This is a genomic window from Paenibacillus anaericanus (genome assembly GCF_003994475.1).
Classification (GTDB): domain Bacteria; phylum Bacillota; class Bacilli; order Paenibacillales; family Paenibacillaceae; genus Fontibacillus; species Fontibacillus anaericanus.
Genome location: NZ_RZNY01000022.1, coordinates 1 through 57,671 on the forward strand (window position 1 = coordinate 1; position 57,671 = coordinate 57,671).

The 57,671-nt window shown below is 41.6% G+C and carries 50 protein-coding genes (1 of these 50 running past the window's edge); 49 read left to right on the forward strand and 1 reads right to left on the reverse strand.

Annotated elements, in window-relative coordinates:
- Positions 1-284 precede the first annotated feature (284 nt).
- From spoIIID to EJP82_RS21005, 19 genes are all read left to right on the forward strand, one after another.
- Positions 285-569: a sporulation transcriptional regulator SpoIIID gene (gene spoIIID, locus EJP82_RS20915; RefSeq protein WP_127194012.1), complete on the forward strand. Its 285-nt coding sequence runs from the start codon at positions 285-287 to the stop codon at positions 567-569.
- A gap of 234 nt (positions 570-803) precedes the next feature.
- Positions 804-1,799, forward strand: coding sequence for a rod shape-determining protein MreB (mreB, locus tag EJP82_RS20920; protein WP_127194013.1), 996 nt, complete (start codon positions 804-806; stop codon positions 1,797-1,799).
- An 88-nt stretch (positions 1,800-1,887) separates the two neighbouring features.
- Entirely contained in the window at positions 1,888-2,766 is an 879-nt protein-coding gene (locus tag EJP82_RS20925) for a flagellar hook-basal body protein (protein ID WP_127194014.1), read from the forward strand.
- Between the two features lie 44 nt (positions 2,767-2,810).
- Positions 2,811-3,632: a flagellar hook-basal body protein gene (locus EJP82_RS20930; RefSeq protein ID WP_127194015.1), complete on the forward strand. Its 822-nt coding sequence runs from the start codon at positions 2,811-2,813 to the stop codon at positions 3,630-3,632.
- Positions 3,633-3,644: 12 nt separating this feature from the next.
- Positions 3,645-3,851, forward strand: coding sequence for a DNA-directed RNA polymerase subunit beta (locus EJP82_RS20935; protein ID WP_127194016.1), 207 nt, complete (start codon positions 3,645-3,647; stop codon positions 3,849-3,851).
- 279 nt (positions 3,852-4,130) lie between these two features.
- Positions 4,131-4,553, forward strand: a complete 423-nt coding sequence (fabZ, locus tag EJP82_RS20940) for a 3-hydroxyacyl-ACP dehydratase FabZ (protein ID WP_127194017.1) — start codon at positions 4,131-4,133, stop codon at positions 4,551-4,553.
- A 57-nt stretch (positions 4,554-4,610) separates the two neighbouring features.
- Positions 4,611-6,329, forward strand: a complete 1,719-nt coding sequence (locus EJP82_RS20945; protein WP_127194018.1) for a phospho-sugar mutase — start codon at positions 4,611-4,613, stop codon at positions 6,327-6,329.
- 358 nt (positions 6,330-6,687) lie between these two features.
- Positions 6,688-8,706 (forward strand): DUF5693 family protein, encoded by a 2,019-nt coding sequence (locus tag EJP82_RS20950; RefSeq protein WP_127194019.1) that lies wholly within the window; start codon positions 6,688-6,690, stop codon positions 8,704-8,706.
- On the forward strand, positions 8,679-9,812 hold the full coding sequence (gene csaB / locus EJP82_RS20955) for a polysaccharide pyruvyl transferase CsaB (protein WP_127194020.1): 1,134 nt from the start codon (positions 8,679-8,681) through the stop codon (positions 9,810-9,812). The genes EJP82_RS20950 and csaB overlap by 28 nt, the downstream gene beginning before the upstream one ends.
- Positions 9,809-10,585 carry a WecB/TagA/CpsF family glycosyltransferase gene (locus EJP82_RS20960; RefSeq protein WP_127194021.1) on the forward strand — a complete coding sequence of 259 codons (777 nt, stop codon included), beginning with the start codon at positions 9,809-9,811 and terminating at the stop codon, positions 10,583-10,585. The genes csaB and EJP82_RS20960 overlap by 4 nt, the downstream gene beginning before the upstream one ends.
- Before the next feature lie 109 nt (positions 10,586-10,694).
- Complete coding sequence (locus EJP82_RS20965; protein WP_127194022.1) at positions 10,695-11,816, forward strand: glycosyltransferase family 4 protein; 1,122 nt, start codon at positions 10,695-10,697, stop codon at positions 11,814-11,816.
- 284 nt (positions 11,817-12,100) lie between these two features.
- Complete coding sequence (locus tag EJP82_RS20970) at positions 12,101-16,114, forward strand: S-layer homology domain-containing protein (protein WP_127194023.1); 4,014 nt, start codon at positions 12,101-12,103, stop codon at positions 16,112-16,114.
- Positions 16,115-16,255: 141 nt separating this feature from the next.
- A complete protein-coding gene (locus tag EJP82_RS20975; protein ID WP_127194024.1) occupies positions 16,256-16,597 on the forward strand; it encodes a hypothetical protein in 342 nt (113 codons plus the stop codon).
- A 495-nt stretch (positions 16,598-17,092) separates the two neighbouring features.
- Positions 17,093-20,146, forward strand: a complete 3,054-nt coding sequence (locus EJP82_RS20980; protein ID WP_127194025.1) for an S-layer homology domain-containing protein — start codon at positions 17,093-17,095, stop codon at positions 20,144-20,146.
- Positions 20,147-20,498: 352 nt separating this feature from the next.
- Positions 20,499-23,048 carry a hypothetical protein gene (locus EJP82_RS20985; protein WP_127194026.1) on the forward strand — a complete coding sequence of 850 codons (2,550 nt, stop codon included), beginning with the start codon at positions 20,499-20,501 and terminating at the stop codon, positions 23,046-23,048.
- Positions 23,049-23,150: 102 nt separating this feature from the next.
- Positions 23,151-23,687 (forward strand): hypothetical protein, encoded by a 537-nt coding sequence (locus tag EJP82_RS20990; protein ID WP_127194027.1) that lies wholly within the window; start codon positions 23,151-23,153, stop codon positions 23,685-23,687.
- A 119-nt stretch (positions 23,688-23,806) separates the two neighbouring features.
- Positions 23,807-24,073: an alpha/beta-type small acid-soluble spore protein gene (locus EJP82_RS20995; protein WP_127194028.1), complete on the forward strand. Its 267-nt coding sequence runs from the start codon at positions 23,807-23,809 to the stop codon at positions 24,071-24,073.
- A 229-nt stretch (positions 24,074-24,302) separates the two neighbouring features.
- Entirely contained in the window at positions 24,303-25,505 is a 1,203-nt protein-coding gene (metK, locus tag EJP82_RS21000) for a methionine adenosyltransferase (RefSeq protein WP_127194029.1), read from the forward strand.
- Positions 25,506-25,765: 260 nt separating this feature from the next.
- Entirely contained in the window at positions 25,766-29,212 is a 3,447-nt protein-coding gene (locus EJP82_RS21005; protein ID WP_127194030.1) for an S-layer homology domain-containing protein, read from the forward strand.
- A 98-nt stretch (positions 29,213-29,310) separates the two neighbouring features.
- Here EJP82_RS21005 and EJP82_RS21010 read toward each other — a convergent pair whose 3' ends face one another.
- Complete coding sequence (locus EJP82_RS21010; RefSeq protein ID WP_127194031.1) at positions 29,311-29,991, reverse strand: hypothetical protein; 681 nt, start codon at positions 29,989-29,991, stop codon at positions 29,311-29,313.
- 686 nt (positions 29,992-30,677) lie between these two features.
- Here EJP82_RS21010 and EJP82_RS21015 point away from each other — a divergent pair.
- The 30 genes from EJP82_RS21015 to EJP82_RS21160 form a co-directional block, all read left to right on the forward strand.
- Complete coding sequence (locus EJP82_RS21015) at positions 30,678-33,386, forward strand: stalk domain-containing protein (protein WP_127194032.1); 2,709 nt, start codon at positions 30,678-30,680, stop codon at positions 33,384-33,386.
- A 50-nt stretch (positions 33,387-33,436) separates the two neighbouring features.
- Positions 33,437-34,597, forward strand: a complete 1,161-nt coding sequence (locus tag EJP82_RS21020; protein ID WP_127194033.1) for a sensor histidine kinase — start codon at positions 33,437-33,439, stop codon at positions 34,595-34,597.
- A 4-nt stretch (positions 34,598-34,601) separates the two neighbouring features.
- Positions 34,602-35,330: a response regulator gene (locus EJP82_RS21025; RefSeq protein ID WP_127194034.1), complete on the forward strand. Its 729-nt coding sequence runs from the start codon at positions 34,602-34,604 to the stop codon at positions 35,328-35,330.
- Positions 35,331-35,486: 156 nt separating this feature from the next.
- On the forward strand, positions 35,487-35,912 hold the full coding sequence (locus EJP82_RS21030) for a hypothetical protein (RefSeq protein WP_127194035.1): 426 nt from the start codon (positions 35,487-35,489) through the stop codon (positions 35,910-35,912).
- A gap of 174 nt (positions 35,913-36,086) precedes the next feature.
- A complete protein-coding gene (locus EJP82_RS28920; RefSeq protein WP_127194036.1) occupies positions 36,087-38,327 on the forward strand; it encodes an ATP-dependent helicase ComFA in 2,241 nt (746 codons plus the stop codon).
- Complete coding sequence (locus EJP82_RS21040) at positions 38,324-39,262, forward strand: ComFC family protein (protein ID WP_127194037.1); 939 nt, start codon at positions 38,324-38,326, stop codon at positions 39,260-39,262. Before EJP82_RS28920 ends, EJP82_RS21040 begins: the two co-directional genes overlap by 4 nt.
- A 119-nt stretch (positions 39,263-39,381) precedes the next feature.
- Positions 39,382-39,807, forward strand: a complete 426-nt coding sequence (locus EJP82_RS21045) for a flagellar protein (protein ID WP_127194079.1) — start codon at positions 39,382-39,384, stop codon at positions 39,805-39,807.
- Positions 39,808-39,940: 133 nt separating this feature from the next.
- Complete coding sequence (gene flgM / locus EJP82_RS21050) at positions 39,941-40,225, forward strand: flagellar biosynthesis anti-sigma factor FlgM (protein ID WP_127194038.1); 285 nt, start codon at positions 39,941-39,943, stop codon at positions 40,223-40,225.
- Between the two features lie 9 nt (positions 40,226-40,234).
- The gene (locus EJP82_RS21055) at positions 40,235-40,738 is read left to right on the forward strand and encodes a flagellar protein FlgN (RefSeq protein ID WP_127194039.1); all 504 of its coding nucleotides are present in this window, start codon (positions 40,235-40,237) and stop codon (positions 40,736-40,738) included.
- Between the two features lie 24 nt (positions 40,739-40,762).
- Complete coding sequence (gene flgK / locus EJP82_RS21060; RefSeq protein ID WP_246054358.1) at positions 40,763-42,340, forward strand: flagellar hook-associated protein FlgK; 1,578 nt, start codon at positions 40,763-40,765, stop codon at positions 42,338-42,340.
- Positions 42,341-42,358: 18 nt separating this feature from the next.
- A complete protein-coding gene (flgL, locus tag EJP82_RS21065; RefSeq protein ID WP_127194040.1) occupies positions 42,359-43,246 on the forward strand; it encodes a flagellar hook-associated protein FlgL in 888 nt (295 codons plus the stop codon).
- Between the two features lie 6 nt (positions 43,247-43,252).
- A complete protein-coding gene (locus EJP82_RS21070; RefSeq protein WP_127194041.1) occupies positions 43,253-43,672 on the forward strand; it encodes a DUF6470 family protein in 420 nt (139 codons plus the stop codon).
- Positions 43,669-44,133 (forward strand): flagellar assembly protein FliW, encoded by a 465-nt coding sequence (fliW, locus tag EJP82_RS21075; protein WP_246054360.1) that lies wholly within the window; start codon positions 43,669-43,671, stop codon positions 44,131-44,133. Before EJP82_RS21070 ends, fliW begins: the two co-directional genes overlap by 4 nt.
- The gene (csrA, locus tag EJP82_RS21080; protein ID WP_127194042.1) at positions 44,120-44,359 is read left to right on the forward strand and encodes a carbon storage regulator CsrA; all 240 of its coding nucleotides are present in this window, start codon (positions 44,120-44,122) and stop codon (positions 44,357-44,359) included. Before fliW ends, csrA begins: the two co-directional genes overlap by 14 nt.
- A 37-nt stretch (positions 44,360-44,396) precedes the next feature.
- Complete coding sequence (locus tag EJP82_RS21085) at positions 44,397-44,759, forward strand: flagellar protein FlaG (RefSeq protein ID WP_246054362.1); 363 nt, start codon at positions 44,397-44,399, stop codon at positions 44,757-44,759.
- 23 nt (positions 44,760-44,782) lie between these two features.
- Positions 44,783-46,210 (forward strand): flagellar filament capping protein FliD, encoded by a 1,428-nt coding sequence (fliD, locus tag EJP82_RS21090; RefSeq protein WP_170220260.1) that lies wholly within the window; start codon positions 44,783-44,785, stop codon positions 46,208-46,210.
- Positions 46,211-46,233: 23 nt separating this feature from the next.
- Positions 46,234-46,623 (forward strand): flagellar export chaperone FliS, encoded by a 390-nt coding sequence (gene fliS, locus EJP82_RS21095; protein WP_246054364.1) that lies wholly within the window; start codon positions 46,234-46,236, stop codon positions 46,621-46,623.
- Entirely contained in the window at positions 46,616-47,035 is a 420-nt protein-coding gene (locus EJP82_RS21100; RefSeq protein ID WP_127194045.1) for a hypothetical protein, read from the forward strand. The genes fliS and EJP82_RS21100 overlap by 8 nt, the downstream gene beginning before the upstream one ends.
- 102 nt (positions 47,036-47,137) lie before the next feature.
- Entirely contained in the window at positions 47,138-47,953 is an 816-nt protein-coding gene (locus EJP82_RS21105) for a flagellin N-terminal helical domain-containing protein (protein ID WP_127194046.1), read from the forward strand.
- Between the two features lie 121 nt (positions 47,954-48,074).
- Positions 48,075-48,680 carry a hypothetical protein gene (locus EJP82_RS21110; RefSeq protein ID WP_127194047.1) on the forward strand — a complete coding sequence of 202 codons (606 nt, stop codon included), beginning with the start codon at positions 48,075-48,077 and terminating at the stop codon, positions 48,678-48,680.
- A complete protein-coding gene (locus EJP82_RS21115) occupies positions 48,670-50,550 on the forward strand; it encodes a motility associated factor glycosyltransferase family protein (RefSeq protein ID WP_127194048.1) in 1,881 nt (626 codons plus the stop codon). Before EJP82_RS21110 ends, EJP82_RS21115 begins: the two co-directional genes overlap by 11 nt.
- A 1-nt stretch (position 50,551) precedes the next feature.
- Positions 50,552-51,586 (forward strand): SDR family NAD(P)-dependent oxidoreductase, encoded by a 1,035-nt coding sequence (locus EJP82_RS21120; RefSeq protein WP_127194049.1) that lies wholly within the window; start codon positions 50,552-50,554, stop codon positions 51,584-51,586.
- A gap of 17 nt (positions 51,587-51,603) precedes the next feature.
- Entirely contained in the window at positions 51,604-52,680 is a 1,077-nt protein-coding gene (locus EJP82_RS21125) for a tetratricopeptide repeat-containing glycosyltransferase family 2 protein (RefSeq protein ID WP_127194050.1), read from the forward strand.
- Positions 52,681-52,721: 41 nt separating this feature from the next.
- On the forward strand, positions 52,722-53,717 hold the full coding sequence (locus EJP82_RS21130) for a ketoacyl-ACP synthase III (RefSeq protein WP_127194051.1): 996 nt from the start codon (positions 52,722-52,724) through the stop codon (positions 53,715-53,717).
- A 15-nt stretch (positions 53,718-53,732) separates the two neighbouring features.
- A complete protein-coding gene (locus EJP82_RS21135; protein WP_127194052.1) occupies positions 53,733-53,972 on the forward strand; it encodes an acyl carrier protein in 240 nt (79 codons plus the stop codon).
- 3 nt (positions 53,973-53,975) lie between these two features.
- Positions 53,976-54,746: an SDR family NAD(P)-dependent oxidoreductase gene (locus EJP82_RS21140; protein WP_127194053.1), complete on the forward strand. Its 771-nt coding sequence runs from the start codon at positions 53,976-53,978 to the stop codon at positions 54,744-54,746.
- Positions 54,747-54,768: 22 nt separating this feature from the next.
- Complete coding sequence (gene pseH / locus EJP82_RS21145) at positions 54,769-55,308, forward strand: UDP-4-amino-4,6-dideoxy-N-acetyl-beta-L-altrosamine N-acetyltransferase (RefSeq protein WP_127194054.1); 540 nt, start codon at positions 54,769-54,771, stop codon at positions 55,306-55,308.
- Positions 55,309-55,333: 25 nt separating this feature from the next.
- The gene (pseG, locus tag EJP82_RS21150; protein WP_127194055.1) at positions 55,334-56,413 is read left to right on the forward strand and encodes a UDP-2,4-diacetamido-2,4,6-trideoxy-beta-L-altropyranose hydrolase; all 1,080 of its coding nucleotides are present in this window, start codon (positions 55,334-55,336) and stop codon (positions 56,411-56,413) included.
- 12 nt (positions 56,414-56,425) lie between these two features.
- The gene (gene pseI / locus EJP82_RS21155) at positions 56,426-57,481 is read left to right on the forward strand and encodes a pseudaminic acid synthase (protein WP_127194056.1); all 1,056 of its coding nucleotides are present in this window, start codon (positions 56,426-56,428) and stop codon (positions 57,479-57,481) included.
- 21 nt (positions 57,482-57,502) lie between these two features.
- Positions 57,503-57,671: the 5' portion of a cytidylyltransferase domain-containing protein gene (locus EJP82_RS21160; protein ID WP_127194057.1), read on the forward strand. Its footprint extends 557 nt past the window's final position; only the first 169 of its 726 coding nucleotides appear in the window; the start codon lies at positions 57,503-57,505; its stop codon lies off the right edge, out of view.

Genomic DNA, 57,671 nt, shown 5'->3' on the forward strand with positions numbered 1-57,671 from the left:
TTATTCTCGGTTTCGTTTTGAGCTTATCTTAATGACATTGAGCTCATGCTCTCTGCTTTTTTTTGTTGCGTCCAAAAATTATTATACAGGGCATGCTCATAATCAATAAAGTCGCAATCTACAGCCTGAATTCTTATTCCAATCATCCCAAAAGATCCATAAGGACAACTTCTTCTGCGAAAATAAATGGCCTCGCCTAGGCTTGTCATACATGGAAACAAAGAATATATAGGCCCGCCCCTCATATAATGTACCAAACTATCGCGAGTAAGGGAGGCGGGAGCGTGCACGATTACATCAAGGAGCGTACGATAAAAATAGGTCGCTGTATCGTGGAGACTCGGCACACAGTTCGGACCATAGCCAAGGAATTTGGCGTATCAAAAAGCACGGTGCATAAGGATTTAACCGAGCGTTTACCGGAGATCAATCCGGATTTGGCGGATCAGGTCAAGCACATTCTCGAATATCACAAATCCATCAGACACCTTCGAGGAGGAGAAGCGACAAAAATCAAATACAAGAAAAAAGGGCAAACGAAACGAGAGGTGATTAGCTCAGTAAATTAAGTGAGAAGTAATATATTTACAACTTTGCACGATCGTTATTGAACACTCCCCCCAAAGTATGGTATTTTTAAATATGGTATAAGAATGTGGATTTTTATCCATAGATCCCGAGTTATAAAGGATTTTTCAGATTTTTGTAGAATTATAACCTTTAAAATGACGGAATGATGGGAAACCTTTTCCATATAAAATTTAAATGTGTCAACAAAATACGCTTTGGGGGAGCAACAAACGATGAGCAAGGATATTGGTATTGATTTAGGCACGGCAAATGTGCTAATTCATGTCAAAGGAAAGGGAGTTGTACTTAACGAACCTTCCGTAGTGGCGATTGATAGTGACGCAAAACGTGTTCTTGCTGTTGGTGAAGAAGCTAGACGTATGGTCGGCCGAACACCAGGCAATATTATTGCGATCCGCCCGCTTAGGGATGGAGTCATTGCCGATTTTGAAGTAACCGAAATGATGTTGAAATATTTCATCGATCGAGTAGGTGGGAGAAGTTGGTATAGCCACCCGCGCGTGCTCATCTGTGCTCCAACAAACATTACCTCAGTAGAACAGAAATCTATTCGCGAAGCGGCGGAACACTGTGGCGCCAAGGAAGTATTTATGGAAGAGGAGCCTAAGGCCGCTGCAATTGGAGCGGGTATGGATATTTATGAGCCGAGTGGTAACATGGTTGTCGATATCGGTGGAGGGACGACGGATGTGGCGGTGCTCTCTATGGGAGACATCGTCACGGCTTCGTCTATTAAAGTCGCTGGAGACAAGTTCGATGCTGCCATTATTAAATATATCAAGATAAAGTATAAGTTGATGATCGGGGAGCGAACAGCAGAAGATATCAAGATTGCGATCGGTACAGTACACCCGATGGGTAGAGCAGCCGAACTGGATATCCGAGGAAGAGACATGGTCTCAGGTCTTCCGCTAACGGTAACGATTACAGCAAGAGAAATACAGGAAGCGCTAATGGATTCAGTGGCTGCGATTGTTGCTGCCGCCAAATCAGTATTAGAGCGGACTCCACCAGAATTGTCTGCTGATATTATTGATCGTGGCGTGATACTTACAGGAGGAGGGGCCCTTCTGAATGGATTGGACGAGCTACTCGCCGAAGAATTGCGCGTGCCCGTACTGATTGCCGAAGATCCGATGCATTGTGTCGTCAAGGGGACAGGCATTATGCTGGATAATTTGGATCGGGTTATTAAGAAAAGATTCTAATTCGCCGATATAAATGAAATGAACTAAAAATGACGTGACCATAGTTGAAATAAGATACATATAGTCATCAAGTCTGGAGGTTATTTTCATGTTAAGAGGACTCTATACCGCAGCATCCGGTATGATCACAGAGCAACGGCGTCATGATACGGTAACACAGAATATCGCGAACATGAATACACCGGGTTACAAACAGGTCGATAGTGTGAAGCATTCTTTTCCGGAAATGATGGTTTCACTTGTGGGTGATAGTTCGTCACCTACATCTCGCAAGATTGGGAAGTTGACGACCGGGGTGTTTGCGGAAGAGAGCTTGTCGTCGTACACGCAAGGTGATCTTAGAGAGACGGGAAATAACTCTGACTTTTCCTTGGTATCCAGCCTTGGTTTGATTGACCCGGCAACGGGAGAAGCCATGGTATTTGATGCTACTGGCAAACATGTGAGTGAGAACGGTGATGTGACCTACCGTCCGCAAGCTTTTTTCTCTGTTATGGATAATAAGGATAACGTACGCTACACTCGTGATGGGAGCTTTACTGTGAATGCTGCAGGGGAGCTCAGGACATCTCAAGGCTATCGTGTGCTTGATGAGCAAGGTAATGCGATAGTATTGAATGGATCAATTAATACGCTTACCACGGATAGCAAGGGTAATCTAATTGGTGATGGACAACCTTTAAATGTAGCTATGGGTATCAAAGTTATAAACCGTCCTCAAGAACTGGTTCGTGAGGGTAACGGTGTGTTTCGTGCGGAGGATGAAAGAGTTGCTGATATTCGGGCATTGGACGTAGCGGATGCTGCGGAAGTGCGCCAAGGTTACCTGGAATCGTCTACTGTAGATCCATCACAAGCGATGGTAGAGTTACTCGCCGCACAGCGGGCGTATGAATCCAATCAGAAGATTATTCAATACTATGACAAAACTCTAGACAAAGCGGTTAACGAAGTTGGTCGGGTTTAATAGAATTACAGTACAACTATCGTTTTTAATTCAGGAGGTGTCATATGAATAACTCTATGATTAGCGCCATGGTATCAATGAGCGGAATTCAGCAACGATTGGACTTAATTGCTGATAATATGGCTAACATGGATACAACAGGATACAAACGTAAAGAATCCTCATTTGAGGATACGCTAACCCGTGTGAAGGAACAAAGTTCTGAATTTAAGCTAGATGGGCGTGCAACTCCATCTGGGTTTAATCTGGGATTTGGTTCACAAGCAACGACCGCAACGCTTAATTTTGCACAAGGATCAATTGTAGATACAGGGAATTTGACGGACCTTGCGATCGAAGGCAATGGGCTTTTTGCTATAGAGGCTGCGGGTGGTGTGAAGGGGTATACCAGAGCAGGTGATTTTCACATCCAGCCCAATCCAGTGGATTCAGAATTAAGCTATTTGGTAACGAATCAGGGGCATTATGTGTTAAACGCAGAAGGCGATCGTATCGAGGTTCCTTCAGGTTCTACGTTGCAAATTGATCGGGATGGAAATATCGTAGCTACCAAAGGAAATGAACAAACTGAGATTGGTGCTCTTCAATTGAAGAGTCCACTTCGTCCAAATGCACTGGTGCAGAAGGATGACAATATGTTTGTGCTGGCTACCGGTGCTGTTGAGGACGACATTCTCACAGATACTTGGCAGCTGCCAGAGAATCAACAAGCCCATATTAGACAAGGGGCTCTAGAGAAATCTAATGTTGATCTCACTAAAGAAATGGCGGATATGATGCAGGTGCAACGGGCTTATCAACTTGCGGCTCGCGCACTCACATCCAGTGAAACTATGATGGGCTTGGCGAATAACCTGCGTGGATAGGTGGAGAGTTTCATGAATCAGAAGAGACGTCCGGTCGCCAAGAAGAAGCGATCGGGATGGATGGCATTGCTGAAAGTTGTTCTGATCATTCTATTTCTTGTCTTGGCCCTCTTTGGAGGGGCAATTGTAGGCTATGTCGTGCTTGGCAAACAAGATCTCGGAAGTGTCATGGATATAGCAACATGGAAACATGTATTCGATTTGGTATTTGCACCGTAATTAACAACAAATGGATTATAGACTCCCGGCGACGGGAGTTTTCTTTTTAAACGAGGAAAATGTATAATGATGATGGATTAGTGTGAACTTAGAGGATTAAATCAACAACCAAATGATCAAAGGGCTTAATCAATATACGGCCTGTGGCTGCATACGGATAAGCCCCTTATCTTAACCTTCGCTTCTGCAGATGCTAAGGATAGTTACAGTGTGACCGACCTTAGGTTGTTTTATACAGATTTGATGGTTCATTGATAAAATACGAAAGGGGTAATACATATGTTAGATTCAAATCAAATTCAAGAGATCATTCCACATCGTCCGCCCTTCTTGCTGGTGGATCGCATTATTGAGCTGGAGGAAGGCAAGCGGGCAGTAGGTATTAAGAATGTTACGGTTAATGAACCGTTTTTTGCCGGCCATTTTCCTGGTTATCCTGTTATGCCTGGTGTTCTGATAACAGAGGCCCTTGCGCAAGTTGGAGCTGTCGCTATTTTATGTGTGGAGAGCAACCGGGGGAAGATTGGATTTCTTGCCAGTTTAGATGGGTTCCGCTTCCGTGGACAAGTCGTTCCCGGAGATGTGCTGCGTCTTGAAGTAGAAATTATCCGTCTTAAAGGTTCGTTTGGTAAAGGCAAGGCCGTTGCTAAAGTAGAAGATAAGATTGTTGCAGAAGGTGAAATTATGTTTGCCTTGTCATAAGACATGCAAAAGTGGCATAACTATACTTGATTTTTACTCAAGGAGGAGAAACAAATCATGACAGAACTAAATTCAACCATTAGAGAGAAAGTAGAGGGCTGGTTACAGGACCCTTCTATTGATGAGAGTACAAAGCAGGAACTTCGTGCATTGGAGAATGATCCGGCTGAACTGGAGGATCGTTTCTATCGCGACTTGGAGTTTGGTACGGGTGGGCTTCGTGGTGTGATTGGCGCGGGAAGCAACCGGATGAATCGCTATACAATTGGATTGGCAACTCAAGGTTTTGCACAGTATATACTTGAAGCGCATGGTGACAAAGAGGGACGTCCTTCAGTAGTGATCGCTCATGATTGCCGTCACTTCTCACCTGAGTTTACACTTGAGGCTGCGCTTGTACTAGCAGGCAATGGGATTGTTGCTAAACTGTTTCCGTCTCTGCGTCCAACACCACAGCTTTCTTTCTCTGTCCGCGAGTTGAACGCTACGGGTGGTATTGTTGTGACGGCGAGTCATAACCCACCGGAGTATAATGGTTATAAAGTATACAATGCCTCAGGTGGTCAGCTTGTACCGCATGAAGCAGAGGTAGTAATATCAAACATTAAAGAACTAGTATCGTTCGCGCAAGTGAAACGGTTGACTAAGGAAGAGGCAGAAGCTCAAGGGCTGCTACAATGGCTCGGGGAAGCAGAGGATGAGGATTTTGCTGAAACGGTTGCAGCAACTAGTGTTAACCGTGAATTGATGACCTCTGGGGCAGCAAAGGATGTTGTGATTGTCTTCACTCCTCTGCATGGAACAGGTAATTTGCCTGTGCGCCGTGCACTCGACAAACTTGGGTTTACTCAAGTGCATATCGTGAAGGAGCAGGAACAACCGGATGCTAATTTCTCGACGGTGAAGTCACCAAATCCTGAAGAACGTGAAGCTTTTACACTAGCAATCGAACTTGGGAAGAAGGTTGGCGCCGACATTCTGATCGGTACCGATCCAGATGCAGACCGTATGGGCGCAGTAGTAAAAACTGCGGATGGAGAATATGAGATTTTGACGGGTAATCAGTCCGGTGCGATCCTCGTCCATTACGTATTAAGCCAATTGAAAGAACAAGGTAAGCTTCCTTCAAATGGTGCGGTAGTGAAGACCATCGTCACAAGCGAACTGGGTGCAACCATTGCCCGTCATTATGGCGCAAGGGTATTTAACACGCTAACCGGATTTAAATATATCGGTGAGAAGATGAATGAGTTTCAGGAATCTGGTGAGTATACCTATTTGTTCGGATATGAGGAAAGCTATGGCTATTTAGCCGGCAATTATGCACGTGATAAAGATGCTGTTGTAGCGTCTACACTCATTTGTGAGGCTGCAGCATTCTATAAACGTCAGGGCAAAACATTGATCGATGTACTCGAAGAGCTTTACGCTACGTTTGGTTATTACCGTGAGGCACTGAGTTCACGGACCTTGAAGGGTAAAGACGGTCTGGCTCAAATTGGCGCACTGATGGATGATTTCCGCAGTAACCCACCAAAGGAAATTGCCAGTACTCAGGTATCTGAATTACTAGATTACTCTTTGGGATTGGATGGTTTGCCGAAAGAGAACGTACTGAAATTCTTACTTGAAGATGGTTCGTGGTTTACTCTTCGACCATCAGGAACAGAGCCGAAGATCAAATTCTATTTCGCTGTGCGTGGCACCTCAAATGAGGATGCGAAGGCTCGGCTTGCACGACTACAAGAAGAAGTTTTGGGGCGTGTAGACGCCTAAGTATTGGTAAGACATGTGTGTGTCTTTGTACAACTAACTTGCTTAGTACAGTCATCATGCGGGAATAGGATTGAATTTTAGTTGTCTAACGTTAAATTGAGGTTTTGATAAGCCCTTTTTGGAGTATTTTTTGGGGAAAGAAGACAATCATACTATCACGGTATGAGTGTCACCTTTCCCTCAAGGATCTCCCGTTATTTCTAAGGCTATTCGATGCGCAGGCTTATGATGCAAAAGAGGCAAGGGATGGTGAGTCGGCAAGTACGACTGATTCTTCAGAACTGGCATTATATATACGACAGATTAAACTTGCATAGCAGAATAAAGTAAATGGTTTTTATAATGAGGAGGTACGTTTGTGATTCGGAGTTGGCAGCGGTGGAATAACGCTTCCCGCAAATGGTTATGGTTATTGGTGGTTGTCGGAATCGTGGCTTCTTTGCCAGTGATATATCAGCGGGTTCAGACGGAATCGTCTGCAAAAAAGGTAGAGTTTGTTTTCAATTATCGCGGTTTACTAGAAATATCAGCGCTTAAGGAGAATCCTGCTGCGTTTATTGATGAGCAGTTGGATAAACTGAAAGAGGCCCGCATAAGTACAATGGCGGTGTTTGAAAGCACGCTTGACGAGTTGACCAAGGCGCGTCGGATTATGGTTTTCAATGCGTCGGATGTAGCAAAAATGAACCAGTCTGTTGTTTCGGATTATGGCAACCAGACGTATATCGCATTTACCAGCTCGGATAACGAGCAGCAGCTTCGCCCAATTATAGAGAAGGCTTTTGAGGATATGGATGTCTCAGTTAAGCCTTGGACATATGGAGAACATGCTGGTTTAGTTCTTGGAATGGCACCAGAGGAAGCGGTACTCAAATCGATGCAGCCGGATCCGATAGCTATTGCGAAACTGCAGGACAAAGGATTTAACATCCTTCCTCGTATGTCAGATACGATTCGTTATAATCAGGACGATGTGGACGAGCTTTTAGCTTATTATGAGCAGATCGGTGTGAAGCGTATCCTATTTGACGGAGATGCAGTGAAGGGATATAGCGACAACGAGGCGATGAACAGCCTTGAAGGCTTCGCAGAGTTGCTGAAGAAGCATAATATTGGGCTCATAACCATTGAGAATCTGAAAGCTCCACAAAAAGGGCTCAATAAGTTGGCCTTTTTAACAGACTACAATATGGTACGACTCTTCTCCTTGTCTGATGTTGATGCTAACTTGGACAGTCTAAAATTGGCTGACAAGTTCGTATTAGGTACGAAGGATCGGAATATCCGTATGATTTATTTAAATGCTTCACCATCTAAGGATGTAGTCAAATCAATCATATCGAATCCCATTGATAATCTGATTGGTTCACTACAAGCTCCGGGCAATGCAATCCAGTCTATTGAGGATAATGGTTTTGAACTCGGACAAGCAGAGGCCTTCAAAGTGGTAGATGCTTCTTGGCAGAAGTATCTGAAGGCAATTGTAGTCTTGGGTGGCGTAGCGTTCTGTGCCTTACTGGTCTCTGTGTTCATACCATCGCTTACGTTGGCATCCCTTGCAGTGGGCTTGGTTGGTTCTGCGGGTTTGTTTGTACTGAAACCTGTCTTATTAGAACAGGCCTTAGCGTTACTTGTTGCAACTAGCGCACCAACAATTGCAATGATACTGGCGATTCGGAAGATCCGAGAAGTTAATGAGACGATACCGGATATGTCTGCTGGACGTAGGTTGACTCACACGATTGTTTTATATTTAAAAACAGCAATATTATCACTTGCAGCAGTGCCTTTTGTTATCGCGTTACTTAACAATATTACTTACAGTTTGGTTCTTAATCAGTTCCGAGGTGTTAGCTTGCTTCACTTTGTTCCGATCTTTTTGACTGCTGTATATGTATTCCTATACCTTGGCAAATCGATTTGGCAGGAACTGCTGAAATGGATCAAAACACCGGTTACGCTACTATGGGTAGGTGCATTCGCGGTATTAGCTGTGGCAGGATACTTTTACTTGTCTCGTACTGGAAATGGGGGCACGTTACTCCCAGGCGAAGCGACTTTACGTTCATTCTTAGAGAATACATTTGGCGTACGGCCACGAAACAAGGAGTTTTTGCTTGCGCATCCACTATTTATCGTTGGTATATTCGCAGCGTTCCGTTACCGTCCAGCTATTTACGTGATGATTGTCGCGGTTATAGGTCAGTTATCGATGGTTGATACATTTGCACATATCCATACACCGGCTGTCCTTTCCTTGATCCGTGGTGTACTCGGTTTAGGTCTAGGATTGATCTTCGGATTAGTACTTACTTTGGTATGGTATGTCATTGAAAGGTGCTGGGATAAATGGTCACCGCTTCTACTAAAACCATAGTTATCTCCGGTTATTACGGATTTCGTAACAGTGGGGACGAGGCGGTACTGAAATCGATCCTAACTGCGTTAGAAGAAGAAGGACGAGCTATCGGTATGCAAATTAATCCGGTGGTTCTGTCGATTGACCCCGAATGGACAACTCGGACGTATGGCGTAAGAGCCGTACACCGGATGAAACTCGGTGAGGTTAGGAACGCTATTAAGAACAGTAGCGGACTAATCAGTGGAGGCGGAAGTCTCCTGCAGGACGTAACCGGTTCAAAATCCATTCCGTATTATCTGGGTGTGATCAAATTAGCCCAGTGGATGAGAAAGCCTACTTTTGTTTATGCTCAAGGAATTGGCCCGGTTAACCGCAAGCTGTTCCATGGGGTAATTGCTTCGGTGTTCCGGCGCTGTAAATATATTTCCGTGCGGGATGTGGAGTCTGCCGAACTGCTCCGCAGCATGGGAATTCAAGACGATTCAATCCAGGTGGTTCCTGACCCTGTTATGGGCCTAAGTCTTCCGGAAGGTCAGGATGATCCGAAAAGCGGACCAACCACCAGAGGACTCCCGATTATTGGCGTATCTGTTCGCTACTGGAATCCAAAACGGACCGAGTTGAACGAGTTGGCCGAAGGGTTAAGATTGCTCAGTTTACGTGTTCCGGTGCATATCCGGTTCTTACCTTTTCATTTCCCGGGTGATGACGAAGCTTCCCGATATTTGATGAATCGTATTGGAAATGTTCAAGATAACGGTAGTAGGATCAGCATAGCAAAGGAAGTAGAACATCCCCAAGATATGTTGCGTGAAGTCAGTCGTTCTAGTTTGCTTATTGGTATGAGGTTACACAGCTTGATCTATGCTGCCTCACAAAATGTGCCTATGCTGGGTGTGTCTTATGATCCTAAGATTGATCATTTTCTTGGTCGAATCGGTCTCTTGCCGATCGGAACGAGCGAAGATCTTGATCCTCATGCCTTAGTGGAAGAAGGCGAACGCCTCTTGCTGGAAGGCGAGGCATGGCGCTTGAACCATGCGACGCAAATTGCTGATTTGAAGGCAGAGTCGCGAATTCCTGCGCGCAGAATTGTCGAATATTTACGGAGCAAAGGATGAGTAGCGTGAACAAAGTGAATGCAAATTCAGTGGAAGCCGTGCCTACTGTATCTATCTTCGGAGTTCCTTTTTGCAAGTGGGGGATGAAGGAGACAGTATCCTATCTGAGCGAGGTTGTATCGTCGGGAAGACCACATCAAGTTATTACAGCTAATCCGATCATGATGATGGCTGCCAAGGAAGACCCTGCATACAAGAAGATGATGCAGCAAGCCGATTTAATCGTACCTGATGGAACGGGTGTCGTCTGGGCTGCGAAAATGGGCGGTGATCCAGTAACTGAACGGGTTCCTGGGTTTGATTTGCTTCATGAGTTAATGAAGCAAGGAGATCGTCATGGCTGGAGAGTATATCTGCTTGGAGCGAGCAAAGAAGTGATTCAAGAGGCGGCAAGGCGGTTAGCCCTGCAGTATCCTACGGCTGAAATAGTTGGATACCGTGATGGATTCTTCGGTCCGGAACAAGATCGAGAAGTGATCGACAACATTGTCCAAGCTGCTCCGCATCTGATGTTTGTGGCTAGAGGTGCTGATACGCAGGAGCCTTGGATTGCAAAGCACAAAGAAGAACTAGGTGTTCCAGTCATCATGGGTGTGGGCGGAAGCTTTGATGTAATATCTGGTAGGACGAAACGAGCCCCCATGTTATTCCGTAAACTGAAGATAGAATGGTTATATCGGCTTTTGAAGGAACCAACTCGCTTTAGAAGAATGCTTGCACTGCCGAAATTTGCCTTGTGGGTGCTGCATGACAGAGAAAACATCACTAAATGATTGAAATTTCGTATAAAACAGCGTAATATTGCTTAAATGCGGGGTTGGTGTTTCTCATTAAAGGGAGTATAATTCATTCCGGCACGAATAATTGGGGGTTGAAATATACATGTGGATTATCTACACCATTGGGTTTATTCTAGCAATGGGCTTGGCAATAGGGCTGACGCCGCTCGTGAAGAAGTTTGCTATCAAAGTCGGTGCTGTTGATGTTCCTAACGCACGTAAGGTTCACACGCGCATCATGCCTAGACTTGGTGGGTTGGGTATTTATTTATCTTTTATTATTGTGTTTTTTATTGTTCTTCCCTTCATTCCTGTGAACTTTACGGACCGCGAGGTAAATTTCGTCAAAGCGTTTCTTGTCGGTGGTTCAATGACATTGCTGCTGGGCGCGCTTGATGACCGTTTCGATCTGAATGCTAAATTGAAATTCCTGTATCAGATTGCTACAGCTTGTGTGGTTGTATTCGGATTTGATATTCAACTGGAATTTGCTAATATACCGTTTCATACGTATGCGTCGGTGGAAAGTTGGATCGCTATTCCGTTCACTATTCTCTGGATTGTTGGTGTGACGAACGCGATTAACTTGATCGATGGACTGGATGGTTTAGCGGCAGGTGTGTCTGCAATTGCCATTGGTACGATTGCTGTGATGGCATTCTTGATGGGCAACGTAGTTGTTGCGCTATTGTCCCTATTATTGCTGGGTAGCATTATCGGATTCCTATTCTTTAACTTTCATCCAGCTAAGATTTTTATGGGTGACTCTGGAGCATTGTTCCTGGGATTCTGTTTGGCATTACTTTCACTCCTGGGTTTCAAACAAGTTGCTATCGTTTCATTCTTAACACCGCTGATTTTGATCGGCGTACCACTCTCGGATACTTTGTTTGCCATCGTACGTCGCTGGAGACAGAAGAAGCCGATCTTCTCACCGGACAAGGGGCATTTACACCATTGTCTTCGTGAACTTGGTTTCTCTCACCGCCAGACCGTATTGATCATCTACGGTATCGCCGCATTCTTCGGCGTACTCGCGATCATTCAATCATCTGCTGCCATGTACAACGCGAACTGGGTTACTTTCGTAGTCATTTGCGTCATGGTATTCTTCCTGCAGATTGGCGCAGAGGTCATCGGCCTCATCGGCAAGACTAAGCGTCCCGTTCTTGACTTCATCGCGAGACTACGCGTCAAAGCGGGTGCGGAGCGCGGTTCGAAATAGTAAAGTGTTTCTAATCAGTTGCAATCATACAGATTTCTCATATGCCTAATGGACAACCCTCGCTATTGTAGCGGGGGTTGTTTTGTTTATGAGAATCAATACTTTTGGCGTGTTCTAGTAGCTGAGATACAACCTTCTGATAATTGTTCGGGAGGTTTTTGCGTTTTCACTAAAAATTTGGGGCATTTTGTCCGATAACAAATCTAAGTGAAACTTTTGGACGGTTTCCGTCTTGTTAATTACGGGGGCTACTAGAATCCAACTCAAAAAGGAGAGATTATCACATGCAACGAATTAAGAAGCCGTTTATATGGCTAACCTTGCTATCCCTGATTATTACGTTGTTTCCAGTAGGTTTGTTAAATACTGCTGAGGCAGCAACTAACGGGACAACCTACTTTAGTCCGGATATTCTAGATATCCGTAAGACAGCTAACATGGTTGTGGATGGATTAGATCCGAATACCAGCCTAAGAACCAGTGTATATGCCACTAACAATTCGACTATAGAAATTAACGGGACTTATTCCAAGGTATCTGGAGATACCTTGAAAGCTCAGGTCGATTTGCTAACTTGGGATCCATTAACAAAAAAATGGACCGCTGATCGAGTGCATTCTGCGCCTGGTACAGTTCTGAAGGACCCTAGTAATGAGAATCGATTTATGGCATCTAATCTAACGTTATTCCCGGGTTTGAACCGAATTACGTTCAGCGGGAAGTTTGGTAACGCTGAGGGCTCAGAAACCTTCTACGTACTTTACGATAAGATTCCTTATGTCACCAAGTTGTCCATCTCTGGAAGTGGATTCCTCTCAGATATCAATCTGAATGAAGGAACCAGAGCAGTGGTGAAAAATTCTCAGATCTCTCTGCTTGGTGAGGCTTTTAATACAACAAAAGCAACAGTAACAGTTAATGGCGGGACTCCACTATCATCGGAGATTTATAATAATACATTGGCATCTCCCCCACTTAGATTGTCACCAGGTCTGAATAAATTGGATATTACGTTCTCAAATGCATCTGATTCAATTCAAATTACACGAGACGTATATTATTTTACAGAAGATAAGCCGTTTATTGATCTTTATGTACATGATGGTACAACTGAACACAAACTGTTGGACAAGTATCCAACCTTGAAGAAGGACTTAACAAGTGCCAAACTCTATGTGCAACTGTTGGTACCTTATGATACTGTTCCTTTTGATGCCGCGAATAGTCAAGTAACGGTTAACGATGTTGATGTTACTCCTACAATTAAAATGCTTGATCCGAATCTTTACGATACTTCAGGAAAGTTTACAGTGAAAGATTCAACAAATGAAGTAATCATTGAAGATATCCAAGGTCCTGCTTATCGATTAGTGACCTTCGAGATTCCTTCTTTCGTTTTTACAACAGATGTAAATGGTGTTGTTAATTCGACGCAAACTCCTGTAATTAAGGTTAATTATGGCGATAAAGATGGTACACGAACTTCATGGAAGAATAGCACATCCTATACCGCCAAGTTTCATCTGGATGATAATAATATATCCATTACTGATATGAAGTATCTTCCAGACTATGCTGAAACTCTCAATGGGGATATAACTAAGTTCAGCCAAGTATCATTAAATAATGCTCGGGTTGATAAGAGTGATTTTTATATTATGGTACAAACAAATTCTGCGCCCGCTACTGTTGCAGATTTGCTTGGTAAGTACTTGCCTCTAGGGGCGAAGAATGTAGAAATCGAATATAAAGGCGAAGCCAAAGAGGGAACTACCGCCAAGGCTAATACGTATATATATAAAGTCACTAACTTTTCTAGTGGTGAGCAAAAGGTAAGTTTCCAGTATGCAGATTCAACTCCTTATACGGCTACTATCTCTTACGCAACTAAGAGTTACATTAATGTAAACAACTTAAGTGATGGACAAACTTACCCGTATAATTCAAAAGGTGGACAAAAGGATTTTGTTATTTCTGGTGAGTATATAGGATTTGATAACATCGTATCGGCGCAATATTTTATAAATGGGCTCGATGGGGACCAATTGACTAGTGAGCATGGATCAAAAGTTAAATTAGGTGATATTAATGCGAAGAGAACATTTGATCTCTCTTTATTTATATCATCTACTGGACCGCTTGTAGCTGGAGAGAATAAAATTGAATTTAGAGGCGTTTCCATAGACGCAGCAGGTAATAAGCAGGTTATTAGTAAGGTGCTTCGGATTTATATAATTGATGAAAATGTATCATTAATTACCCAATTTCATCCGGGTAAAGTTCCTCCAGCAGAGGCATTTAACCAAAAGCGTGTAGAATTCCCAAGTTGGATAGATTTTAGCGCTGATCCGAGAACTGTAGAAACAGAAAAAATAATTTCACAGATTCTTGAATTACCAACAGAGTTTAAATTTGCTGATGATAAGTATACAACTAGCGAGGAACAATATGATCTACTGATCCGGGGTAATGGGACTAGGTTTGTTAATTTGTACCTGGGTTCGGACAAGATACTTACGATTGAGATACCAGAAGCAAGTGGTACAGGTTACGAGGAAGGCACCAAAACAACTGGCGATGGTAAATACACTTACGATATTATCGGTAACGATAAAGATTTCTTGATCCGCGTTCATAATTTCAAATTTGAATCACCTGGCACACATGTATATAATCTAGAATTGATTAATTCTACGGGTGCACGTACGAATCAAAGGTTAGAAATAACTAGAGAAATGGCACCATATCGCCTACTTGCTCCGCAACCGACGGTTGGAGGGCAATACGTAGTTAATAAGAACTTTATTCGTTTTGATATTGAAGCGGAAGGTGCTACAAAAGTTATAATCGGTAAAGACGAGGCACTCCGGCGTACGGAACCAGATAAACAAAATCGATTTACTTATGACTATGTAGGCTTAAAGCCAGATAAACTTAACAAGATTAAGATACAAATTGTACGTGGAAATTCCACTATTAATGCCACGATTGAAGTATACTACACTTCAACTGTAGGAATTGACGCACAATACATGGCCGAGAAACCAAGCAATAAATACAGTGTATTTAATAAGAAGTTAGAACTATCATTCCCGAAAACGACTATTCTACAATCAGCAGTTCCAAATAGTGACCAGATCACAAAGTTTTATCCAGACACAAAGTTTTTGTTCGGTATTGCGGATCCGAAGGATGGTGTAGTTGAGCGCCGCAATGATTACGGTGTGCTCATTAACGATAATTCAGAAGTAAATAATGGATATCTTATCCCAGCGATTTACCCAAGCCGGTTTAATTCTAAAGAAAATACGTATAATTTCACGCGTGTTTCTGATATTTACTGGATAAGTGGGGGTGTCGGTGAATTAGGTGATCGGGGAGATTTGAATGGCTATAAGCCAGCAACGAATGGACTGTCACCTTATTCAACTGAAGGGATATTCACAGCATTTGAGAAAGAGCGTGAGGTAGTTCCTTCTCAACGCGGGACTTTAAAGTTGTCATATGATTCAAATGTTGTTGATGAAGCAGGAACTTTAGTAACTGTATATAGATTTGTGGATGCTGGAGGTTACGGTAAGTGGGAGCCCGTTGCAGGAGAAGTAAATACGAAGGCTCACACGATTACAGTTCCTTTTGATAAGTTTGGTTACTATACAGTTATGAAATTGAGTAAGAGCTATACGGACATCACGAATCATCCTTGGGCAAGAAACATATTGAATGCACTCTATTCTAAAGGCATCATGGAGCATTTACGAGTGGACGCCTTTGGTGCGGATGACCAAACAACTCGTGGTGAATTTGCATCACTTCTTGTAAAGGGATTGAATTTACCTCTGATTAAAGACGAACAACAAACCTTCTTTGATGTCCCTGCGGGTTCAGGAACAGTAACTTGGAATTTCGTACATTTAGAGACAGCAGCGAGAGCTGGGATTATCACTGGGCGTACGGAAGGATTCTTCTCACCTAACATGCCGATTTCAAGACAGGATGCAGCGGTCATGATTGCTCGCGCTCTTAAATTGAAGCTTTCTTTGAACGACCAGAAATTGAAAGACGGTATGGTGAAATCCTTTATAGATTCAGGGAAAATTGATTATTATGCACTTCCGGCTGTTCAAGCAGTAACAAAGGCTAAAATCATGTCGGGCAGTTCAGTTACCTTGCCTGGAGCTAAGAAGCCTTCTTACAACTTCAATCCGGATAGCAACATGACTCGGGCGGAAGCCGGTAAGATCGCAGTAGAATTATTGAAGAAGAGTACGAACATCTTCCCTAAGAATTTTAGTTAATTACTTGAGAGAACCCTTGTCCGCAAGCGTTTTGCGGGAAGGGTTCTCTTTCTTTTTATCACATAGTTTTGTAATTTGCTGGACATTACGGTACAATGTTTAAAGTAATAGACATTTTCGCAAAAGGGTGGATATTAGCAGATGAAACCGATCTTATCAAAAGCGCAATTAGGTTATATGAAAGCAAAGAATAAATTTGAGGATAGATCTAAGATTTTGGAGAAGAGAATCGAAGAAACAGCTAAGCTTCAAGAAGTGAGTCAAGAAGTTATGGAAGGTCTTGTTATAGAAACGGGTTTCCATGATGCATTTAACGAATTGCGCGCGGCTGAGAACGAATTAGTTGACTGGTCACACGTCACGATGAAGCATGAGAAGACTTATAAAGACAATAAGCAGGCAATTGAGGACATGTACGCTAAATTGGATACTGATCCACAAATGCGTGCACGTATCATTCAGTTAGCTATGAAGGTAAGATAAGATTCTTATATAATTGACAAATAAGACGTCCATGTGGACGTCTTATTTGTGTTTAACTAACATAGGTTAAGGGTATTGAATTGGTAAAAGCTGCTTAATGACTGACATATTCAGGCGTGTTATACTAATTCCCGTCAGTAGGTAGGGGAGTAAATAAGTTGAAATTGAGGGTAAGCTTAGAAAAGGTTACAATCTCGCAATTTATTTTCGAAATACCGCAACTTTTTGAATTCTACTGCGTTTAAGATGTAGAACAGTGAAATTGAGGGCTAGATCAGACATTCCAAGATGTTCCTTATGGGTAAAAATGTCTATCAATTAGAAAAATTAGCTTTACGGCTCTTGGGACTCATTGTATAATGATTTAGGTAGGATTAGGAAACTATTCTATTTCTGCATTTCTATCTTTGTGTTTGTTTACAAGTTTCTGCGATATTGTCGCAGACCTAATTTATAGGAAACCGCTCAAGCTCTAGAAAGGGGGTGCAATGGCTAATGAGTAACACGAGCTATTCATTTAAAGAAAACTCTCATATGAAAGTTATTCAAGGAGGAGAAAAAAAGGTTATGAAGAAAATTTTATCCGTAGCTTTGTCTACAGCAATGGCATTCTCAATGTTTGCATCTGTAGCATTCGGTGCTGACGCTAAGTTATCACCTGAACAACAATTTAACGTATTGAAAGACGCAGGTATCGTTACTGGGTATCCAGATCAAACTGCAGGTCTTGACAAATCTATTACTCGCGCTGAATTGGCGAAGGTTATCGTTAAATCGATCAACTTGGAACCAGTTACTGGCGTAGCTACTTACAAAGACAAGAACTACACTGCATCCCACTGGGCAGCTCCTTTCATCGAAGCAGCTACTCAAGCTGGTATTCTAGAAGGTAAGAACCTTGAGAAGAAATTGTTCGATCCAACTGGTAACGTAACAGTTCAAGAATTGGCTAAAGTTTTGGTTGCTGCATTGAAACTTGAAGTTCCTGCAGAAACTAACAACACAGCTACTGAATGGGCTAAAGGTTATGTAGAAGCAGCAGTTAAAGCCGGCTACCTAGAAGCAGGAATTAACTATCAAGCTAACGCTACTCGCGCTCAAGCAGTTGTAGCAGCTTATGCAATCTACGAAGCTAACCAAGTTCCAACTGTAGCTTCTTATGAAGTATCTGAAGCAGGTAAAGTTGTTGAGTTCACACTTTCCAACAAAGAAGTTGTAAAAGTAACTTTGGAAAAAGCTCTTGAAGCAAACAAAGAAACTGAAGTGAAATTCACTCAAAATGGCCATGATTATACTCATAAAGTTATCTGGAAAGTAGACACTGCTCAAAAAGTGGATTCTGTTTCCGCGAGCAACTTGAAAGAAATCGTAGTTGTATTTGACGGTACTGTAGATAAGAAGTCTGCAGGAAATAAAAACAACTATGAAGTAAAAGATCAAACGGTTGACAGTGTATCCTTGTCATCTGATAACAAAACAGCAACTGTCTTGTTGGAGGAAACTTCCACGCTGACTAACCAAAAAGAAACTGAAGTCAAAGTTAAAAATGTTCAAAACTTTGACAAATCCAAAACTATTGAGCAAACTGTGAAATTCACACCAGTTGACGTGAAGATCCCAGAAATCAAGGAAATCGTTGGCTTGGGAACTAGTGCGTTCAAGGTAGTATTCAGTGAACCAGTTCTGAAATCTGACGTATATGCTTCCAGTAATTATAAAGTGGATGGCGTTACAGTGGGTGGATTCGTTGAGTACTCTTATCCAAACGTAGCTATAATCAACGTGACTCTTCCTAAGGGAGATCATAAGTTGACTGTCAGCAACGTCCGTGATTATTCGGGTCTGAAAATTGCTCCTGTAGAGCAATCCTTCACAATCGCCGAAGATACATCTGCTCCAGAAGTAGTTTCTATCAAATCGAATGATCTGAGAGAATTGGAAATCGAATTTAATGAAACTATTAAATCGGTTGAAAAAGTGTACCATAATGTTTCCGGTAACAGTGGAAAAATCACGAAGAGAGACAACAAACTCGTCGTAACTTTCACACAACCACTGAATCTTTCTGAGAACACTGTATACATTGAAGGTGTAACTGACTACAGCGGTAACAAAGCTAACCGCGAAGCTAAAGTTAACCCAACATTGGATATAGAGCGTCCTACAGTAACGAAAGTATCCGCTGATCAAGCTGATACTACTGGATACCATGAATTGACTGTTGAATACAGCAAAAAAGTAACAACAGATTCTGCTGAAAAGAAAGCAAACTACACTATCAAAGACAAAAATGGTAAAGTAGTGAGCGCAAATGGGTTGGACAAAGACGGTCATCCGTTCTTGACTCCTAAATACGATACTGACAAAAATAAAGTAACTGTATACCTTGGTTCCAAATTGGATGCTGGTGACTACACTTTGGAAGTAGCTGGCGTAGTTGATACTGCTTATGTTGCCAACACTATGCTTCCTTACAAAGCAACGTTCACTGCTAAACAAACCGTAGGTGACGCAATTGCTCGCGCTTGGTCCAAGAAAGATGGTAATGAAACAGTTGTCTATGTACAATTTAAAACAGCTGTAAAAACATCTGGTGATGGCGCTGCTAACATTGGAGAGAAATACCAAATCAATGGTAAATCCTTGAAAGACTTCGATATTGACTTTGTTGCAGGCGACACTATTCGTCTGAAGAGCACGAAAAATTCTTTGAACTTGGATGCTGGAAATAACCCAATTACAGCTACATTGATCCAAGACATTGATGGCAACTATCTGAAATCAAGTAGCGGTAGCTACACTCTGACAAAAGATATTAGCTCGTACAACTTCATCAAAATCGAAAGCGTTAAAGCAACTACTCGTGAAGAAGTTAAAATTAAATTGGAAGGTAAATTATCTTCCGCAGTTCTGAGTGATTTCTATGTGAAAGCTCAGGGTCTTAACGATAGCGAAAGAAATTACTACCCAAGTAGTGCAGAATTGAGTGCGGATCAAACTACAGTTACATTGAAGTTTGAAGATAGCAATAAATTGCCTGCTCATTTGATTGGTGCTAAATTCTTTGTTGTAGCAAATCCATCTTCACGTGATGCTCAAGGTACACCAATCCAAACTTACCTTGATACTGCTGGAAATGTAGTTGGTACTCCTTTGAAGGACGAAATCAAACCAGATTTGAATGAAAGATTCACAGTTTCTGCAGGTGTTGCAAAAACTGATACAGCAACCAGCGCAACTTATTACGAATATACTGTTACTCTTAACGGTAATGACAACATCGTAGTAGCTAATGCAAACGTAGCTGAAAGTATTGTGAAGGTAAAAATTGATGGTGATGCTAAAACTACTACTTCTGTAACTAGTAACGGCGGTAGCGTTCTTACAGTAGTATTCAGATCAGAAGCTCAAATCACTAATTCTCAAGCTGTTCGTGTAGCTTTGAATGGTGCATCCAACCAAGAGTTGAAAGCCATCATTGACAACACAGCAGACAAAAATGCATATGCTGATTATGACCAAGGTGGTATTTACCAAAACCTTCGTTAATACAGTAAAAAAAGATGTGCATTAGGAGGGCTCTGCAATAGACTCCTGAAAAATGTAATAGCAATCCCGGTACCGCTGAGGTACCGGGATTTGTTGTATTGATTAAAAGAAAGTTAAGGAAATGGAAGATGCTATATTTATATGCGCAGCTTAAGGCATTTCGATGCCTAATTATACAATTACGAAGCTCATTTGATTCGTAAGATTAATACGTAAACTTTGTTTAGACATAATTCATATCAGCTTTCTCGTTTTTGTTCTTTCGTCCTCAGATCATATTCTATTGCTAAACTTTTTTTGATTTAATGCGTATATAATATATACGACTATATTTCTATTAGGAGGTTTGAACTTGAGTAAAGCAAAATTGGTTGTAGCGTCATTAGCTGTGGCTGCTCTGATCGGCCAAAGTGCCGTAGGTCCCGTGGATGCCGCAGCAGCCAAGACACAAACTAAAACGACAACAACAAAGACGCAGAAGCAAACAACGGTGAAGACGCTAAATGATTTGAAAGCAGTCAAGATTACGAGTAAGAGTACCGTAAAGTTAAGCAATGTTAATATTTTGACTCAAAATGATGGAAGTATATTGACGTACACTCTAACTTATCAGAACAATGACAGTAAAAGCTTGTCATTAATTGATTATTGGACGAAAATCAAAACGAAATCAGGTACAGTGTATAGTGTAAGCGCTATGGGAGCAGATAAGGAGAAGAAGAAGGTGGTAGCGGGATCTTCGGTTAGTGTTACCTACACTACTCAAATTTCTAAAAATCTGAAATATAGCGACCTGAACTTCCAGATTGTCAAATGGGACTTTGGCGTAGCAGGTTACGAAAAGACATTAGGTAGCATTAGTATTCCATCCAGTTACGCGGTAGCTACACCTGTAAATACGACGCAAAAGTTAACGATAAATGATCTTACAGTAAATGCAAAGGTTAGCTCGGTCAGTGTGCTAGGATTAGGGGACCATAATTACGTTAATGTTGCTTTATACTTACAAAATGCTGGCTCTAAAACTTTGGAGAACCCGAACTTAAAATATGTTGTTCAAACAGCAGGCGGAACCGCATATGCCTTAACGGCCGATTCATCAAGTAACAGTTATCAAATTTTACCTCAAGAGAGTAAAACGTTAAATTTAATTGCCAAAATCCCCAAGAGTGTGAATTTAAATAATCTACAACTCTTGTTTGTTCAAAATGATGAAACATTAAAAAGCGATATTCCAGTTGCGTCTCTAAGTTTGGGGACCAAAAAAGGAGAAAGTACAAAAACTGCTGTTAATAAAGAGAAAATATTGAAAATCGATAGTAATAACATAGCAACTAGAATAGAAAGTATATCTAGAAACCAAAGCTTCGGAAAAAGTGATCTGTCCATACAATTTGCTTTAGTAAATAAGGGAGATAAGACGATTACAGTACCAAACTATTCGTTTGAAATTCACACGGGTTCTAAGTCGTATCCACTAGTAGCAAGTGGATTAGATGGATTGTCACTGGAGCCTGGTGACGAGCAAATGATATCGGTTGATGGTACACTACCGGTCATTGCAAACGCAGAAGAGATGGACCTGATTTTGAAAACACCAACAAGTTCATCTCAGACTCCGCCGGATAAATCGACAACCCCAGCTGCATCAACTAATAGTTACCCTGTTGCAGTTTATAGCTTGCCAGAGTTTACAGAAATGCAGCACGCTGTAGGCCAAGAACGGGTGATTAAGAATAATGATGGTGTCTATGGAGTAACTCTCGAGAGTGTTCAAAAGCTTCCATGGAACGACGGGAACTTGTTATCTACTAAAATAACTATTACTAATAAAGGTACCAAAGCGGCTAAACTTCCTGAGTTTGTAGGAGCATATAAAATGGATTTAACCTCGCTTAATAGTACAGTACAATTAGTGAATAGTAATACGACTCAGATTCTTGGACCAGGGGAGAAAACGAGTGTTTACGTGGTAGCCAATGTTCCGGCAAGCTTGAACTTCTCACAATTACAGATTCAGTTACTCCAAAAAACGGGAACTGATAAAACCAGTAACTGGATTATGTTCTCGAACTATGGTAAGACGAGTGATATTAAATTGGTAGCTGATGGTTCATATAATAATCTGGATACATCAGGCAAAAAGTCGGATCTACAAACTCGCAAAACCTATCTCTACAAGGGCACTACAAGTGATATTATTTATACCGAACTGATTATGAAGAACTTGGAAAACAAGCAAAGTAACCTTTCTCTTCTTACTGGATACTTCCAAACAGAAGATGGACAGTACTATAAAGCTGACGTCAATCAGGTGAAACATACTGTAGGTCCTCAGTCGGCAAGTATTGTATCGTTCTCATCCAAAGTACCGAAGGGCACAAGTGTTTCAAATTGGAATTTGGTTGTGGGCGAGAGTATCACAGAAAACAAATTTACTGAGCTGGAAGGTAAGCCAACAGGCTTTGTAAATGCATCAGCAATGGAGCTTAATCTGGATAGCCGGGATATTAAGAGTACTTTGAAAGATGTTGAATTATTCCCGTACACGTTAAGTATCAAAGAAATCGAAGGACGTACGAACTCATCAGGATTAGAAGTTAAGATGAAGTACGATCTGAAACGTGATTTGACGTTTGATATGGGAGAGTTCAAGCATAAATTTATTCTTGAAGTAACTGATTCCAGTGGGGCTAGATTTGAGAAAGAAATCGAGCTGGAAAAAGACTTTATTGTAGGCGGCAATCAAAGCTTCTCATATGTAATAAATGATCCAATTTTCGCGACTTCAAGATCTGGAGGATTCCAATTCTCCATTTACGATTCGTATCAAGGAGAGAAAACAAAGATTGCCTCTCAGGCAGCATATTACGATAATTCAAACTTATTCAAAAACGATTGATAAATGCTCAAAGCAAAAATCCCTCTAGTAGGGATTTTTGCTTGTTCAAACCTAGTAAAACCACTATCATAGATAGTAATAGACTCATAGAGGAGGAACATCATGAAGAGAACGTGGAAAGTGGCTGCTGCAGTTGTATTGATCGGTGGTGGTGTCTGGGCAGGATCGCTAGCTAACTTGAAGGCAGAAGGAGCAGGAGTAACTAACCAACCAGGTACAGCCGATGATCCGGTCGTGACGAAGAGTTATGTGGATCAGCAAATTCAGCAAGCTATTAAAGGTGGTGGAGGTAGTACAACAACCCCTACGGCGCCAACAGCACCAACAACGCCTTCTACAGGTGGGAACAGCGATTCCTCTGCGGCTACAGAAATGAAGATTGTTGAAGTGAAACCGGGTAAGATTTTAGTAGCTTCAGGAGGCACTGAGTTTATTGTTCGTTCAGGTAAAGCCGTTGTATATAGTGAAGATAAGAATGGTGTAGCAGATCTGACCGATGGAAAAGATATTGTAGGCGGCGATGCAGTAACTAATAACCATTTGTTGCTATTCCCTAAAGAGGGAAGAGGTATACAAGTGAAGGAAGGCAATACTTACAACCTTATTGTCATTGTACGAGGCGGATACCAAATTAAGTAATGGATTTAAGCATATAAGTGATATGTTTTTCCATAAGTAACAAACATTAATACGGGTAATCCAATCAGTCGAACACATACTATTCCTGAAACGCAACTACTTCAGGAGGTGTAAGTATTATGGCAAGTAGCAATCGTAAAATTATTCCGGAAAGTCGTCACGTACTGAATCAATGGAAGTATGAAATTGCTGCAGAGTTTGGATTAGCAATCGGTGGAGCAGGTATAGGATCAGCTGACACTGAGTTTGCTGGTGAACTAGGTGCAATGGGAACTGGCATGAGCAGAGGAGGTAGCTGGGGACATCTGACTTCCCGTGAGAACGGATCTGTTGGTGGAGAAATTACGAAACGCTTGGTAGCTAAGGCTCAAGAAGGACTTTTTTAATCAAATTTTTATTAAAATACCTAGATTATTTTGACATGAGTTGTCAAATAAGTTAATATGACTTTTAAGGATTGTCAAATCAACCTTTTCCGCTCTGGAAAAGGTTCATTTTTTGATCGGAGACCATTTTGGATCTCAATCCTAATTGTTCCACTTAATTGATGGAGTATTTATAGTATTGGATAATTAGGCTTTTGCCATACTATCCATATGGGGAGGTTGACTGTTTATGTCTATACAAGGACGACACTTATTTACTTCTGAGTCCGTAACTGAAGGACATCCGGATAAAATTTGCGACCAAATCTCCGATGCGGTTCTTGACGCATTTTTGGCGAACGATCCTAACGCTCGTGTAGCTTGTGAGGTGGCAGTTGCTACTGGGCTTGTACTCGTAATCGGTGAGATCAGTACAAATTCGGAATATGTTGATATTCCAGCAATCGTACGAAGAACGGTGAAAGAGATCGGTTATACTCGAGCTAAATACGGCTTCGATTCCGACACTTGTGCAGTGCTATCATCGCTCAACGAGCAGTCGGCGGATATTGCTCAAGGTGTAAATGCAGCGCTTGAGAGCAGGGATCCGGCTCAAATGGATAAAGAAACAGCAGATATCGGTGCAGGAGATCAAGGTTTGATGTTCGGATTTGCTACGAACGAGACACCTGAATTGATGCCACTACCAATTGCACTATCACATCGTATTGCGCGTCGTCTCTCAGAAGTGCGTAAAGATGGTACTTTGGATTATCTTCGTCCCGATGGTAAAACACAGGTGACGATTGAATACATTGATGGTAAGCCTAAGCGTGTCGATACGATTGTTGTATCAACACAGCATGCCGAAGAAATTACGTTGGAACAAATCCAACGAGATATTAAAGAGCATGTAATTCTCCCCGTTGTTCCAGCAGAACTGCTAGACGGAGAGACTAAATATTATATCAATCCAACAGGACGCTTCGTAATCGGCGGACCTCAAGGCGATGCAGGTTTGACAGGACGTAAGATCATCGTGGATACATATGGTGGTTACGCACGTCATGGCGGAGGCGCATTCTCCGGTAAGGATCCGACAAAGGTAGACCGTTCAGCTGCCTATGCGGCACGTTATGTTGCGAAGAATCTTGTCGCTGCAGGACTAGCGGATAAAGTTGAAATCCAATTGGCATATGCTATTGGTGTCGCTACTCCAGTATCGATTAACGTAGATACCTATGGTACAGGTAAAGTATCGGAAGAGAAACTTGTAGAACTCATTCGTGAGAACTTCGATCTACGCCCGGCGGGAATTATCCGCATGCTAGATCTACGTCGCCCAATCTATCGCCAAACAGCGGCATATGGTCACTTTGGTCGTACAGACATTGATCTTCCTTGGGAACAAGTGGACAAGGCTGATGAACTGAAGACGCAAGCAGGTTTGTAATAGTTGAATTAAAAACCGATATCCATCCCTCTTTGAGGGCAGGATATCGGTTTTTTGTATTTTGTTGGTTCTCTTCCTGCTATAGAGTTGGAATTGTTAAGAAGCGTCAAGATTAGGTTCAATCATCACTATATAAATCTCACTGTGATCTAAACTTGGGGGCGCTTATTGCCGTTAATAAGTATAGGTGTGTAGATAGCCGAGTTGCGGTGATACATAGATTGAAATGAGTGAATGGTTAGCGGAGAGGGGAAAAATTAATGAAGAAGAAGATTTCAATACTAATCGTCATGATACTGGCGGTGAATACATTGCTGGGAACGATGGTCGGTGCGTCTGGAGCTAAGGGGGCTACGGATGCAACGGAGCTTAGTGCAACTGTTACTACAGGTACTGAGCTAAAGGATGTCTCATCAGCGGTATCTATGATCCCGGGGATTTCGTCGCTAAATCGTGGTTTGCTTGCTGCGCTGGGGAGCTCAGATTTGATTGTCAGTCCTGCTGAGGGGAGTCAATATGTTCCGATCGACACCAAGCTAGAAGTAAAGTTTGCAAATAAGCAGATACGAACAAACCCTAATAAGCAGCAAATATTCACAATTTCTAGAGATATGTCAGGGTATACCGAAAAGATGGATGTAACCGTAACCCAATCCGTATATGCCAATTCGGTTATTTTGACTCCACCGTCTATTTTGCTATACGGAACGAAATACTATATTACAATTCCAGAAGGAACCTTTATCAGTGGTGGAGTTGGAAATGGAGAGAATGGTGTGACTTCAGCGGCATTGACCTGGTCCTTCACGACGGCTAGTTCGTCGACAACGGCGTTGACGCAAACTGCTTTCAATCCATCGAAGGGTAGCACCAATAATAGTATTAGCGTAGATCCAATCATCAAGTTTAATCGTAACGTTAAATTGAATGCTAGTCTGGCGAATGGTGGAATTACACTTAGGAAGACTGGTAGTGGCGTTAACATCCCGATAAGTGTGTCCGTTAGCTCAAATACTGTAACGATCTCACCTACCAGTAATCTGGAGAGAGGTACAAGCTATTATATTGAGATTGCGAGTAATGGAATTTACGATGCAGAGAACCCTTATCTCTATTATGCAGGATTAAGTGGAAGCAATAGTTGGAGTTTCCAGACAGAAGCGCCTGACAAGACGGCTCCAGTGCTTCAAAGTGCGACGATGTACAGCAATACGGCAATTCGGTTGCTATACAATGAAACACTTAACTATACGAACTATTTATCAACCTCTAGCTTCACAGTAACTGTGAATGGTGAGACGCGCCGTATTAGCAGTGCTTCTGCATCAGGTGAGATTGTCTACATTTATATGGAGACAGGGGTAGCTGTTGGGCAAGACATCAAGATCAGCTACACAGGCAGTGGAAGTCAGGCTATTCAGGATGTGTACGGAAACGCAGCAGCTACCTTTTCTAGTAAAGTGGTTACGAACGGAGTAGACTCCGTTATGCCTAGACCCAAGGAGGGCTCTGCGACAAGTACTTCGGTAACTTTATATTTTAGTGAATCTATAAAAAGCCCTTCCACTTATGCTTATGAGCAATTTACGGTTACCGCAGACGGTAACTCGAAAGGGATCAGTAGTCTTTCACACAATGGAGATAGGATTACCTTATATTTATCCAACTCTATTTCAAATGGGGAAGTAGTTAAAGTATCATATTCACCAGGCTCCTATCCACTAGTGGATTATCGGGGAATGGAAATAGCGGCATTCAGTGATTATTTTGTACGTAATACGTATGATACTGTAGCACCTGTCTTCAAAGGAGTAGAAGGCTCAGGTAACAAAATTATAATGACTTATGATGAAGCACTGAGAATTAGCCCACTTCCGTTAAAAAGTCAATTTTCAGTACTTGTGAACAACGCGCCTGTATATGTGACGGCTGTGGAGATCGCATCTAATCAGGTCATACTAACATTGGCTTCTTCGTTTACGAAAGACCAAAATGTTACTTTATCCTATGTATCGGGGATTGGCGGAATTGCTGATTTAAATGGAAATATGGCGGGGTATATCAATCTGCAACCAATAACTTATAATACCGTGATAGAAGGGATCCGCTCAGCAACAATTACGGGAGATACGCTAACAATCACATTCAATTCCACTTTAAGAACCTTATCTTATCTACCGGCGAATCAGTTTTACGTAAATGTAGATAAAGTAAATCGGGGACTGCAATCCGCTACGATTAGTGGAAATACGGTAACGCTTAAACTATCTTCGGCAGTAGCTAAAGGCCAGGTTATTGATTTATCTTATATGACGGGAGCTGCACCTCTCTATGATAGTCTCGGCAATATCATAAAGAGCTTCAGCAATTTGCAGGTACAAAACTTAACAGGTGGCACGACTACAACGGTCAACGGCGTTCAACCAGATTATTTGACGGCGATGCCGACGGTGGATTTTGGCGTTGGAGGATATCTGTTGAACTTAAACACGGCGCAGGCATCTAGTAGCCAATCCCGGTATGGTTTAAACATGAAGAAGTACGTGATAGATAACGACAAGTTCCAGGCAGCCTTTAAGTATTTAACCGACAATAATATCGCGAGCAAGAGAATTGTGTTCGAAGTTCCTTCTACTGAGAAAGCGGCTGAAGTCGTGATCCCGATGAATGCGTTGATGACTATGTATAGTAGTGGGAAAACAGGCTCTTTCGCAGTAAAATACAATAATGTGATGTATGACCTGCCGATTGAGAAAATACCATATTCAGAAATATCCCGTGCATTAAGCGCAAGCTCTCTGACTTCTGCTTATATTACGATACAAATTGAACCAATAATGAAAGCTCAAATATCGAGTTTGAACTATAGCAATATCGTGACAACGGCTCCGATTACGGATCCAGTCCAGATTTACGTATCAGCTTACAATGAAACGGCTGTGCAAAACGCAGTGGATGTGGCGCATACAGGCCAGATTTATTTCAAGGCCGCAACATCACCATCTAGTATGTATGTGTATCTTATGAAATATGATCTGGCCGCACGGACAGCTTCCTTTGTGCCAGGGAAGGCTGCAGGTAATGGAAGTTCTTTAGTTTTCAGTGGGAAAGTAAACGGTAATTCTATTGTGGGACCTGCAACGGGATATAGTTACTTCTCTGATACGGCTAAGCATTGGGCCAAGGCTGATATTACCGAATTAAGCAGCAAGCTGATTGTGGACGCACGCTCGGACAATAAGTTTGAACCTGACAAAAATATTACACGTGCAGAGTTCGCAATATTTATTACAAAGGGACTTGGCCTTGTGGGAGATGCATCAAGTGCCAATCGCTTTTCAGATGTAACATCAGGGACGAATGCAGCTTACATTGGAGCGGCAGCTAAGGCGGGGATCATCACTGGAAATACTGATGGAACGTTTAAACCGGGTAGTAACATTACTCGGGAGCAGATGGCACTAATGATGGTACGTGCAATGGATTATGCCGGTCATAACATTTCTCTGAATGGGTCGAGCGCTCAAGTTTTAACGAAATTCAAGGACGGTGCTAAGATCCAATCTAAAGAGACAGTTGCTAAAGCTGTCAAAGAAGGTATTATTCAAGGGATGACTGCGAATACGTTCCAACCACAAGGTAACGCAACTCGCGCTCAAGCAGCAGTCATGCTGAAACGTGTTTTGGACAAACTAGATTACTTGTAGGTCTCTATTAGAAAATAGGGCTAGTGGTGTCGCTCCAGTAGATAACGAATCTACTGGAGTGACACCCTTTTTTGTATAAAAATGGATAGAGGTAAAATCTATTCGATGAATTCCCATGCTCCTCGTTGTAGTTCGTAGCGATGGATTCGTTCCCCACCTCCGGTGGCAATTGGACGTAGCCATCCTTTGGTACATAGCGAATGAAGAAGTCGGACAGCGGTTCGGTAATTGATACCGAAATGGCTGGCTACTCTCTTCGGAGTAAGTGACTGAGCTTGGGATAGCGCCATGCGAATGACTTCATTCTCAGATATCGTAGAACGCTGGGTAGGTTGCTCTAGCACCAGATAGCGATTGAACAGCATTTGAAGTAGGGTTCTACAAAGCTCTGGCCGATCGCATACATCATCATAAGCGAATGAGACCACACGATAACCAGTACACTGGAGGAACAATTCTCGGTTTAACTCGTCGCAGTATTTTTTGCGATCCATATCGCGCACATGGGGGCCATACCCTTTAATTTCAATAATAAATTTCAATAGTCCCTTCAAATAAGCAAAGTCCCCGAAATAAGATCGACCGCGCCAATCCGCAATCTCATATTCGGGATGTAATCCATTGAAGTTCTCATAGATGGGCCACCACACGTTTTTTAGAAACAGGATTTCTCCGTGGTTGTGTCCGCGCTCAAGTCGTCCTCTTCTCTCTCCTGAACGGAGATTCAAATGCTGTCTAAGAAAAAGTTGATGCTCTTCCTCAAAATTGGCTTTGGCCATTCCTATTCCACTCCTTAACCTCATTAGTTGATGAATGAGAAGTGTTGTTGGTCTGGCAACTTAACGCTACCATACGCAAAAACGCCCCACTCATCATTAGATGGTAGGACGTTCTTCGTCACTGATATACACAAATTATACCAAAATACTTCCAAGTGAGCTAGCGGTGTTAAACGGATTTGGTAGATTAGAGTATAAGCCGCAAGGTCAAATTCAACCCAACACAGACCTGCAAAAGATGCTCACTAATTCCCACGATAGAGTAGACAGCAAAGGCAAAATTCCACAGTCGCATCATGTAACACTAGATTCCATAACTATACAACAGAATAGTTGCAGAAAGTGCACTTATTTAGAAGCAAGGGTAAGGGAGAAGGAAGTAGTTGCATTAAGTACATTTAAAAGTGAGGGATCGGCGAAAAGTGGGGTTTTTCCAGTAAATAGATGTAGTTTGTGCAACTAAAATTAGTGGCAGAGCATTATCGCCGAATTTAATTGTACTTTATACAACTGTTGGAGGGGCGCACCGAATCCTTCTCTATTTGGTGAAAAAGGGACGGATTACATAAATCTAGTCTATTTTCGTAACTTTTCTGGATTTTTGTAGTCTATTAAGTATGTGCTAGATTTAAGAGTAGAGAGATGCGATAGAATTTCTACATAAGATGGGAGAGTTATAAATCACTATGGTAGTCAAAAAAGAAAAGAAGTTGTCTCGCTTTGTGGTAGGTAAGGGGAAAAAACTAGTCCTAGTAAGTTTGGCCGGACTGATATGGATTCAGCCTGTAGTAAGTCTTGAATGGTTTGGAGGATACACCTCTACTGCTCAGGCTGCAGCGGATCAAACGCTCAAATCAAGTGAGGAAATGATTACGTCCGGAGCAAAACTTGTAAAATATCAATATAAAACAACACGTTCAGGGAAACAGGTAACCGTTCTCGCGGATGTTATTGAAGTCGATTTATCCAATCCTTATGTTCAATTGAATGTAATGACAGGTAAAGGTGGACAAGTAACGACTAGACAATCCGTTGAAGGTATGGCTAAAGAAAACGGTGCAGTTGCAGCGGTTAACGGTGACTTCTTTGCGACGACTGGAATGGGCGTTGCTATGGGTGGAGCTGTGTCGCAAGGTACGGTTGTGACGACTCCAGCACAACTTGAGGGAATGTACGCTTTTGCGGTGAAGACCAACGGTACACCTATCATCGATCGTTTTGCATTTGGAGGTACCGTTATAGCTGAAGATGGCTCAACTTTCCCGCTCACGGGTATTAACCAGGAATCATATAAGACTGAACCAGCTCAAGCATATAGTCATGTGAATAACATGTTCATTTATACTAGTGCATGGAAGTCATTAGAGCGGCCAACAGCCAGTGCCACAACACCAACAGAGGTGCTGGTGCAAGGCGGTATCATCCAGCAAATCTCGATCAAGGCACCTATTCCAAGCGCTGTGCCTGCGGATGGATATATCCTTCGCGCTCATGGTATGGCGGCAGATTTTATCGCAGCTCACATGGTTGTTGGGCAGAGAGTGGATGCTTCGTATCAACTTAGCTCGCTAACTACTGGAGAAGAGATTAATCCAGCTGATCTTCAGACGATGATCGGTGGTCATACCTTGCTTGTTGACCAAGGCAAAGTGTCGGCCTTCACGCGTTCCACAACGGGAATCAGCGGTGGTAGCCCTGTGGCGAGAACAGCTCTAGGATACTCACAAGATGGCAAAACTGCCTATATCATTACGGCTGAGAAGAATAGTAATAGCTCAGGAATGACGCTTAAAGAGCTGCAGAACTTCATGACGAGCATCGGGGTATGGAAGGGACTAACGCTGGATGGCGGAGGCTCAACAACGATGGTGACGCGTCCACTGGCGGAGACGACTGCGGGGTTGACCTTCACGACTTCCAATGGATCAGCGGGACAACGGGCAGTAGTCAATGGACTAGGCGTCTTTACGACGGCCCCACAAGGAACCTTGAAAGGACTTGTAGTGAGTGGTACACAATCCCTGCTCATAGGACAAACGGCTTCATATACATTAAAAGGGTATGATAACTATTATAACCCTATGGATACTTCAGGAATCCAAACTACCTGGAAATCAGACAATGGAAATGTCACATGGACGGGCGATAGCTTCAAAGCAGTCAAAGCAGGAACTTCGCAAATTACGGCGATCAGCGGCGATGCTAAGACTAGTATGAAGGTGAATGTGCTTGGAGGTAGTGACCTCAAGAGCCTGACCTCGGGGACAACATTTGCTTCACTAGAGTCGGGAACTTCGGTCTCTGTACCGGTAACGGCTGAATTGAAGAATGGAAATAAAGTTGATGTGCCAGCAGAATCGCTGAAATGGGAATTCACAGGTATGAAGGCAAGCGTAGCAGATGGTGTACTAACAGTTCAATCTGTGAATAAAGGTGCCAAAGTAGCATACGCCACTCCAAAATATGATGGATTCAGCGGTACGCCAATCGTTCTGTCAGCATCAGCAGAGCAAAGTTGGGAGAATTTTGAGAATGTAACTTACCCGATATCGTTCACGGGATTACCTGCTGAGACAAAAGGAACTGCAACAGTTGCTCAAGGCACGGGAAGTCACGAGAATAGCAAAGTGTTGAAGCTAGATTATGATTTCACAAGTGGTACAGGGAATAGATTTGCTTATGCTCAGATCAACGGTACTACGGGGAAAGGAATTCCAGAAGGCTCAACTGCGATGTCGATCGATGTACTGGGTGATTCTGGCCTGAACTGGCTCAGAGCAGAGTTTGAGGACGCAGACGGTAAGAGTGTATATGTAGATCTAACACGGATGGTTGATTTCTCGGAATGGAAAACATTTAATATGGATCTGACTGCAGCGGGACTTAAACAACCAGCTAAGTTGAAACGTCTGTATCTTGTAAACTTGGAGGATGGTCAAGACGAGCGGTCATTGACGGGTAGCGTTTCCTTTGACAACGTAAAATTTACGGCTCCTTCTACGGAAGTTGATTCCAGCTTTCCAAGCGTTACCGTTCAAATGACAGTTGGACAGAGATCGATGTCAGTGGATGGAAAGAAGCAGAGTCTAGAGGTTGCTCCCTTGCTGAAGGGTGGCACAACCTATGTTCCAATTAAGTATGTGCTAGACTCTTTCGGAGGAGCAGCCAGCTGGGATAATGTCGCGAAGAAAATTACTGTGACACGAGGTAGTGTAGTGCTCGAATTAACAGTTGGAAAAACTAGTTTCCTATTGAATGGATCGCCAGAAAAGGCAACGGTTGCTCCGATTATAGTAGGTGGCAGGACTTTAGTCCCGTTACGTTTGGTATCTGAACAATTAGGAATTGACGTAAAATGGGAGAAGATAACCAAATCCATTACTCTTAAATCATGATATGATGAATTTAGATTATTGAGGGGTTTAAGGAAATGGAGAAGTGTTAAGTGGATTTTCAAGCGGATGCTATAGATCGTGTTATAAAAAATGCTGTAGGCGTAATGGAGAACAGCAAACTGCAAATACTCGAAATTTTGGAAACGGCACGTAATGAGTTGAAGTCACTTAACAACGAACTCCAGCAGGTTATGAAGGAAACTGCGGAGACCGTGGAAAAGGTGGATCAACTTGAAGTGAATTACCGGCGTTCCCGTATCCGGCTGACAGAAGTCAGCCGGGACTTTGTGAGGTATAAGGAAGAGGATATCAAGCAGGCCTACGAGAATGCAACACAGTTGCAACTCGACCTGCTTATTTTTCGTGAGAAAGAGATGTATTTGAAAGCACGGCGTGATGATTTGCAGAAGAGGGCAAGAAATGTTGATAAATCAGTAGAACGTGCCGAGACGATTGGGACACAAATGGGAGTTGTGCTGGAATACTTATCTGGTGAGCTTGGACAAGTCACGCGTATTCTAGAATCGGCCAAAAATCGGCAACTTATTGGATTGAAAATTATTTTGGCACAGGAAGAAGAACGTAAGCGGATTTCTCGGGAAATTCACGATGGACCAGCTCAATTGCTAGCAAATCTAGTTCTTAGGACGGAAATTGTAGAAAGAATGCTCATAAAGCAGGAATTTAAGATGGTACAAGACGAAATAATAGATTTGAAGGGTCAGGTTCGCTCCAGCTTGGAGGAAATGAGAAAAGTCATTTTTAATCTTCGGCCAATGGCGTTAGATGATCTAGGACTAATTCCGACACTACGAAAGTTTGTACATGATTTTGAAGAGAAGACAAAGATAAGGGCGACCTTTGAGACGAGAGGTAAAGAATTTAGACTTTCCTCGCCAATGGAGGCAGCGGTGTTTCGTTTGATACAAGAAGCGCTTAACAATTCTGCCAAACATGCCTATCCGACATTTGTTGGTGTAGAAATCACTTATCAGGCTCAGATGGTAAAAATCATGGTTCATGATAATGGCCTCGGTTTCAAAGTGGAGCAACTTGAGCTGAAGACTAAGGAACATTCTCACTTTGGTTTAATCGGAATGCGGGAACGCGTGGAATTACTGGATGGTAGAATGGAAATTGAATCAGCGGCGAATATGGGCACCAAAATCGTCATTCACATCCCGACAAATACAGAGAAGAGAAAGGAGTAATAGGATGGATAATCTTAATTTGGGTAATAGACGAAAAATCAAAGTACTCTTGGCTGACGATCACCAGCTATTTCGTGAAGGACTTAAGCGGATTTTGAATATGGAAGAAGATATTGAAGTTGTGGGGGAATGTTCAGACGGCTCTCAGGTGATGGAAGGATGTCGTTTACACCTACCGGAAATTGTTCTCATGGATATTAATATGCCTATTTTAAATGGGGTTGAAGCAACGGCTCAACTTCGCGAGACACTTCCAGAAATAAAGGTCATTATCCTATCGATTCATGATGATGAGAGTTATGTTTTTGAGACATTACGTAAAGGTGCTACAGGTTACTTACTGAAGGATATGGAGGCAGAATCTCTCATTAATGCGATTCGTACAGTTTCCGAGGGAAATGGCTTTATTCATCCGAAGGTGACGGGTAAATTGATTCAGCAGCTTCGTCGCATGGAATATCTGAGTGAAACGGGTGCAATTGCTGAAGCGAATGTGAGCCGTGAGGCTGGCGTGAAGTTCGTTGCGGGAGATAATAATCCGCTGACACGTCGTGAGGCAGAAGTGCTTCGCCTGATGGCGGAAGGCCGTAGTAACAAGATGATTGGTGAGCATTTGTTTATTAGTGAGAAGACGGTTAAAAACCATGTTAGTAGTATTTTGCAAAAAATGGACGTGGATGATCGTACGCAGGCTGTTATCAATGCCATTAAATTCGGCTGGGTAACATTATAGTTTGAATGAGCATTAGTCATCCTTTCAGGGATGATAATCCTGGTGAGCGATAGCTCAAGAGATCGGACCCATTGATATTGAAGGATAGGGAATAGGTGAGCCCAGTAACCGACGGCCTCTACGCGGCATATATTGTCGCTAAGGGAGGTGAGTTCCATGATTCCCTACATGGGTTGGATTCTGCTGGGCTATGGTTTGGCTGCGGTGTTGGTGCACGTGTTTCACAGCCGATACTTGCGGAGCAAGCGTAAGGGCAACAAGCAGATTCATTATATTTTGGTGACTCATAATCATGAGAATCAAATGGAATGGTATTTAAGGGCTCTATCATGGTATGCAAGATTACGTGGTGAATCTCTGCGTGTAACTGTACTGGATGAAGGATCGCAAGATGATACTCTAGCGATTATGCAGCGAATGCAGAACATGAGTGGTATGGAATTGACGGTGATTGGTATCACTGAAGAGCGGGACGAAGTGGAAATGAGAGCGGTCACATCTCCTGATGAAGGAGAGAACTCGATGTATATCGACCTTCGGGTACCACAGGAGGCGGCCAAAATCCCTTATGTCCATGTCTGAGTTAGAACAAGAGCAAGAACAATTAAATAAGAAAAGGTGGAAGCGAATTAAGCGGATGCAGAAGACACAGCAAAAGCAGAATAAGCCGAAGCGAATGAAAGTGTGAAGCACACTCTTAGGGCCAATGGGCCGGGGAGTGTGCTTTTTTGCGTTATCTAGGGGAGGGGAAAGGGAATGAAGATTTGTATATATGCACTCAGATTAGCGAAGGGGTGGAAGCTTGAGGTTACTTTGGATATGCGAGTGGATATGTGGTGGTGGATAAAGGGTGGGGTACTGGCTGTGGAGCAGAGAAATAGCAAGCAAGAAACTAGAGACATAGAACATAGAAAGATTAGAGAGGTGGATAACTATGGTCAAGATGTGAAAGTAATGATCTTACTCTCCAATTCTATGCCGCTAGGATGGGCGATTACATTATGTGAAGGGTTCACCCATCAAGCTAATATGGATAACTGGACATTGGACGACTGGACAAGCTATATGAGGCTTGGGTTGAAAGAAGAGTTAGCGTTGGAACGGAAGGCGCGGGGTGACGGAGGTAGGAGCGAGCGGGAGCTAAAGGGGAGAGGAAGAGTAGTAGTGGGGAGAGTCCCGATAGTAACCGAGAGAGACCTGGTAATAATGGATCGGCCAAGTTGGTTATGGGTGAGAGAGAAAGGGTTGTCTCCGTTAGGAGTGTCGCTTATAGGGCAGGAGGTGGGAGATTACGGTTATAGGATTTCAAGTTCAAAGTTGGATTTGGGAGACGATTTAAGAGAATGGGATATTGCGTTCGCAGAGGCGGATTGGCTGGCATCCGCGCTGGAAGGGCGCTCGCTGCTGGAGGCGGAGCTTCAGCAGCTACTGGCGGAGACCGCGCCGCGGCTTGTACCAGCGGCGTGGCGCTTTGCCGCTCAGCTCGCGCATCTGCAAGGGCGCGTGCAGTTCACCGCGGGCGTGGCTCCCGCCACCGCCCGCCCTGGGCAAGCCCCGCGCCTGCTATCGCGGCGCCGGGCCCAGGCCCCCCGCTGCCGGCGTTGCGGCAGCGAAGTGCATCGCCGCACGCCCTGCGGGTCGTGCGGCTCCAGCAGCTGCGCCTACTGCGAGGCCTGCCTCGCGCTAGGGCGCAGCCGCTCTTGTGCGCTGCTGCTTCGCGGCAGCGCCAGGGGCACCGTGCCGCCCGCTGGAAGCAGCACGGCAGGATCGACCCCCACCGAGTCCTTGCTGGACCGGTGGGGGCTTAGCCCCGCGCAGCGCATGGCTGCGTGGGCGGCACTGCGCTTCCTGGCGGAGCCGCAGGAAGCGGGCAATTCCGCCCGAGCGCAGCGCGGGGCGGGGCTCTTACGACGCGCGGCATTAGGCGCGCACCATGCACTTCGCGGCGGCAACGACGCTACCGCTAGCGAAGAATCACAGCCGCAGAAGCCGCGAAGCTTCCTGCTCTGGGCCGTCACCGGCGCAGGCAAGACGGAAATGATTTTTCCGTTGCTGCGATATGTACTAGATCAGGGTGGGCGTGTCTTGGTGGCTACCCCGCGGCGAGATGTGGTACTGGAGCTAGCTCCACGTCTTGCAGTTGCTTTTCCAGAAGAGAAGATCGCCGTTCTCTACGGAGGGAGTCCCCAGCGATGGGTGGAAGCCCAGCTTTTTTTGGCTACGACTCATCAACTTATGCGTTTTCATCGGTCATTTGATCTGGTCATAATCGATGAACTTGATGCTTTTCCCTACCACAATGACCCGATGCTCGCTTATGCAGCCGAACGTTGTTGCAAATTGGAAGGACGCTTTGTCTTTTTATCAGCAACACCACCAGCTGCTCTACAGCGGGAGATTGTTGCAGGGCGTTTGCCACATGCCAAGGTGCCAGCCCGCTTTCACGGACATCCCCTTCCTTTACCAACCCACATCACCATGAAACGAGTAGAGGATTGTCTACATCGGAAATCAATTGGAACTTCTCTGACCCGTTATCTGCAAGTGTCGATCTCTCGTGGCGCACAAATATTTGTGTTCGTCTCCCGCATCCGCCACATTATGCCTCTGGTAGCTCTACTGAGACTTCGTTTCCCAGGTCTTGCTATCGAAGGTACATCGTCACAAGACGAGGAACGTGCGAGTAAAGTTTTGGCTTTCCGTTCAGGAGAAATAAGGATGCTGATTACAACAACTATTTTGGAGCGTGGTGTCACGGTACCGCGTAGTGATGTGTACATTTTGGATGCGGATAGTGGATTGTTTGATGAGGCATCTTTGGTACAAATGGCTGGACGTGCTGGGAGATCTAAGGATGATCCGGCGGGTGTGGTTGTGTTCGCCTCACTAGAGTGGAGTAAGTCCCAGCGGGGGGCTAGACACCAGATCAAGTCAATGAATATGATCGCGCGCAAAAATGGTTTTTTGAGAGAATCGAAGGGAGGATCGGGAAGATGATGACGTCACAGAATCCAACGATCCAAAATCAAATATTACAATATGGAGGAGGAGAGGGCGTATCATGGAAAACGCTACTCTCGTCGATTCATAACTTGCTATCTCCACAGGGAGTTTCTTGTTTAGTATGTGGCAAGATGATTTCAGCAATAGTTCGGGGATATCCGGAACTTTGTCACGTATGTTATGCTTCCATTCCTTGGATCATGAAACCACGATGTTATACCTGCGGGCGCCCTGTTGGTTGTCCGGATTGTAGTCGTCAAAGTGCTGGGTCCCGTAACTTTATTCTAAACCGTAGTGCGGTAGCTTATAATACGACGATGCGAGAATGGTTGGGCCAATATAAATTTCGAGGTCATGAGGCATATGGCCCGGTGTTATCACGAATGATGGGCTCAGCGATGACACGGATGTTGCAGGAACTAGCTGCCGAACAGGGGGGAGCCTCTGTTCACTTCGATGCTGTTACTTTCGTACCGATAAGTGAGGAGCGGCTAATGGAACGTGGATTCAATCAAGCCGAGTTATTGGCACGGGGAGCAGCTTCTGTTAGCGGTATTCCTCTTCTTGCCCTATTAGAACGTACTAGACATACCGAGAAACAAAGCTTCAAGAATCGACGTGAACGGCTGCATGATATTCAAGGTCTCTTTCAACTTCTGCCAGATGTGGCCGATAAGCTTGAATTTGTATTGCAGCAACCTTCTCATAAACCATCCCTACGTTCTCGCTTTACATCCCAGTACAATGTGACTATGGCAAAGAGTTCTATTTTTAGTAAACCATCAGATGTTCCTATTACCCTGTTACTCATTGATGATGTATACACGACTGGAAGTACAATTGACGCATGTTCGGAGGTTCTGTTGGAGGGGTGTTCCCAGCTCGGCCGGAAGGGGGAGATATATTGTTTTACTTGGGCACGTTCCTAAAATTTACATATTTCGACGGTTACATACAAAATAAATTGGATGAAATTGTGGACGGACTTCCTATTATAGGTTAATCTATCATCAAACCACGTTATTTGAAGGGAAGAGTCCGAATGACGATGAGCCTTGGAAATTGCCCGCGATGCGGCAAATTATTTGCTAAAGGTTTCAAAAATATGTGCCCAAACTGCATCAAAGACATAGAGCTAGAATATGAGAAGTGTTTGAAATTTTTGCGTGAGGAGAAGACGGCCACCATTCAGGAAGTTTCGGATGCTACGGAAGTTTCCATCAAGCAAATTACGAAATTTATTAAGGAAGGTCGGATATCCGTCGCCGACAATCCTAATATGATGTATCCGTGTGAAATATGTGGAGTGCTAATTTATGAGAATAATATGTGCGATTCATGCCGTAATCATCTAACCAAAGCTTTTACCAATAAAGCACGTGAGGGGTCACATTCACAGGGGACGCAAGATTCCCAAAGTAACCCGAAAAAGGGTGGCGCTTACGGTGCTGTTGACAAGTTCCGCAACTCTTAACGACAAATTATCATAAACAGTGTCATAATATTCTTCAAAATCCAATCATTCGCTATTCATAAAGTTTCAACCCTCGCCGATAAACTTAGTAAAGATTATCGGTTTTTTTATTTTGTAAAGGAAGGTGGAGCCCATGAAAATTAACGAAACAGGACGGGTCGGAGCCATAAATAACTATCAACGCCAAATCGAATCCCAACGCAATGAGTTAGATCGTAAAGCTCGTCGCAAGGATGAGGTTTCCATATCCGCAGAAGCGAAAGAATTGTTACAAGCCCAAGGGGTCGGAAATGATCCAGAACGTACCAATCGCATCGCAGATCTGAAATCACAAGTTTCCACGGGAACGTATCAAATCGACGCCGGCAAGCTTGCTGAGAAGCTAGTTCCATACTTCAAGTCATACACCGAGAATTAGGGGGCTGCTATGTCAGTTCAATTATTACAAGAGTCGATGGATCGAATGGATGAGTCATATTCTAAATTAATAGAAATTATGCAGGATAAGAAGCAGGCTGTTATAAGTAATGATTACACAGAACTGGTTCGTACATTATCCCAGGAATCAAAGTTGATTAAGAACATTGAAGAATTAGAGAAGGATCTCCTTGCTTCTGCTCAGGGATTTTTGAAATCTAAGGGTGTTAAATCGCAGTTGGAACTAACGATTACTGAGATCCTTAGGCTTGTATTTGATCCTGAAGAGAAGCGACTCTTGACCCAGTCTAGGACGAAGATAGAAGGGCGATTGCAGGATCTGAAACGTTTAAACTCATTAAATCAGGAGCTTATCGGGCAGTCACTTACTTTTATCGATTATTCCCTGAATTTGATGATGGGCGGGATGGATGATGAGGCAACCTACTCTCCACCCCAGAGCCAGGACAAGAAGCCGACGGTTAGAAGTAATATGTTCGACACAAGAGGTTAAAATTTTAGCAACACTCAAAGGAGAATGATGATGGCCTCCACTTTTCATGGGATAGAAACTAGTAAACGTGCTCTATTTGTTAATACGACATCAATGCAAACTTTGAGCCACAACATAGCCAATGCTACTACAGCAGGATATACTCGGCAGAGAGTAAATACGACCGAAGCAAGACCAATATGGGCCATGGGTATGAACAGGAGTCAACAACCAGGTCAGCTTGGTACCGGTGTAGAGTATGGAAGTATTACACGAATTAGGGACGGCTTTCTGGATACACAGTTTCGGCGTGAAAATCAATATTTAGGATCATGGGAAGTTTTGAACGCTAGTATGGTTTCTATTCAGAATATTTTGAATGAACCATCGGGTAGTGGGCTTAGCACAGTTATGGATGATTTCTGGAACTCATGGGAAACCTTGAATCGCGATCCTTCCTTATTAAGTGCACGGGTAGCTGTCGCGGGAGCAGCAAGCAATATGACAGACACACTGAAACATATTAGTGAATCACTTAATAATCTTACTAGTGACCTTACGACTAATATCGATAAGAAAGTAATGGAAGCTAACAATATACTCGACAATATTGCCAAGTTGAATGTGATCATTCGTGACAATGAAAGCTTTGGAGATAATGCGAATGACTACCGTGACCAACGTGACTTGCTGATTGACCAGTTGTCTACGATCGTCGATGTTCAATATGCTGAAGATGCAGTAGGAATGGTTAATATCACTGCTGCAGGTGTCGCGGTGCTTACCGGCGATGCAGTGACAAATTTGACGGCAGCGAATGCCGCTACAGCAACGGCTGGACAATTAGAAGGCTATACCAAGTCGCTTCAGGAAACAGATACGATCCGTAATCAGCTGAATGCGATGGTTAACACGCTAGCTACGGGTGACATAAAAGTAACACTGAGAAATGGATATGTAACTCCACAACAAATGACCGCGTTGAATCAAGTGACATTGGAAGACGGAGTCGTAATTCCTGCTGGACAAGTGATTCCTGCCGGATCTAGAGTTGCAACATCTATGGATGTTATGGTAAAGGGATTTAATGGTCTGCACGAGCTTGGGTATACGCTTACAGAGCCACCAACCTCAGGTGTTCCGTTTTTTGTTTCAACGGGTGGTGGATTTACGATCGACGATATCGGTGTCAATCAAGATATCCTTAAGAATACGAATAACATTGCAGCCTCTTCAAAAATTGAAAATGTTAACGGAGTGGATAAGGTTATCCGTGGTAACAGTGATGTTGCAAATGCTTTAGCAAGCCTGCGTGACGCACTATTCAGCTTTCCGGCTAGTCTAACGTCTCTTTCAAAAGGTTCAACCGACGATTATTTCCGGGCATTGGTTGGAGACCTTGGAATTCGGGCTAGCAACGTTGAACGGAACTTTGAGAATGAACAGGATATGGTGGATAATCTACAGATGCAGCGTCAATCCGTCAGTGGAGTTTCGATGGATGAGGAATTAGCTGATATGATTCGTTATCAGCAAGCGTACAATGCTGCTGCACGTAATATGACAACAGTGGACGAAATGTTGGATAGGGTTATTAATTCTATGGGACGTGTAGGTCTATAAAGAAAAGGGGGGAATAACATGCGTGTAACAGGATCTATGCAAAACATTCAATTACTTCGTAACTTGCGAAATATTAATACAGACATGAAAACTGGCCAACAACAATTGGCCACCGGTCAGCGCATAAGTAAGCCTAGTGATGATCCAGTTGGTGTAGGGTATCAGATGCGCTACGATACTGATCTTGCGAGAAGTGATGAATTTTTAAACAATGCACAAACAGGTAGTGAAATACTTAAAACGATGGACTCATTAATGCAACAAGCAAGTGATGTATTAAAGCGTGCTCGTACTTTAACGTTGCAGGCTAGGAATGGAACATTTGATGCACAGCAGCGTCAAGTTATTGCTTCTGAAGTGAAACAGTTGAAGGAGCAGATGGTTACCATAGGGAATAGTACCTATAATGGTCGTTATCTATTCAACGGACAGAAGACAGATCAGCCTCCATACACAGTTAATGGAGCCGCAATGGAAGTGACGGATTCGGGATTGTTTTACCTGAATGTGAGTCCCGCAGTAAATGTACCTGTAAGTATTACAGGTGAGATTGTATTTGGTAAATCCAATACGGACAATGTATTTAAAGTTCTGGATGACTTAGCTATTGCTCTGGACAGTAATAATTTAACAGCGATTTCAGATAGTTTGACTAAAATTGATGATAGTGTTGATCGTATTACCATTAGTTGGGCAGAGATTGGTGCCCGTATGAATCGTTTTGATCTAATGGAAAACCGAATTTTGGACGAGCAAGTAAATATTAAAGATCAACGTTCTCACGTAGCTGATGTCAGTACCCCGGAAGCAATTACAGATTTGAAGATGAAGGAAACCATACTGCAAGCCGCTCTATCTACAGGAGCTAGAATTATGCAGACTTCGCTGATAGATTTTATTAGGTAGATGTACATGGTGCCTTTTATGAACTCTGTTGCCTCTTCTGGAATTAAAATTTATCAAACAAGTGCTGCTTATACTCCTGCCGAGTTGAATATTACGACTCGTAATCCAGAAATGCAGGCGGACTGGATTCCTGTATGGGAAGAACTCGGGTTACCACAGCCATCTACAGTAGCTAGGGAATTAGTACAGAAAAGAGTCGGACAATTAGAGAATGATATTGCTGAAAAATCTAGAGAAGGAGATCGTATTGCCAATATTTCTTCAGGCGAGAAAAATGTATTCGGTAAAATTGCCATGGAGAGGTATATGAGACAGGGACAATCGACGGTGGTTCTTATGGCTATACCCAGTAGGGGTTTGCACATTGATGTTAAAATTTATTCACCTGAAATTAATATTGAAGTCAGAGGGAGGTTGTTGAAGTGACTGGAAATAGACAGCATAAATTGAAGTTGACAATTAAAAGTAATGATTACGGACAATTGAGATTTGAAGCCGATCGTGTATATCAATTTGAGAAGGGTATTCTAGGCATGCAAGAATTTAAAGATTATGCATTATTTCCAATCGAAGACTCCCCCTTTAGCGTGCTTCATACGATTGATGAACAGATCAGTTTTATTCTTGTGCCAGCAATTGAAGTGATTGATGAGTATGGCTTTGAGATAGATCAGGAGTTAGTAGACTTACTAGGGTTACAGAGAGTTGAGGATGTAGCGGTATTCCTTATCGTTAATATGCAAGAGAATGACCTCTATGTAAACTTAAGAGCACCAATTCTCTTAGCACCAGCAAGCCGAAAGGCTTGTCAATTTATAATTACTAACAGGGACTACCCAATTCGTTACTTATTGACGAAGAAGGAGGGCACTCATGCTAGTCCTTAAGCGTAAAGTCGGAGAGACTGTAATGATTGGAGATCACATCGAAGTACAAATCGTAAGTGTTGAAGGGGATCATGTGAAGTTAGGCTTTGTCGCACCAAAAGAAGTCCAAATTCTTCGTCAAGAGCTATATGAGGGCATTGTTAGTGAGAACAAGAATGCTGGTAACCAAGTGGGATTACAGCTACAAATGATCCAAATTTTAAAAGAGTTTAAGTCGGAAATATAATGAGGCGGGTGCATTGTTGATGAGTGGGATAAATCGGATGAATCGGATGGAATCAAGTGGTAATGAGTATCAACTACCCAGAACAGCATCTAATAACCCAGATTCAAATTTGCAGCCAGATCAGGCTAAATCTTCACTTCCTAGAACTTTTGATTATGAACTTCTTAATGAAGATGCACGAAATAAGGCTGACCGTGAGTTGGAGAAAGTAAATGAGGCGATTAAATCTTCGGAAAAAATGCTTCGTTTCAAGTATAACGATGAAGTAAAACAGGTTTATGTAGAGGTAATTAATCGTGAAACACAGGAAGTAGTTACTAGTTTGCCTCCAGAATTTTTAATTGACCTATCTATAAAAATGAAAGAATTAATTGGTTTGTTTATTGATAAAAAACTATAAATAATCAAGAGAGGATGAATAAAATGAGTATTAGTCTTACTGGTATGGCTTCCGGTTTGAATACTGCAGAGATGGTAGAGAAACTTATGGCCTTGGAAAGAAAGTCATACGAAAAGCTGGAAAATAAACAAACATATATGAATGATGTTAAATCTTTCTACACAGGAATTAACACTAAGCTTAGTGCACTAAGAAACGCCGCTTCTGATCTAATGCTGCGCGCTAATTACCAATTGACATCGGCAAAAAGCTCAAATGAAAGTGTGGCTCAGGTTAGTGCAGGAACATCAGTCTCTACAGGATCTTTTTTAGTTGAGGTCAGTCAATTGGCAACGCCTCATGTCATGATGTGGGATACTGCAACTCCTGATACAGATTTTGCTGGTGGGGAAATTACTAAAACGATCAAGTTCCATTTTGAAGGTAAAGAAATTGAAATCGAAGCGAAGGGGAAAAACGCTGGCGAGCTCATGGAGAGTATTAAGACTCAGGTGAACAGTAATGCGAAAGGGCTTACTGCTGCTGTTATTAATACAAGCACAGGCAAGAAGTTGATATTTAATGCATCAAACTCTGGATCAGACGGTAAAATAGGTTTTACTTCCGCGGAAAAGGGCGTTTATATTGAAGATAGCGAAGGTGCGTTTTCGCTTTTAGGTACCAATACACAGATTGCACCCGAAGAAGCGATTTTTAAAGTGAATGGTGTAGAAATAACCCAAGGTAGCAATGTGATAACGAATGTTATTGATGGAGTAACGATGAACCTTACGGGTAAGGGCTCGTCTACCGTTAAGGTAAGCACGGATACCGACAAAATTACAAGTAAAGTGGAGGCTTTTATAAAAGCATACAATGATATTACTACTTCGATTAGAGATGTTATTGGAGAGAAGAAGCCATTACAAGGAGACTCTACATTACGTGATTTATCCAACCAAATGAATCAATGGATGAACACCTTAGTTGATTTTGGGGACGGAACCGATTTTGATAAGAAGTATACAATTTCCAGTTTTGGACTGGAAATTGATAAAGGACAGACCAAAGCAAGTTTAATGACGGGCACTATTAGTTTTGATAAAGAAAAATTTATCAATAAATTTCTTGAGGATCCGGAATTAGTGATAAGTATGTTTAATAAAACTGTTCCTGATCTCAATAATCCTGATAATCCAGATAAATTACCTAAAGCTGTTGGCATTGCCGCTCTTTTCAAAGATAATGTTTATGCATGGAGCAAGTCTGACGGTGTTTTTGCTAGTAAAATTAAAGGTTATGATGCAGAAGTGGCATTAATAACGGATCAGATGTCTCGTTTAGATGCCAAGTTGCAAGCGAAAGAGGCGCGAATGAAGAGCCAATTTACAGCCATGGAAGTTGCATTATCTAAATTACAAAGTGAACAAACATATATGTCCAGTCAACTAAATGCTTTGACCAAGAAATAATGAGTGCAAAGGGATGAAACGATATGCAAATGCCATATCAGACGGGGTACAAAGCTTACCAACGGAACAAGTATGAGACTGCTTCTCCGCATAGGTTGATCCTAATGCTCTTCAATGGGGCAATCCAGTTTGTTAATCAAGCTCAAACGGCAATATCTGAAGGGAATAATACGGAAGGACATCGGCTTATTCTAAGAACCCAGGATATCATTTATGAGTTGATTTCCTCACTAAAAGAGGATCAAGGCGGAGAAATCGCCAAAAATCTTAAAGGCATCTATTTGTATATTATTGATAGACTTGTTCAGGCTAACTTGAATAAACAAATTGATTACCTGGTAGAAGTTAATGCATTGTTAAGTGATCTCAAGAGTGCCTGGGAACAGATTGGAAAGGAGGGTACTCTTGGATAGACAAAGATCTGAATTGTTAGAACGGCGAAACCAAAGGTATGTAGAACTACTGAATATATCTAAACGTCAGGTTCATCATGTTCATAACGAAGATTGGCTTGAAGATCTGGATGGATTTTTAGCATTAATGGGAGAATGGGCTATGGTCCGTCAGGAATTGGACAAATTAAATGAACAAATCGTAGTTGAAGGGCTATCACCTAACGAGTTGGAAAACTATAATGAGGCTATTAGACCTTCTGTTATTGAAGCGATGGATAATCAGCAATTTGTTGAGCAAAAATTCCAAGATCAATTCCTTGAACTGTCAAAATCCATGAAATCAGTACGAGATCAACAAACAGTTCTTCAGGCTTATTATGGTACCAGAAGGACAGAATTTGAACCTATTTATTTTGATGAAAAAAAATAATTTTTCTTTTAAATACTATTCATAGTTTTAAAGATGCAACCGATATAGTAATTAGGTCACAAGGATGTGACTAATCTAAAACAATCATGGAGGATGATAAGTATGTCGATGTACATTAACACTAACGTTGCAGCTCTTAACGCACACCGTAATTTGGGTTCCAACAACACTCAAATGGGTAAAACAATGGAAAAGCTTTCCTCAGGTTTCCGGATTAACCGCGCTGCAGACGATGCTGCGGGTCTAGCAATCTCTGAGAAAATGCGTTTCCAAATTAATGGTTTGAACCAAGCTTCTCGGAACGCACAAGATGGCGTTTCCTTGCTACAAACGGCTGAGGGTGCTCTGACAGAAGTTCACTCGATGTTGCAACGTTTGAATACGCTGGCTAACCAATCTGCTACTGGTACTTATGCTTCTGCAGACCGCGGTGCTCTTCAACAAGAAGTTACCCAACTTTTGAGTGAAATCAACAACATTGCTAACTCTACTAATTTCAATGGTATTGATCTGTTGAAAGGCACTGGTAAAGTGAGTTTCCAAATTGGAGTAGACAAAACAAACACGTTGACAGCAACTCTTAAGAGTATGAAAACTTCTTCTTTGAAAATCTCCAGCTTGAGTATTTCTACTCAAACTAAGGCTCGGAGTGCACTTGCTCTAATTAAATCTGCAATTAACACAGTTTCTGATCAACGTGCTAAATTTGGTGCTATCCAAAACCGTCTTGAGCATACGATCAACAACTTGGGTGTGACTTCCGAAAACTTAGCTGCTTCCGAGTCCCGTGTGCGTAATGCTGACATGGCTAAAGAAATGACAGAATTCACACGTAACCAAATCTTGGTACAAGCGGGTACTGCAATGTTGGCACAAGCTAACTCTGCACCACAATCCGTGCTGAAATTGCTCGGTTAATACAAAAAGGAATACTGGTATTAATGTAGCCTCCGCTCTTAGAGCGGGGGTTTTTGCTATTCAATTATGCTATGCTAAAACCGATATTAATATTAATGATAATGTAAAGGGATGAAGTGATATGGATATATATAAAGACGGAAAATGCGTGCCAAATACAATAGAAAATGTACAGGAATTGGATCGATTCTGGGTGGAAATGACTAAAAAAATTTCAGAAAGTACTCGTTATATTAAAGTTGTTGAAATTAATGAAATCCCTTTTTACGATGGTTATGAATTTCAGATTGTTCAGCAATTTGATGAAATCCGATCATTACATGTCTTTACAATTTCAGCACAGGAAAGCTTGAATGAGACACTGGATAGTATCATTAATTACAGTGCTAAAGTACTAGTTAGTTTACCTGAAATATACCGTCCACTATATGCTGAGTTGGAACAAGAACATTGGGAGCAATTGTTCGCTTTGCTTGAAGGTATGGAATGGATGGTACAAGCTATTGAATTCAGTGTAATTCTGATAGATCAGACTCATCAGAATGAATCGGCAAATACAATTTTACAAAATATACAGCTGGGACTTCAAGAGCATTTTGTAATCATGGATCAGTTATTAAAGGAAGAAGATTTAATTGGTTTTGGTGACATGTTACAGTATGAGATTGAACCGCTATTGACAGAGTTAACTCGAATCGAGGTAGCAGGTGAAGACGTTGTACAATAATTACAAGCAAAATCTTGCCTTCTTAAAGTCGAATTATCCTAACATTTATCAATTTGCAAAACAAAGAAAACCGGATTTGAATAAATATAACATTGTTGATACCCGCAATGGTGAAAAGAACATAATAGTAAAAAACACATCCTCAGAATATGGGATTCACAGTAAGTATAATCCTTCTAACGAAGCGAAAATGTGGGTGGATTCAATAGCACATGAGGTTGAACGAGTCCATAGTATTTTAATATTTGGGTTTGGACTTGGTTATCACATAGAAAAGTTTTTAGAGAGATATCCTGATAAAACCATCTATATTTATGAGCCTGATGAAAGCTTGTTCGCAGCCGTGCTTGAGGCGAGAAATATTGAGGGATTACTGGATCATCGGAAGATAGGAATACTTGCAGTTGGAAGTGAAGAATCTATTCGTTATGGTTTGGTTAACAATATTGCTTTTCAGGTTAAGGACTCTTTTTCTTTTCAGGTACTTCCAATTTATAATAGAATGTATCGTGAACTTGTATCAGAACTAAGAGAAAACACAGAAATGCTAATTTTGAATTATCGATCTAACCTTGCAACTGTGATTTATTACCAGTATGAATGGATTGAGAACATCCTTTATAACATGGATAAGGTTATTACAACTCCCTCCTTGTCCGGCATAAATGGTGCTTGTACAGATATCCCAGCTATTGTAGTAGGATCTGGTCCTTCTCTTAAAGAAGATATTGAATATTTAAGGAGGTTAAAATCTCATTGCTTAATTATTGCAGCCGGATCAAGCTTACAGGCACTACTGCATGAAGGAATAGAACCTCATTTAGTTGTGTCAATTGATGGTGGTGAACCCAACTACTTAGTATTCAAAGATCTTGATGTATCCGAAATTCCTTTTGTGTTTGGTACAACAATAAAGCACACAATTCTAGAGAACAGAGAGGGTACATTTATTCATCTTCTTCTTGATTTAGATCTAATAGGCATGCATCTTCTTCAATCGCAAACTGATGAGCCAGTTTTTCAAACTAATTCAACTGTTACAGGAACTTGCATTCAGATCGCAAATTATTTTAATTGTTCTCAAATCATTTTGATGGGACAAGATCTATCGTATCCGAATAATCAATACTACACTGTAGGTGTAAATCATGTTACCCCTGAACAAAAGCAACAGACCCTAGATAGTGCAACTGAAGAAATTCCCAATGTTGTCGGAGGAATGAATTCAACCACCAAAAAGATGCTTAATACACTACGCGATATGGAACATTTGATAGGGCTCATCCCAGAAATGGAAGTTATTAACACTTCAAAAATGGGTGCACAAATCAAGGGGACGATTTATCGCAGTATAGAAGAAGTCTATGAAGTAAATAAGCATCGGTACTTAGAAATCGATTGGTTCAAAAGATTACTTGATACACAACTTTCTTTCTATACAACCACAGAGAGGGAAAAGATTTATTCAAAAATTAAGTCAACAAGAATCGAAGTTCGAAAGATTGAGAATAAACTTCAAAAGTTAGGTGGTAAGATGGTTGACCTACATTTATCATTGAACTCATCCGAAAAAAAAATCGATACGCTCTTAATTGATGTGGATAGGTTATGGAAATGGATCGCGGGGCGCAAAGTATTTGAGGAGGTTTATTTTTTTCCATTACAGGCTCATGTGAGCGTGTATATGCGCCAGTTACCTGATATCGTTAATGAGAAGGACTCCAATCGTAAAGGAGAGGCTATTGTTACTCATCTAGGAGGACTTGTTAAAGAAATGATAGCTTTGACACCTTATTTACTAAAAGGTTTTGATGAAGCAATTAAGCGGATAAACGATCGGGAAGTCTCATTACTATCAAAGGAGAACTAACATGACGGGATTCTACACAGGTAAAAAGGTGCTCATTATCGGAGGAACAGGAACCATTGGTCAGAGTCTACTTCAATTTATCTTGAAGGATTCTCCCTCAGTTGTGAGATTATTTAGTCGTGACGAATATAAACAGTTTCAATTACAACAGGAATATAAAGAATATGATAATATTCGATATTTAATAGGTGATGTGCGGGATTATAACAGATTAGAACGTGCTATGCAGGACGTAGACTTTGTATTTCACACAGCTGCCATGAAGCATGTTCCTGCTTGTGAGTATAATCCGTTTGAAGCAGTACAGACCAATGTGATTGGAACTCAAAATGTTATACAGGCTGCATTGGCGTGTAGTGTAAAAAAGGTAGTATTCACCAGTACAGACAAAGCTATATCTCCAACCAACACGTATGGGGCTTCTAAACTAATGGCTGAAAGGCTGATCTCGGCTGCACAATTTCAGGCGGGATCCAAAAATACCATTTTTTCCGCAGTTCGATTTGGTAATGTGATGGGATCTAGGGGCTCAGTTATTCCACTTTTCCAATGGCAAATTAAAGAGAAGCGTAGGTTGACTGTTACATGCAAGGAAATGACACGCTTTATGATGAGTTTAAAACAGGCTACTGAGTTAACAAGCAAAGCAATGCAAATTGCAAAGGGTGGAGAAATATTTGTGTTGAAGATGCCCGTCATCCAATTAGCCGATTTAGTGGAGCTTATTGTCAAAGATTCAGTCGATAAATTAGGGATGATGGCTGAAGAAATTAAAATTGAGGAAATTGGAATAAGGCCAGGGGAGAGAATGTATGAGGAATTAATGACTGAAGAGGAAGCAAACAATGCTTACGAGACAAATGATATGTTTATACTCCCTCACCCATTCTTGAAAAATCACGAAGATATTTATTCGAATGTTAATAAGGCAGAATGTAGAAGCTACAGTTCTCATACACAGCAGCCGATTAACCAATGTGAGTTATACTCCTTGCTCGTGGAAGAGAAATTATTACTTAATATTTCTAGCATGTAACTGTGAGGTTCGTATATATGCTCAATATATCACTTTGTATGATTGTTAAGAATGAACAGCAAAACTTAATGAGATGTCTTGAAAGCGTCCGATCAATAGTTAGTGAAATAATTGTAGTTGATACCGGATCGACAGACAAAACTAAAGAAATTGCAAGCCTTTTTGGAGCACAGGTAATCGATTACACATGGAATGATGACTTTTCTGCTGCGAGAAATGTAGCCATTGAGGGAGCCCTCGGAGAATGGGTTTTAGTTTTAGATGCAGATGAGTATGTTGTAAACGTTAATACTTCAATGCTTCAAGCATTTTTTTTGAATAATAAATTATCACAAATAGGTACAATTGAAATACAAAGTCGTTTTTTGCAGGGGGATATTGAAAATACTGCGGTTCATCATATATCACGATTATTTCCCGCAGGCATCAGTTATACGGGGCGTATTCATGAACAATTGAACACTAACTTGCCAAGAGTAAGTACCGGGATTGTATTAAAGCATGAAGGTTATTATGAAACAAATAAGGCTGAAAGAAATTTAAGGCTTCTTCATAAAGCTTTAGAAGCTGATCCTGGTGATAATTATTATTTGTTCCAAATTGCTCGACAGTATCGTGGTTGTTCTCAATCTGAGCGGGCGCTGAATTATATTGAAAAGTGTTATAGCACTTTGAATGGACAAGAGGCATATGCAGCCGAAGCAGGTATTGAGTATCTATATATCCTTATGGAAAACAGAAGATTGCAAGAGGCGGTATCTGTTATCCAAAAGCAACATACTTTTCTTGAAAATATGGCAGATTACTATTTAGTTTGTGGACTCATATACACCAAGATAGGAATGGACCAAATAGTTGATGCTATATCTTATGTGCCTCTAATTGAACAGTGTTATTTAAAGTGTCTCTCGTTAGGGAAGAAGGGTGGGAGAGAGATTGTAAAGGGCACAGCTACCTTCATTGCGGCGTATAATCTGGGTGCTTTTTATGAAGCCAAAGGAGATATAATAAGAGCTAAGTACAATTATAGGCGGTCTGCAGAATATGGATATGATCCAGCTACAAACAGATTGAAAGAGTTGGAGAAGTTGTAATATCTTCGGATGTTTTAGTAGTACTAATGGGAGGGACAGATATGATAAAAAGCTATATAAAATCCATAGAATATTATGTTCCTAAAAAAATTGAGTACAATGACCAGAATGAGAAACTTACTAAAAAAATTGGGATTAATCAAATTAATGTGGTTGAAGAAGAGACAGCAACTGATTTAGCATTTATGGCAGCAGAAAAGCTGTTTGAATCAGGAATTTGTGAACGAGAACATATTGACTTTATTATTTTTTGCACTCAATCACCGGATTATTTTTTACCAACCTCTGCTTGTTTGCTACAAGCAAGATTAGAATTGCCAACAAAATGTGGGGCGTTTGATTATAATTTGGGCTGTTCTGGATACGTCTACGGGCTATCTTTAGCGAAAGGCCTAATTGAGACAGGACAAGCAGAAAATATCTTACTATTAACTGGAGATACTTACAGTAAATATGTAAATAAGAAGGATCAAAGTGTAAAGGTACTATTTGGAGATGCGGGATCAGCTACACTGATTTCCAATGTAAATGCAAATGAGGATTATTTGGGTCCGTTTGTATTTGGAACGGATGGAACCGGAAAGGAAAATTTGATTGTAAGAAACGGGGGCGCTAGAGAACCATATACAGAAGAAGCACTAATGGAGCTGGAAGATAGATATGGAAACTTAAGGTCCAACGCAAATTTATATATGAACGGTCCAGAGGTGTTTAACTTTACACTAAGGGAAGTTCCACCAGCATTCTTTGAATTGCTTGAGAAGACAGGTATGGCTATTCAAGATTATGATAGATTTGTTTTTCATCAAGCAAATAAATTTATGCTAGAACATTTAAGGTTAAAATTAAAAATACCTGAAGAAAAGTTTACTGTGTGTCTTGAAAATTATGGTAATACTGTATCTTCAACAATTCCAATAGCTTTGAAAAACGAAATGGAACAAGGTAATCTCGATGACAACAATAAACTGTTGCTTCTTGGTTTCGGAGTAGGTTACTCATGGGCAGGTTGTAAAATGGTATGGAAAAATAGTTGAAATGAGGGCGTATAGATGGATTTCAAAAATTTCGTTAGAGAGTTTGAAGAAAACGTGGTTATGGTTGCTGAAGGTACATTAGAAATGAGTACTGTTCTAGAGAACTTAGAGGATTGGGATTCACTAGCTGTTGTGTCAACAATGGCAATAGCTGACAACATGTTTGGAGTTCAATTGGATGGAGAAGAAATTGTCTCGTGTACCACCTTTGGTGAGTTGATTGATAAAGTGAAAAATCAACTTTCAGGTGCATAAATCATGCAGGATCCCTTTTCCTTAAGTGATAAAACGATTCTTTTGACAGGTGCATCCTCAGGTATAGGAAAACAAATTGCAGAGACTCTAAGTAAACAAGGTGCAAGGTTAATTTTAGTGGGAAGACATCAGGATACCCTTGATGAAACTAAGGGATATTTAAATGTGAATCTAAATCAAAATCATATTGTCGAGAATTTTGATTTAGAGCATGTTGATGAAATCCCGGGTTGGATGAAAGAAATCGTGTCTAAACATAATGTTAACATTGATGGAATTGTACATTCTGCTGGTATTCAAACTACCAGTCCCATTCGAACAATGAAAATAAGTGAAATAGAAAAAATGATGTCTCTTAATCTATACTCTGGTCTTGCATTATTGAAAGGTTTGTCGAACAAAAAGGTTAATTCTTCTGGAGGATCGTTTGTTTTCATATCTTCAATTATGGGAGTAGTAGGTCAACCAGGAATAGTAGGTTATTCCGCTAGCAAAGGAGCCATAAATTCCGCTGTGAAATCATCGGCACTTGAATTAGCGAGACATGGGATTAGAGTGAATTCGATTTGTCCTGGATTTATCCCTACAAAAATGATGGATCAGTGGTCTAAATTAGTAACACTAGAAAAGCGAAAAGAAACCGAAAATCAATACCCACTTGGTTTCGGGACTCCAACTGATGTTGCTTATGCAGCTGTCTATCTTCTTTCTGAAGCTGCTAGATGGGTAACTGGAACATCTATGGTTATTGATGGAGGGTACTCCTGTCAATAAATAAATAATTGGAGGCAGATGTATGATCAAGTTTGTTAAGCTTCGTCAATATCATCTAGAGCAAGTAATGCGCTGGAGAACTCATCCCAATGTAACACGATATATGTTTACAGACATTGAAGAAAATATGGATCATCAATTGTCATGGTACACCAAGATAAGTAACGATAACAGTCAAAAACATTGGTTAATATCTTATAATGACAGGTTAATTGGTGTAGTTTCACTTAATGATATTCAATGGGAACATTCTAGATGCAGTTGGGGACTGTACATTGGCGAGTTTGATGTGAAATTAATTGGAGGATTAATTGCACCTCATATGTATCAATATGTATTTGAAACACTGAAACTCAAGAAAATAACGGCAGAAGTATTAGGGAAAAACGAAAAGGCAAGAAAGACCCATCTTATGCATGGTTGTCGAGAAGTAGGAGTATATAAAAATCATATATTTAAATATGGGGAATTTGACGATGTTTATTTATATGAGTTAATGGATTACGAGTGGCAAGAAAAACGAAATCGTTATGTTCACTTAAAGACAGAATTTGAAGAATAAACCATGACAATTATGAGGTAAATGGATGCAAAGAGAACTTTACGAAATTAATGAAATAGTAGTTTTTCGTGCGGATGCAACCAATAATATTGGGACTGGGCATCTAATGAGGTGCTTGATCTTGGCCGACGAATTACTGAAGCATAGTTATACTAGTATTTTTGTAGTTAAAGACTTACATAGTGACTTAATCCAATATATAAATACTCGCGGATTTCAGGTCATTTTGATTAACGGTGAAGATATATCTATTGAGCAGGATGCAACAACTACAATTGAGTTCGTTAGTGGTCTTATTAACAAACCTAAATGGATCATTGTTGATCATTATGGAATTGATTATCGCTGGGAGACGATGCTAAGACCGCATGTGAAGGGAATTATGGTAATCGATGATTTAGCAAATAGATCTCATAATTGTGACATCTTATTAGATCAGAATATCAGTCACAACTATAAGTTAAGATATAATAAGTTCATAACACCTGGGTGTAAGTTATTTCTTGGACCTGAATATTTAATTCTAAAAGAACACTTCTATGCCTCACGTCATGATATTCAGCCTCGTTCAGGAGCAGTTAAACAAATACTTGTTTTTTTTGGAGGAAGCGATCCTACTGAAGAAACCATGAAAGTGTTAAATTGTCTGAATAAAAATAACTTTAATGATGTTGAATTTAACTTGATAGTGGGATTATCAAATAAAAACAAGCAGGTTATTGAACTAAAAACTAAGCAACTGAAAAACGTGAATTTTTTTTGTCAGGTGGAACACATCTCTGAACTTATCTTGAAAGCCGATTTTGCTCTTGGAGCGGGAGGTATAACGATGTGGGAGAGATGTTTCTTGGGCTTACCCTCTGCCGTCACTGTAGTGGCGGACAATCAACAAGAGTCAGTGCTAGTTGCGGAATATCATCAGACAATATGGAATATGGGGTGGCATGAAAATATCATCTCACAGGATTACAATAACATAATTGAAAAGGCACTTGGTTTACCAAATGTACTGAAGAGAATGAGTGAATATTGTCTAAACCTAATTCCAGGTAGTAGGCTAGATTATGTGATAAATGAAATCGTTAATCCGATAAAAGCTGACTAAGGAGAGTATTTGATGCAAACAGATGAAATAAAAATTTCGAGTCGTTGGATAGGAAGAATCCACAAGCCCTTCATCATCGCAGAAATGTCCGGAAATCATAATCAGTCTCTAGATAGGGCATTAGAGATTGTTAAAGCTGCTGCCGAATCAGGCGTAGATGCTATTAAACTGCAAACATATACTGCGGATACTATGACCTTGGATGTCAATACCGAAGAATTCATGATTAAAGAATCTGATAATCTATGGAAGGGAAATTCATTATACAATTTGTATAAACAAGCGTATACCCCATGGGAATGGCATGCTGAGATATTTAAAAAATGTAATGAATTGGGTTTACTTGCATTTAGTTCGCCGTTTGATGAAACTGCAGTCGATTTCTTGGAAAGTTTGGATGTGCCGGCTTATAAAATAGCGTCCTTTGAGAATACAGATTTGCCACTTATTAAAAAGGTAGCTCGAACGGGTAAACCTATAATTATGTCTACTGGAATGGCAACCCCTGCAGAAATAGATGAGGCGGTACAAACCGCAAGAGAGTTCGGATGTGAACAATTGGTACTCTTAAAATGCACAAGCACTTATCCGGCTGAGCCTACAAATTCTAATCTTGCTACAATTCCACATTTGAGGCAGCTTTTTAATTGTGAAGTGGGGTTATCTGATCATACCTTAGGACTAGGAGTTTCTATTGCTAGTGTAGCGATGGGTGCAACCGTAATTGAAAAACACTTCACGCTTTCAAGAGCTGACGGAGGTGTGGATTCTGTTTTTTCTATGGAACCTCATGAAATGAAAAGCCTAGTTGAAGAGGCAACTAAAGCATGGCAATCGATAGGGACTATATCATACGGTGCTACAGAAAGTGAAAAAGACTCAAGAAATTACAGAAGATCTATTTATGCATCTAGTGATATTAAGCAGGGTGAGAAAATTAATGAAGACAACATTAAAGTGATCAGGCCGGGTTATGGTTTACCGCCAAAATACTTGGATATGGTAATTGGTAGAACTGCTTCAATTGATATATTGAAGGGGACTCCTATTAGTTGGGATATTGTTTAACATTATAAATAGAGGTGTACGATGAATTTTACTGTAATTATTCAAGCGCGTATGGGCTCTAGTCGTTTACCAGGTAAGGTTTTGATGCCACTAGGTACAAGTTGTGTTCTTGATTACGTTGTGACTAGATGTAATAAGATTCAAGGGGTTCATCAAGTTATCGTAGCCACTTCTATACTTGAGCAGGATG

Bases quoted from the DNA above. Each gene is read 5' to 3' on its own strand.
- mreB (WP_127194013.1), top strand. From the start codon at position 804: ATGAGCAAGGATATTGGTATTGATTTAGGCACGGCAAATGTGCTAATT.
- EJP82_RS20925 (WP_127194014.1), top strand. From the start codon at position 1,888: ATGTTAAGAGGACTCTATACCGCAGCATCCGGTATGATCACAGAGCAA.
- EJP82_RS20930 (WP_127194015.1), top strand. From the start codon at position 2,811: ATGAATAACTCTATGATTAGCGCCATGGTATCAATGAGCGGAATTCAG.
- EJP82_RS20935 (WP_127194016.1), top strand. From the start codon at position 3,645: ATGAATCAGAAGAGACGTCCGGTCGCCAAGAAGAAGCGATCGGGATGG.
- fabZ (WP_127194017.1), top strand. From the start codon at position 4,131: ATGTTAGATTCAAATCAAATTCAAGAGATCATTCCACATCGTCCGCCC.
- EJP82_RS20945 (WP_127194018.1), top strand. From the start codon at position 4,611: ATGACAGAACTAAATTCAACCATTAGAGAGAAAGTAGAGGGCTGGTTA.
- csaB (WP_127194020.1), top strand. From the start codon at position 8,679: ATGGTCACCGCTTCTACTAAAACCATAGTTATCTCCGGTTATTACGGA.
- EJP82_RS20960 (WP_127194021.1), top strand. From the start codon at position 9,809: ATGAGTAGCGTGAACAAAGTGAATGCAAATTCAGTGGAAGCCGTGCCT.
- EJP82_RS20965 (WP_127194022.1), top strand. From the start codon at position 10,695: ATGTGGATTATCTACACCATTGGGTTTATTCTAGCAATGGGCTTGGCA.
- EJP82_RS20970 (WP_127194023.1), top strand. From the start codon at position 12,101: ATGCAACGAATTAAGAAGCCGTTTATATGGCTAACCTTGCTATCCCTG.
- EJP82_RS20975 (WP_127194024.1), top strand. From the start codon at position 16,256: ATGAAACCGATCTTATCAAAAGCGCAATTAGGTTATATGAAAGCAAAG.
- EJP82_RS20980 (WP_127194025.1), top strand. From the start codon at position 17,093: ATGAGTAACACGAGCTATTCATTTAAAGAAAACTCTCATATGAAAGTT.
- EJP82_RS20990 (WP_127194027.1), top strand. From the start codon at position 23,151: ATGAAGAGAACGTGGAAAGTGGCTGCTGCAGTTGTATTGATCGGTGGT.
- EJP82_RS20995 (WP_127194028.1), top strand. From the start codon at position 23,807: ATGGCAAGTAGCAATCGTAAAATTATTCCGGAAAGTCGTCACGTACTG.
- metK (WP_127194029.1), top strand. From the start codon at position 24,303: ATGTCTATACAAGGACGACACTTATTTACTTCTGAGTCCGTAACTGAA.
- EJP82_RS21005 (WP_127194030.1), top strand. From the start codon at position 25,766: ATGAAGAAGAAGATTTCAATACTAATCGTCATGATACTGGCGGTGAAT.
- EJP82_RS21010 (WP_127194031.1), bottom strand. From the start codon at position 29,991: ATGGCCAAAGCCAATTTTGAGGAAGAGCATCAACTTTTTCTTAGACAG.
- EJP82_RS21015 (WP_127194032.1), top strand. From the start codon at position 30,678: ATGGTAGTCAAAAAAGAAAAGAAGTTGTCTCGCTTTGTGGTAGGTAAG.
- EJP82_RS21025 (WP_127194034.1), top strand. From the start codon at position 34,602: ATGGATAATCTTAATTTGGGTAATAGACGAAAAATCAAAGTACTCTTG.
- EJP82_RS21030 (WP_127194035.1), top strand. From the start codon at position 35,487: ATGATTCCCTACATGGGTTGGATTCTGCTGGGCTATGGTTTGGCTGCG.
- EJP82_RS28920 (WP_127194036.1), top strand. From the start codon at position 36,087: ATGAAGATTTGTATATATGCACTCAGATTAGCGAAGGGGTGGAAGCTT.
- EJP82_RS21040 (WP_127194037.1), top strand. From the start codon at position 38,324: ATGATGACGTCACAGAATCCAACGATCCAAAATCAAATATTACAATAT.
- EJP82_RS21045 (WP_127194079.1), top strand. From the start codon at position 39,382: ATGAGCCTTGGAAATTGCCCGCGATGCGGCAAATTATTTGCTAAAGGT.
- flgM (WP_127194038.1), top strand. From the start codon at position 39,941: ATGAAAATTAACGAAACAGGACGGGTCGGAGCCATAAATAACTATCAA.
- EJP82_RS21055 (WP_127194039.1), top strand. From the start codon at position 40,235: ATGTCAGTTCAATTATTACAAGAGTCGATGGATCGAATGGATGAGTCA.
- flgK (WP_246054358.1), top strand. From the start codon at position 40,763: ATGATGATGGCCTCCACTTTTCATGGGATAGAAACTAGTAAACGTGCT.
- flgL (WP_127194040.1), top strand. From the start codon at position 42,359: ATGCGTGTAACAGGATCTATGCAAAACATTCAATTACTTCGTAACTTG.
- EJP82_RS21070 (WP_127194041.1), top strand. From the start codon at position 43,253: ATGGTGCCTTTTATGAACTCTGTTGCCTCTTCTGGAATTAAAATTTAT.
- csrA (WP_127194042.1), top strand. From the start codon at position 44,120: ATGCTAGTCCTTAAGCGTAAAGTCGGAGAGACTGTAATGATTGGAGAT.
- EJP82_RS21085 (WP_246054362.1), top strand. From the start codon at position 44,397: ATGAATCGGATGGAATCAAGTGGTAATGAGTATCAACTACCCAGAACA.
- fliD (WP_170220260.1), top strand. From the start codon at position 44,783: ATGAGTATTAGTCTTACTGGTATGGCTTCCGGTTTGAATACTGCAGAG.
- fliS (WP_246054364.1), top strand. From the start codon at position 46,234: ATGCAAATGCCATATCAGACGGGGTACAAAGCTTACCAACGGAACAAG.
- EJP82_RS21105 (WP_127194046.1), top strand. From the start codon at position 47,138: ATGTCGATGTACATTAACACTAACGTTGCAGCTCTTAACGCACACCGT.
- EJP82_RS21110 (WP_127194047.1), top strand. From the start codon at position 48,075: ATGGATATATATAAAGACGGAAAATGCGTGCCAAATACAATAGAAAAT.
- EJP82_RS21120 (WP_127194049.1), top strand. From the start codon at position 50,552: ATGACGGGATTCTACACAGGTAAAAAGGTGCTCATTATCGGAGGAACA.
- EJP82_RS21125 (WP_127194050.1), top strand. From the start codon at position 51,604: ATGCTCAATATATCACTTTGTATGATTGTTAAGAATGAACAGCAAAAC.
- EJP82_RS21130 (WP_127194051.1), top strand. From the start codon at position 52,722: ATGATAAAAAGCTATATAAAATCCATAGAATATTATGTTCCTAAAAAA.
- EJP82_RS21135 (WP_127194052.1), top strand. From the start codon at position 53,733: ATGGATTTCAAAAATTTCGTTAGAGAGTTTGAAGAAAACGTGGTTATG.
- EJP82_RS21140 (WP_127194053.1), top strand. From the start codon at position 53,976: ATGCAGGATCCCTTTTCCTTAAGTGATAAAACGATTCTTTTGACAGGT.
- pseH (WP_127194054.1), top strand. From the start codon at position 54,769: ATGATCAAGTTTGTTAAGCTTCGTCAATATCATCTAGAGCAAGTAATG.
- pseG (WP_127194055.1), top strand. From the start codon at position 55,334: ATGCAAAGAGAACTTTACGAAATTAATGAAATAGTAGTTTTTCGTGCG.
- pseI (WP_127194056.1), top strand. From the start codon at position 56,426: ATGCAAACAGATGAAATAAAAATTTCGAGTCGTTGGATAGGAAGAATC.